We start from the raw sequence: 57,671 nt of genomic DNA, 5'->3' as shown, positions 1-57,671 counted from the left end.
TACAATCCCGTTTTGAAAGGTTTCTGTGATTTCCTTTCCATAGGCTCCCATTCTTCCCTTATGGCTGTATAGGTCGTCCAAAGAGACGCTTGTAAACCCGACATCCGAAGCCCCCAGATACCTAAGCATTCTTCTCAGCTGCTCTGTCATGTCCTTGGGGTCAAGTTCGGTCTTCGTGGTTGCTTTGTCATAGGTGTCCATGGCTTTTAACTGGTCAAGCACCATGAACCCCGCATCCGCAAAGGGCGCGATATGTGGATGAAACGTCGCAGTTCCCTCTGTGTAGGGCTGCGGCATTTGCCTGATCGCATCGTCTTCCTCTAATTTTTCAGGATGCCTGCCGTAATACTCCTTGAATTCCATGGAATCCTTCTCATACTTCGCTCTTGCAAACATGATGTCTCTTTCATCACTTCTTTTCATGCTCAGCCTCCCAAATATACCTTGCAACACTGGATTCGTCGTTGGAACCGATCACCAAATCCGCTTTTTCCATCAAAGCCGGATTCGCATTGCCCACAGCGACCCCCACATCCGCCACCTTGAACATGGTTTTGTCGTTTTCGTTGTCGCCGAATGCGACGATGCTCGATGGCTCCTTGCCCGTGAGTCTCAAGAGCTCTTTGATCGCAGCGCCCTTATTTGTCGCTTTAGGAAGGATCGATAAGGTGAACAGTCCGTCCAGCTCAGGATAAGGCATCAGATGCGCATCCACCTTCTCTGAAAGTGGAGACTCCATCAGGCGCTTCTCCATTTCACGTGTCTTCTCATGGGTGTCAAGCATGGTCACCGTGATGATGTCTTCAAGGAGCAGCTCATGCAGTCCTTCAAAAGGTAGGAAGGCTTGAGGGCTGTATTTCTCCCTGAATGCCTTGAAGACAAGAATCGCATCACTGGGGTCACGATGGGTCATCACCTTGTTCTCTCCTTTTAAGGAAGTCCATATGAAACTAGTGGCAAACTCCCCTGAAAACGCAAATAGCTCTTCGATCAGAGTATTGTCCATCCTGGCAATCCAAACAGGAGTCCCGTCGATTTTTGTGATCTGGGCTCCGTTTGATAGAATCAGATAATTCTTATACTTAAGATGTCTCACCCTTTCGTAGGCTGAAGGGTAGTTTCTTGCTGTCGCAATCACAAAATCCACTTCACCTTCAATCAGACAATTCAACTTATCTATGGTTTCTTCACTCAGCCTGCTGTCATCACCTAGCAGGGTCCCATCCAAATCTGAAATATATAAGGTACTCATTCCATCCTCCTGTCGTATCATTTACTACATCATACCCGATGTGATGCGCCGATTCAAATGATAAGTTAAAAGCCATCCCCTTAGCTACCTAAATTATGTTATCATAAAAGAAAAAAGGAGAACTACCATGTCACCACTCAGCATTCTATCATCCATGCTTCCGATTCTCGGGTCTCTTGTCCTGGGGATTATCGTAGGCACACGAGTACCTAAGGAATCCGGATTCTTAAAACTCAACGGCAAGCTTCAGCACTTCGGTGTGCTTGCACTTATCTTCACCATGGGCATCGCCATAGGGCTCGATGATGAGATCTTTAAGAACATCTCGGCGATCGGCTATCAGGCGCTGCTGTATGCCGTGATCACCGTGGTTTTAAGCATCTTCATGGTTCAACTATTTACACGACTGCTGCTTAAAAGAGAGGTGAAACATGACTAGAAGCATCTTGATCACACTTGTCATCGGTGTACTTGTCGGTCTTCTGATCATCCCCCCGGAACTTGCGGCCTTTAATGCCACACTCACCAGGTACGCCCTTATCGCACTTCTCTTTTTCGTGGGAATCGATATCGGTACAAATAAGCACATCTTCAACGACCTTAAAAAGCACGGGCTTTATCTTTTATTGGTTCCCCTCGGAATCATTATCGGAAGTCTTGCAGGTGGCGTACTCACAGGCTACCTTGTGGGACACTCCCTCAACAACAGTCTGGCTATCGGATCTGGTTTTGGATGGTATTCGCTTTCCGGAGTGCTACTGACAAGTCTTGAAAGCGCGGAAATCGGAACCGTCGCTTTTTTATCGAATGTGTTCAGAGAAGTTATCGCAATCGTCACCATACCTTATCTGGCAAAACATGTGAGCTTCAATGCGGCCATCGCACCGGCTGGCGCGACTTCGATGGATACCACCCTACCTATCATCTCCCAGGCCACGAGCCCCGAAACAGTGCTGGTGTCATTCACCAACGGAGTGATATTAAGTTTTCTTGTTCCGATTCTTGTACCCTTTTTCCATGCTTTGTGATATAATTGCACGTGGAATTTGTGCACAGTAGAATGCACACAGAAAGGATGACTATAATGAGTTTATATGAACAATGGCAAGAAGCCGGATCTGACTTTGACGATCAACAAGCTTACGACGCGTACTGGCAAGCTTATTTCGAAAAGGAAATGAACAACTATAAAAAAATCTTAGCAGCTAAGAATACAGAACTTAAAGGTACGATAGCTGATCTTTCTAAGTTTTATGAAATGACTGAACTTGAGTTTCTTGGTTTCCTAGACGGCATCAACACAAGTCTAGTGGAAGAAATCGAGCTTGAGCCACTGACTTCTGAATCAGAAATCGCTGGAACAATCGATTTTGAAAAACTTCTGTTCAACATGCACGCTGCAAAAGCGGACTGGTTGTACGAGCTTACTGAATGGGAATCGATCCTCGACGAGGAAAAAAGAAAAGAAATCAGAAAAGCCTACATGCAGTCAAAGACTGTTGTAAAAGAAGAAAAAGTCGGCAGAAACGACCCTTGCCCATGCGGCAGCGGTAAGAAATACAAAAAATGCTGCGGTAAGAACTAAGCATTAGGATTTAAAATGTAAAGCACGCTCATCGAGCGTGCTTTTTATTTGTCCAGTAGGTCCTATTCTGATATGGGGCGAATCCTATCGTGTAGTAGAATTCCTGGCTCGATCCGACCATGCATCGTTTCGCACCAAGTGCATGACACCGCTTCATGCCTTCATAGATCGCCGCTCTGCACAAGCCCATCCTTCTGTAGTCGGGGTCCGTCGCCGCAGGTTCGATCACGCAGTAGTCGTTCTTCGGGTCATACCATAGTCCCGCATAGGAGACAAAGTCGCCGTCCGGGTTCATCACTGCAAACTTCAACCGGTTGTCGCTATGCGGACTCGAAAGGCTTACCCTTCTTTCTTCGATATCCTTGTCAGTGACCGGAGCCGGACCCTCGTGATTGAACCCCCTCCATAGCACTTGATTGTACTTGTACAGGTCATGGGTTTCATCAAGCGTGGTCACTATAAATCCCTCAGGAAGCTTATACGACAGCTGGTCAGGTACAATCTCCATCACCGAATCGGACTCCTTCTGCTGGGTGGCCATGAAGCCCTTGTTCATCGCTATGCGCTGCAGCTCTTTGACGTTGTCCGGTATCGCTACTTGTAGGACACCATCTTTGTGCAAGTGTTTGAGTGCGTAGTCAAACATCTCTTCCAGTAGATGATAGTAGTCGTTGTGCAGGTTGATAAAGACCGTACCCAAACCGTCTTCATAACAGGCAAGTCCGACAATCTTTCCTTCATCTTCCCAAATGCCGAACCTGAACAGGTTTTCCTTATCCTGATACGGCAGCGAATAGACCCATTCCCATCTCACCCAATCGTAATTGAGCGGAGAGACATCATTCAGGCCTAAATCCAGTAAAAAGTCCCTGACCTTCATGAAATCGTCGTTAAAGCCGAGTTCATGTTTATAGTTTCTACATGTGATCATCGCTATCACCTCCATCTTATGTTTCATTCTACCACTTTTTCTTCCATGCATTTCAGGAAAAAATGAATATAAGAGGTATCTACAGGTAGGGGGAACGTACTCAAAAAAAATCACACCCGTAATGGTGTGATTGTCAGTTACTGTACTTGATTAAGTTTTCCTCGACAATATCGTGCGTCATGACAGCCAGTTCCCTAGTGCTCAACTCACCCACTTCAACAAGGGGAGCGACGATAAGCTTGATATGCTGTTTTCTTATCTTAAAGGTCCCTTTGGGCATCAAGAGATTTCCGCCGATGATGGTCACCGGAAGAATTTTCGCACCCGATTTTTGAGCCAGTCTGAATCCACCAGGTTTAAAGTCGCTCATGCTACCATCCTCAGACCTTGTACCTTCCGGGAACAGACCTTGGGTGTAGCCCGCCTTGATTATTTCAACCCCCTCTGCCATGGTCTTCACAGCAGCTCTCGGATTACCTCTGTCGATAAACACGCAGTTGCTGTATTCAAGCCAAGAACCGACAAAGGGCAGCTTCTTATTTTCAATCTTGCTGATAAAGGTGACCGGTCGGCCTAAATACCCGCACAATAATGGGATATCGAATGCCGATTGGTGATTGGCGACAATCACTAGAGGCTCGCCTTGTGGTGGAAGGTTTTCCTCACCGATCACCTCGACCGTGCTTTTTGTGCAGTTGACGACAAACTTCGACCAATCATGCGATACCCTCGCTACGATCTCATTGCGTTCTTTGATCAGTCCTTTTTTTGTCAGACGTTTTACAACAACCAGGTCTCTGAGCATCCATGTCATATAAGCCGCTACTTTTATAGCGATTATCACTAGTTTCATCAATCTCTCCTACTCTGTCTTTTGTTCTATGCGAAGCGGATTTTCAAAGTAAAGACTTTGGCTTGGGAAGGCGAAATCGACACCTGCAGTTTCCATGATTGTCATGATCTCAAAGTTGATGCGTTCTTTGATTTCCAGATAGCGGTTCCAGTCGCTTGTCGCAGTCAGATACATGACTAGGATGTCGATGGATGACTCTCCGAAGGTATCCAGGTTCACATTGATGCTTTTAGTTATTACTTCAGGGTCCTTCATAAGCGTTTCCCTGATGTTTTCGATCACAATTTTAAGTGAATCCGCTTTTGTGCTGTAAAGGCAGCCGATATGCATTTTCACCTTTCGCTCGTCACGTTTTGTAAAGTTGACGATTGCGTTGTTGGAGATATTGCTGTTGGGTATGGTCACATATTCAAGTTCCAAGGTTCTGATCCGTGTAGACCTGAAGTTGATATCTTCGACCACCCCGTCTATACCGTTTGACAGTATCCTATCACCCACATCAAAGGGTTTATCAAAAATGATGGTGACACCGGCAAACACATTCTGAAGCGTATCCTGGGCGGCTAGGGCAAGCGCAAGTCCTGCAAGTCCAAGACCTGCGACAAACGTGCTGATGTCAAAGCCCAATAAATCAAGTATCAGAACACCTGCGAGTACCACCGTGCCCGCTCTAAAAATCTTAATGGTGAACGCCCGCAAAAGATTCGACCGCTTCACGTTCAATCGGTTTCCGATACCTGCGAACAGATGCCCGTAGAAGCCTTCCATCTTATAGACGCCATAAGCTACGAGTACGATAAAGAGTATCTTGAACACGAGTGCGATCATCAGGTTTGCGCTGATTGACAACGGCAGCGCCAAGACTGCGAAGTAGACCCCTGTAAATGTGATGAAATAATCCAGCGGTTTTTTAAAGGACGTGACCAGTATGTCGTCCCATTGGTATTTTGTTTTTTTTGCCATCTTGCTTATACGGTTGAAAATCCATTTGCTCACGAATTTTCTTGCGATGAAGGTCACCAGCAGAATTCCGAGGGCAAGCACCAGCTTTTGACCCCAAAGGTTCATCATAAACGCATCGTAGCTTCTCCAATATAGATCCCTGAATAGTGTCATATTCCTCTCCTATAGTCCGTGATTGTATAGTCTGCGTTTCTCCATCGACCAGACGGGCTCTGAAAACTCTCCCTTTGGCGTGTCCCTCACGGCCTTTCCGATATCATAGATTCTCGCGTCGATCATATCGATGTGGTGAAGCAGCTCGGCTTCTAGGAACATCGGTTTCTTCGGACTTCCGTATTCAGGGAAGTAATGGTGTGACAGCAGCATATGCTGAATCAGAAGAACGACTTCCTCATCGATATGAAGGCTCTTGCCCTTCTCTCCTATCAGTTGGATGCCGATCGTGATATGTCCTAAGAAATTACCTTCTTTTGTATACTCAGAAACAAGACCCAATGCGTTTGTAGCCATCTCATCGATTTTACAAAGGTCGTGTAGGATAATCCCCGCTTTTAAGAGATCCAGATTCACTTCTGGATAAACCCCCGCCATCGCTTTGCCGAGCTCGAGCATCCTATAGATGTGATACATCAACCCCGCCCTCACAGCGTGATGGTTGGATTTTGCCGCCGGGTAGAACATGAACTTCTCTTTACGTTCCACAATAAGCGCCTTTACAAGTCTTTTGATATCCTCATTCTTCATGGCGTCAATTGCCGCAAAAATATTGTCATAAAGGATTTCCGCTTTTATCGGAGCAGAAGGCACGAACTTTTCTACATCCAGATCGTCCGATGGGTTGATCGGGCGGTACTTATGGACGCTAAGCTGCTTTTGACCCTGCCAGCTGTTCACCTTCGCGGACACCTTGATGATTTCGCCTTCTTTGAAGATCGTCAACAGGACAGGTTCTCCATCCCATATTTTTGCGTTGATCTCACCGGATGCGTCCATAAGTGTGGCATCCATATATTTTTTCCCTGCAGCTGTGTTTTTGATTGCAGACTGCTTTACTAAATAGTATCCTTGGATTTCTTCTCCAACTTCAAATTGTTCTATCGTTTTAAACATAGTACACCTCTCTTATCACTATATTGTAGCACATGTTCCTATAATTTTGCCAACCATCGTTTTTATGTTTAATCTCTTCCATTTGGGATATGTTTAGTATAGGTGTAATTATGACTTAGATTGGAGCGTGAGATGAGAATTTTAGCGATCTTTACCGAACGAAACTATAAAAAGACACTTCGTCATTTTTGTCATGAGTCGGGGATATCCTATGACATCCTGGAACCTGATGAAATTGAGGATATCGACACCTCAGCCGATTTTGACGCTGTAATTCTCTGTGCCTATTATCCGGATGACTCCGTCCAACTGATTGCTAAGCAGCTATTTGATAAATTACCGGCTTTGGCAAACTCCAAAAAACTGATGATTCAAAACAATGAGTCCGATATCCTCCTTGAAGGGTTCAAATCGCTTAGCGATTACCATATCGAACAAGATCTGGCTTCAGCCTTTTCCTTCAACAAGCCTACTTCACAAAAAACATTGCTCTTCATTTCGGATGATAGATTGCTGCATGTGATCATCAAAGACTTATTTAAAGGCTCTACCATAAAATTACTAGAGGCAAATGATGGCTTAAAAGGATATAATGTATATAAGGAGCATCATCCAGATCTGATTCTCACCGATTTGGACATGCCTGGACTTAATGGGTTTGAACTCTTACAGAAGATCAAACTGGACGATGCGGACAAAAACACGAACATCGTGCTCTATTCAAGCACATCGGATGAGTCTACGATTATGAAAGCCTATGAGCTTCATGCAAAGGGGTACTTGATCAAACCGATAAAACCGGACCTACTAAAAAGCAAGCTTGTCAAATACATGGCAAATTGACTTCAGTCATCATTGCGACACAAGAGGAGGAAAACATGCACGCCGATTTAACGAAATATATGGACCACTTACTCAAAATCGCACTGGACAACTTTGCGACCGACTTGCACCTTTGTGTCGGAAGCCCGCCTGCGATGAGAGTCAATTCAAGACTTAAACCGATTGAAGGCACCGAAAAACTGATGCCTCAGATCATGCAGGATCTCGCAAGACACTATTTGGACAACAAAAAATTCGAACAGCTGATGACGTTGAAGACTGTCGATATGTCGTATTCTAAACCCGATCTCGGACGATTCAGATGTAACTTCTACCTGCAAAGGGGTACGATAGCCCTGGCGATCAGGTCGCTTCCCCTTGAAATACCAGAACTTGATTCTCTTGGTCTACCCAGCAACACCGGGGAATTTTTAACAAAGTCAAAGGGGTTGATTCTTATCGCAGGCGCTACAGGAAGCGGCAAGTCCACTTCACTTGCGAGTATGATCAAACGGGTGAATGAAACTTATCAGTATCACATCACAACCATTGAAGATCCTGTTGAGTATCTACACCGCCACGATCGAAGTCTGGTCACACAAAAAGAAATCGGCAGCGACGCCATAAGCTTCGCTTCGGCACTAAGGTCGTCACTTAGGGAAGATCCCGATGTGATCATGCTGGGAGAAATGCGTGACCACGAAACGATCTCCATGACGCTCACAGCCGCCGAAACCGGCCATTTGGTGCTTTCAACCATTCACACCAATGGAGCTGTCAAGGCAATCGATAGAATTTTAGATGCATTCTCCACCGAACAGCAGATTCAAGTCAAAAGTCAGCTGGCGACAGTCCTTGAAGGCATCGTCTCCCAACAGCTGATTCCTAAAAAGGACGGCACGGGACTGGTGCTTGCAAGCGAAGTGATGGTCGTCACGCCCGCTGTTCGAAATCTCATAAGAGAAGGTAAGCATTATCAGATCAACAATCTTATTCAAAACGGCATGAGCCAAGGTATGCAATCACTTGAAAGAACTCTCGCGAAGCTCGTTTTAGAAAACGTCATCGACGAAACCGAAGCTAGGCTTAGAGTGAATGACCTTCAATTGTTTGAAACTTACCTCAGTATGTAGAGAGGAGCAATAAAATGAAATCGAATCAGCAATTTTCAAAAAACGAACTTATTATTTTTGCTAGACAATTAAGCCTTGTCATCGATTCGGATGTGTCGCTTTATGAAGGTCTGAAACTGATCAAGGAAAAATCGGACAATGAGCAGCTGGTCACTGTCATCGACTCGATGCTATCAGACATCGGGCAAGGAAAATCCTTAAGTGAGGCGATGACTTCTCAAAGTCATGCCTTTCCAGCCTTTATCGTCACGATGGTCAAAATCGGCGAAGAAAGCGGTGAGCTAAATCAGACGCTCACGCAAATAGCGGATACCTACGAAAAAGAAATGGAAACCTCCGCAAAGGTCAAGGCAGCCATCACCTACCCTATCATTCTATCGCTATTGATGTTTGGAGTGATTGTGCTGTTGGTGGTCGAAGTATTACCCATGTTCAACGAGATTTTGACCTCGCTTGGCGGCGATATGCCGGCACTTACACAGGTCATCCTCAACCTTAGCCTTTGGATTGGCGACTATATCTGGCCAATCGTAATCATTTTGGCAGCTCTTGCCGGTGGTGCTTACGCCTATGGCAGAACCGAGAAAGGCTCTGCGTTTTATGACCGTTTAAAATTCAAGATGCCTATCCAAAAACACATCATCTCAGCGATTACCGCTGTAAGATTTTCAAGAAACCTTGCGATACTGATTAGAAGCGGTGTGAATATCGGTATGGCCATGAAACTGATCACACCAATATTTAACAACACCTATGTCACTGAACGTGTCGAAGCGGCAGCAGATAGGATCAATCAAGGCGAAATGCCTGATAAGGCGATCGAATCGCTTCACCTGTTTCCTTGGGTGCTCATCAAGCTGTTTACCATCGCACAGTCAACCGGCCATATGGACAGCATGCTCGATAAGGCGGCAGACAATATGGAAAAGGAACTGGATTATAGGTTGGAACGTCTGACCACTGTGATCGAACCATTGCTCATCATTATACTTTCATCCATCGTCGGTATAATTTTGATTTCTGTAATTCTTCCAATCGTTGGTATCATGAACGCAATTGGATAATGGAGGTGCTATATGATGCAAAGGAAATATTTGCCTAGCACTCTTTCTCAGTTACTTACTTTGCCATTTGTTATTATTGTGATTCTCCTTTTAATCACTGCACTTGTCAATTATACTGATGCACAAGGTGCTAAAGATATGGAAACAGAGCGCATGACCATTGAAAAGTATGCCATCCAATGTTATGCCTCAGAAGGCAGCTACCCGCCGGATATCGACTATCTAGTCAAGAATTATGGTCTTATCCTACACCGCGATGACTATGTTTATTTTTATGAAGTCTTCGCGTCTAATGTCTTGCCTGATATCAGAGTCTTGCCGAACACAAAAGAAAAAGAATAGGAGGAATGAACATGAGCGGTAGAAGAAAAAACGTATCTATTGAATCATTCCTCGTCATAATCCTAATGATGATTTTCGCAACCGCCGTCTGTATTCTGATCGTTCAAGGTAGCGCTACTTTTGAAAGAGCCCTTGAGAAAAAAACATCAGAAGAGAACTTAAGGATCGCGATGTCATACATCAATATGTCGATCAAACAGAATGATTCTCTTGATTCTATCACCCTTACCCAAAACGCATTCAAAGACAGTGATGCGCTGAAGCTATCCCACGGTCAAGAAGAACAGGGACTAGTGACTTATATTTTTTACTATGACGGCTACCTGTACGAATGCTACACAGACACCAAGCCAAGTCTTGAGCTGAGCACACCCATTGTCAAATTGGACGGAATGACGATTTCTTCCGAAAAAGAAGGCGGATTGATTGTCATCACATACAATCATTTGCTGAATCACAAAGAGGTCGAAATTGATCAGCGAATTGCATTAAGGACGGGTGATTGATATGAAAAGAAAAAAACACTCTGGATTCACACTCGTTGAGGTTATCTTTTCAATTGCTCTTTTAAGCATTGTGAGTGTAGTCATACTCAATCTTTACATCGCCTCAGGCGAGCTTAACGACAAGGCTTTGATTCAGAACATGGCCTCTCTGATGGCTTCAAACGCGATTGAGGAAGTCAAGTCGACACCTAGGGACTTACCCGAGTCCATCACGCTTTATTATGATGAATACTGGGAATTGTCCGATATGAGTGCGGATGCTTCATACACCCTCAATTTAAGTGTCACAAAGGATGAAACCGTCTCCAAGCTGGTCTACCTGGATGTCATCGTCACTGATTCAGAATCCAAAACAATCGTCAACTTCAGTACAGGGCACTATCTTCAATCAGGAGGTGGTCAGTGATGAAGAGAAACCATAGGCAACAAGGGTCCACTTCGGTACTGGTGATCATCTTGATGGTCGTTCTAATCGTTCTTGGACTTGCAATATTCACCACGTCGCTTTCCAGTCTTCGACTGACCAATAAGAAGACACAGTGGATCCAGTCCTACTATGCACTAGAAAAGGACAGTTCACACACACTTGCTGCCATCGATCAGCTGGTAAGTGATATTTACAGCGCAAAAGAAAATCAGGCCGAGCTTACGACAGCGGTTGAATCATTACTTGACTTACAGCCGGGCGAGCTTGTCATCACAAACGAATCACCTGAAAAATATGATTTTGAACTCACCTTCAACATCAACTCTAAAGACGATCCACAGCAAAAGCACATCCTTATCACTCTTGGCGTCTACAGTCCTTCAGGGACTGCCCAAAAGCCGTTTGATATCGTCGTGTATGAGCAGTGGCAGGAAGATTTCGAATTTTACAATTTACCGGGATTTGAAGATCCGTTAACAACTCCAATCGAATTCAACCTACCTGAAACAGAAGAGGACAAATAAAAAAAAGGATCGCTTATTGCGATCCTTTTTCATGTGATTAATTGTTGATGCTAACGTTGAATTTCTCTTTCAGTGTAGCGATTTTGTTGAAGTAAGCTTCATTTTGAGCTTGTTGCTGAAGGTGTCCTTCGATTTGACCCTTAACTTCTTCAAATTTAATTGTAGACGCAGGGTTTTTTGCAGCAACTCTAATGATATGGTAACCAAACTGTGTTTTAACAGGTTCAGAGACAAGGCCGATTTCCAAATCGAACGCCGCTTGTTCAAACTCAGGAACCATCTGACCTTTGCCAAAGCTACCCAAATCTCCACCACGCTCCTTAGAAGGACATGTCGAGTATTTAGTCGCAGCTTCTTCAAATGTCAAACCAGCTTCGATTTCTTCTTTAATGCGAGTAGCTTCTTCTTCTTCTTTTACAAGAATATGGCTAGCTTGAACAGACGGAGCCTCTTCGAACTGAGCTGGATTTTCATTGTAGTATGCTTCCACTTTTTCAGAGTCCACAGACACTGTGTCTAGGAACTGACGGATCGCATAAGATTTTAAAAGATTTGCTTTCACAATCTCAATCTCTTTTTTATAGGCACTATCTTCATCTAACTTTTGTTCCAACGCCAATGAGTAGAACAATTCTTGGTTGATTAGTTCTTGTAGAAGTTGAGACTGTCCTTGTTCGCCTTGGAACTGAGCAGCTCTCTCAGGACCGATTGTTTGGATTAAGTAGTCTAAATGCTCACTTTTGATTTCGCGACCATCTACTACCGCTAATACTTTGTTTTCCATGGTTTCTTCCTTTCTTCACGTATTATTCACGTGTCTAGACTCGTCAACCATGATACCAAAGCCGCTCTTGTTTGTAAAGGGTTCGAACATTAAGAAATCTCAAAGCCCAACTTTTGAAGCACTTCTGTGAGCTTCTGGGTATCGATCGGTTTTACCGCATACGCTTCCGATCCCGATGAAAACGAAGTCATCACCTTGTCCGTATTGTTAAGCGCCGTCGTCATCACCACTTTTGTCTTAAATGCCTTTGGTAGGTTTCTTTCCTGCTCAAGTTTCCTAATCGTCTTAAGGGCCTTAATGCCATCCACCTCTGGCATCATGATATCAAGACATACCAAATCATAGTAATTCTTCTCTTCTAGCGCCATCAGAAAAACCTCTATCGCTTCCATTCCGTCCACCGTCACATCGCACTCGCCGAACTTCGATAAAAATTTGAACATAAACTTTCTGCTGACATAATCATCTTCCGCAATCAATATTCTCATGCTAAACCCCTTTCAATCCTTTTCATCTCATCGACAAGTTTGCTAAAAGTAACCTCCAATTTTACCTGATCCTCTTTTCTTGCATCCAACTCAAGCTTCAATGCCCAGGTTCTTACCGATCTGTCTCCCACGGTCGTCGCAAGTGTTTTCAGATAATGCGCCAAATCTTCCACATCACTGAACCTGCACTCCCTGATTGCATTTTCAATTTTGAGTGTATAGATTTTAAGCTCCTCATGAAATTCGTAGATCTCCTCGACAGATGCAACTGTTTCATCCAGCTCATAGGCCTTCTTGATTAGTGACTCAACAATATGGTTGGTGGTCGTTACGCGCTCGATGGTATTATAAAAGTGATTCAGATCAATGGGTTTGGCGATATATGCATCCATGCCGCTGCTTAAAAAGTGCTCTTGATCGTCTTTCATCGCATGGGCAGTCAAAGCGACAATCGGTAGATCTCTTAAATTGAGTGTATCCCTGATGTAGCTTGTGGCTTCAAGCCCGTTCATCACTGGCATGGAGATATCCATCAGGATGATGTCGAAGCTTTCCCGCTTGAGTGCTTCAATCACTTCTAGCCCGTTGTTTGCAATGACAACCTGATGTTTTTGCCGCTCCAGCAATCTCATGGCAAGTGTCTGATTGATCGGATCATCCTCTGCTAGGAGTACCTTGAGCACTTTTGAAGCGGTAGGAACCGCTAATGAGCTCACTTTTTTTTCGCTAGCACTCGACTCGACCTCTAAAAGAGGAATATCAAAGCAGAACACCGAACCTTTTCCGACCTCGGATTCAAAGCCGATCTGTCCGCCCATCAATTCAACAAGCTGCTTTGTAATTGTAAGCCCCAGACCGGTGCCTCCATACTTTCTTGTCATCGATCCATCCACTTGGCTGAAGGATTCGAAGAGCTTCTCATGATGTTCCTTGGCGATGCCGATACCCGTATCCGCAACCTCAAATCTTACTACTGCCGTATTGTGGTTCACTTCCTTTTTTTTCACCCTCAGTACGACTTCACCCTTATGGGTGAACTTCATCGCATTCCCCACCAGATTGTTAAATATCTGGATCAACCTGTTGCTGTCGCCCTTTACAACCTGCGATAGGGTCGGATCGATCTCATATCTGATATCAAGGTCCTTATTGAGGGCCTCAGTCCTTATCGGTGATAGGGTTTTTTCAATAATGTGTTTCAGATTGAACGAATGCGATTCCACAACTATTTTCCCAGCTTCGATTTTACTGAAATCCAGGATCGAATTGATGATTTTAAGCAAGTTCTCCGCTGAGGACCTCACCATATTCAGATTCTCACGTTGGTCATCTGTAATTGACGACATCAGTGTCAAATTGGTCATGCCTATAATGCCGTTCATCGGTGTTCTGATCTCATGCGACATGTTCGCTAAGAATTCCGACTTCGCCTTATTGGCGCTCTCTGCGGCCTCTTTTGATTTTTGCATCTGTTGAAGCACTTCCCTTTTTACAGATATGTCTCTGCTGACATAGATCAATGTCAGCTCATCATCCGCTTCTTTAAGAAGATTTCCAACCGATTCCAACCAGATGTATTTTCCGTCTTTTCTTTTCAACCTAAGTTCTGTAGAGAATGACTTTCCGCTTTCAATACGCTCGCGCATCTTGCTTCTTGCTTCGTCGGCATCTTCAGGATGTATGAAGTTAAATAGATTTTTTCCAATCAGGTACTCAGGAGAGTATCCCATCAGGTTCCAATGGGATGGGCTGGCATAGACTATGTTTCCACTCGTATCCACCTGTGTTATGGTGTCTATCATATTGTCCGTGATGAGCCGCAGCTTAAACTCATTCTGAATTAGGCTATCGGCGATTTCTTTTTGCTCAGTAACATCCTCAAAGACGCTCATCGCATGATTTATTCCTGCCATTTGAAATGGCACGACACTTAATCTAAACCATCTTTTGAGATGTCCGCCGGATTTATGTGCTATTTTAAAGGCTACTTCCTCGCCTCTAATCGCTTCCTGCTCTATGAAGGCTCTTTCTATATGGAACTTCATCGCACAGTCTGTACAATCTACTCCTTTACTGCATAACTCACTTTTTGTTCCGCAGCCGATCGCCTCACCAAAATGCTTTCCGAGGACGTCTGCCGTTCCAATATCAAATAGCTCGATAGCCTCGCGGTTCACTTTGGTTACCGCAAGGTCTTCGGTCATGATGATTACCCCAAGGGGTAAGCCTTCGAAGATGGTATTGAGATTTTCACGTTCTTTTTCCAGTTGCGTCTCCATATCAATCTGTTTGGTCATGTCGACAAGCGCAACTAGATAATAGACAGTGGAACTATCAAAAACAGGACTCAAAACCACTCTGAAATGGCCCTTATTCCCATTTGTATCCGTACTGATATTTTTTCTAAAGGCTTCGGATTCCAATAATCCGTTTTCAACTTCATGCCTTTTAAGACTTGTCTCAAAAGGAGCCAGATCAAACAGACAGTTTCCAATAACCGCCTCCTTGTCAACATCAAACGACTTTAAGAAGATGCCGTTGGCACTCTCGACGACGAACTCCTCGTTGGTGATCACCAGCGCCTCCATGCTCTGCTTGATCGCCTCAGAATACAGATGCAGTCTTTTTTCAGATTCTCTTATCCGGTTGATATCCCTAAAGACCACTACGAGTCCTACCAGGCCTCGTCTGTTTACTTCAAGCGGTGATAGTGTTGCTGAAATGTATTTCATATTTCCTTCCTGGTCCAGCATCATGGCATCACGATGAAGTCCGAAGGGGTGATTTTTCTGCTTCATACGGTCTAAGAAATAGTCTTCACAGTAACACTCATTGGGATTGATGATATTGAATACCCTATTGAAGTCCACTTCTTGAATAGAACCGAAATACTTGGTGATCGACCTTGCCATCTGATTCATGTATTCGATCTCACCGCTGAAATTGGCTACAATTACTCCGTCTCCTAGCGCTCCTAGGGTCGACTGGACAAAATCCACATTCATCCTATTGGATTTGTCCGTATCCATCTTCTTACCGAACTTCATCTTCGATACGTCCTCTAAGAGTTTTGGATCGTCGATCCTGAAATACACCGGATACGAGGTGATTCTCAGCACATTGACAAGCTCCTCATTATAATTTTCAGTGCAGTTTTCTGTAAACAGCATGATTTGGGGCAGGTTGATTTCGTCAAGCATCGTATAACAATCTATATCTATGACGTCGATCAGGACAATACCGAAGTAGGCAAGCCACTCATCGATTCGCTCACTCTCTTCTGAACCGACTATATTCACTTTTGTCGCAATCTTGTCTTTCTCCAGCTTATTTAGAAAATCAAGCGACAGATTCCGATCATCGGTTATGATTAACAATTTCAAATCATGTATCATAAATTACCTCACAAGTTCCGTTGTTCTTGCAGCAATTTTTCAAAAACTTCGTTCCATACATTTTTAGCGGTATAGAGGGTACTTTAAGTCAAGTAAATCACTTTCTGTATATCGATGGCTGAACATACTCAAAAGGCGCGATATTCCTATCGATCGTCTCTGAATGTCCGATTAGCAGATATCCACCAGGGAGTAGCTGATCATAAAAGCGTTTGATAAGATCCGCCTTGGTCTGAGCATCAAAATATATCATTACGTTTCTACAAAATATCACATGTAGCTTCGACTGAAAGGGAAAACGCTTCATCAGATTGATTCTTTTAAAGATCACATTCTTCTTCAGCAGCGGCTTTACTTCGTACCCTTTTTCAAGTCTGTTGAAATACATCAATTTGGCCTTATTATTTAGGTTTTCCAGTGTTTCCTTACGGTAGACCCCTTTTCGCGCCTGACTCAATATTTCTGCAGAGATATCGGATGCCAGAACTTTCGCATCCCACATGAACCAGCTTTTTTCGAAATATTTGTGCATGACCATCGTGATGCTATAGGGCTCTTCACCGCTCGAACACCCCGCACTCCATATCCGAATGTCCTTTCTGCTTTCACGACTCTCAAGTTCAGGCAGGATCACCTCCTGCAAATAGTCAAAGTGCTGTTCTTCTCTCATGAAGTAGGTATGATTTGTTGAGATTCTGTCAATCAGATGATTCAGCTTATCTCCATCCGCATCCTCTTTCAGATAGCTGAGATAATCGTCGTAGGTGGTAAACTTAAGCTGATTCAACGTCTTCATCATCCTGCTCATGACTAGCGTTTTTTTATGTTCGGCTAAGTGAATACCTGACTTCAGTTTTATATATGCTCTTAGCTCCTCAAATGCCTCATCGGATAAAATATGATCATTCATTATGTCCCATCACTTTTTCAGTTTTCAATAAAAGGGTATATCCTTCTTCCGTTTTGCCAACGCCAAACAAGTACTCATTCACTTGACCCTCCTGATAGTTGGGAGCATCCGATATTTCACTGATTGCAAAGGTTTTTACTTCGTTGATCCTATCTACGATCACACCTAAGGTGGTCTCTTCCTGTTCAATCACGATGATGCATGTCCTATCGTCAAATGTCTTTTGAGTTCTATTGAACTTGATACCGATATCCATCGTGGGTATGATTTTTCCTCTCAGATTGATGAGCCCCTTCACATAATTCGGCTGTTTAGGATAATAGGCGATCTTTTGCATACGAATAATGTCTCTGACATCCTTGATGTCAATTCCATACTCCACTTGATCTATCTCAAATGTCATCGCTTTGATCACTTGCTCATCCCTTAAGTTGTCGGTACTTTCCGATACTAGTCTATCCGTCATTTCACTCACCTCACATAAGACTCGTAGGATCCAGAATCAAGGTTATTCTGCCATCTCCAAGAAGCGCACATCCGGATACGCCTTCGATGCTCTTCATATACCTAGGTATGCGTTTCACTACGAGCTGTTGCTCGCCGATGATCTGATCTACAAACAACAATTGCTTTGTCGTATCGTTTTCTATCATGACGAGTATGCCCTTTTCAATGTCTTTCTGAGCGCCTTCAATCTCAAATTTTTCATAGAGTCTGACCACAGGCACACATTCCCCCCTGATCATGATCATTTCTCTATTTGAATTGTCTTTAATGAGCTGATGCTGGGTCACTCGCATCGATTCGCTTATCGAGTTGATGGGTAGCGAAAAGATCACGTCTCCAGATGCGATCATCATCCCTTCGATGATTGCAAGCGTCAGTGGAATCTTTATGGTGATTTCGGTTCCCTGACCTAGGGTGCTGTCAATCTGGATAGTTCCGCCAACCTCTTCGATATTTCTTGATACCACATCCATTCCCACACCGCGTCCAGAAAATTCGGTGACCTGATCATTTGTCGAGAATCCAGGCGTGAACAGTAGTGGATAAACCTCCTTGTCCGAATAGTCTTCTTTAGCTCTTGTCAGCAATCCGACGGCTTGGGCTTTTGACAGAACAGCTTCTCTATCAATGCCTTTTCCATCATCCTTCACTGTAATGTACACGCTGCCACCTGACTGCTTGGCGTCTAGATACACCGTCCCCTCACTCGGTTTATTCGCTTGGGTGCGATGTTCGGGAAGCTCGATTCCATGGTCGATCGCGTTTCTTATGATATGCATCAGCGGATCCGCGATATGCTCGCTCACATTCTTATCCACTTCTGTCTGTGCGCCGTTGATACTCAGATTCACCAGCTTGCTTGTTTTTTTGGTCATGTCCCTGACCACGCGATTCATCTTTTGAAACGTCAGTTCCAAAGGAACCATTCTCATGCTCATCACCACATCTTGAACCTCTTTGATGATGAACCGGTGCTGTCTTGCAGCCTTTTCAAAGCTTTCAAGGTGTAGGTCGATCACTTCTGGATTTCTAGTGAACATGGATTCGGAAACCACCAGTTCTCCCACAAGATCCATCAGTTGATTCACTTTATTGAGCGAGACGGTAATAAAACTTTTGGAAATCTGTTTTTCCTTGGCTTCGATGCCAGTCTGTTGTTTTCCATTGATTGAAGTGTTCTCCACTCCTAGATTTGATACCTCTTCAAGATGCTTTTCTTCGCTTATCTTACATTCCTTGTTGGCTTCAAAGGCGTCTTCACTGACTGGATGGGTTTGAATGGATTTTACAAAGGCCGTCGTGCCAAAATGCTGCTGAAGCGTCTCAAACGACTCCAGCGTGCTATAAAAAATGACAAATCCACTGGCTTTAATCTGTTGGGCGCAAGCCTCATTTTCGACGATGTCGTGTGGATAATAAATCTGTTCTTCCACCAAATCCTTCAGACCGTGGATAATCGAAAACGCCCTGACATTCTCGAGCTCACACCCCTCTTCAAAGTGGATGGTGGTCATGTAGTAACTAAGCCCCATCTTGGCCTTGCTATCGACACGCGAGACATTCCTTACCGGCGCGACAAAAAACCTCTCCACTTCTTCCTCTACTTTGGACTCGTAATTCTGGTTGTTTGACATGGACTTAAGCGATTCCAAGTAGTCCTTGATGGATCCGATCAAGGTGCTGCACGAGCCATCCACCTCTTTCATCTCACTTATCTTAGCGAGCTCCATCTTGAAGAAATCCACAGTTTCGAGCACCAGGTCGCAGATTATTGTGTAATCGCTGATCACTTTGGGCTTCACCTTTAAAAAATCAAACAGATCCTCAAGAGAGTGCGCCAAGTTTGCGACTTCGTCAAACATCATCATCATCGAATTTCCTTTGACCGTATGCATGATTCTGAAAATTTCATCGATGTCAGTTGACAAGTCGTTGTTGCTTTCGCTTCTCATGATGATTTTTTCCAACTTATCGACTAGCTGACCGGTCTCCACAAGAAACATCTCTTCCATAGGCTCTAACGATCTCTGATCAGACATTTAACTTTCTCCCTTCAATGCGCTGACTCTATTCAATATTTTTTCTATCTCATAGCCGGTAAAGGGTTTATTAGCAAACTCTGTGATACCGTGTCCATTGAGTTCTTCTACATTAATATCAGCGCTCACTGCCGAAACGACAACGATTCGCGCATTAAAATCTATTTTCTTTATCGCTTCAATCGCCCGGACGCCATCAAGCACTGGCATGTTGATGTCCATAAATACGATGTCCGGTCTGAGTTTCTTATATAAATCGATGGCATCCAAACCGTTTTCACCTTCTCCAGCAACCACGAAACCTAGGTTTTCAACTATTTTGACAAGCTGCTTTCTAATGAATCCGGCATCATCTACTATTAAAATTCGATTACCCATTTTATGCCTCCTTAAATGTTAATTGCATAACTATTTGATTTTTACCCAATTCACTCTAAAAAAGCGTTCCTATAAAGCCAAAAAAGGCACCAAAAAAACCAGATTTTCATCTGGTTTCTCATTAATCAACTGGTAATTCGATATTTATACATGTCCCCATTGTTAAATCCGTCTTGATCTGAACTCTACCGCCATGTATGTTTACGATGATATCATAAGCCATGCTAAGACCGACCCCTCTACCGATATCGTCATCAAAAGAATGGTTGGCCATCTGGTTCGACATCAGGTTCTCCTTCAGCTTCTGAGGTATCTCCAAACCGTTGTCGCATATCTGAAGTCTTACAAAATCGTTTTTTACATCGCTTTTGATGCTGATCGCACCTAATCCCTCATCAAATTTTTCTTCAATCGCGTAGACCGCATTTAGGATGACATTGAGTATCACTTGATTAAGCTGGGATCCGTAACCAAGGAACAGGGGTATTGGCCTAAGATCGAGCGTGATCATCGCAGTGCTTTCAATGCGACTTCTCAATATGGAAATCGTATCGCTCACGCCCTTATTCAAATCGACCCAGTTTTTCTTTGTTTGCTGGTCCGCCCTTGAGAAACTCTTGAGACTTTGAATAATCCCCTTAGTCCTTGTCAGGCTCGCCTCTGTGTCGTCAAAGATGCTTTTTATATCGCTGATCATATAATTGAACTCAGGGCTATTGACGATCTCATACGCTTCGGGATTATAACTCTTAAGATTATTCTTTTGCAATAGTTTGTCATAAAGCGACATCCAGTACTGCGAGTACATCCTAAGTGTCGCCAGATTGCTCGATGCAAATCCCACAGGCGAACTGATTTCAAAAGCCACCCCGTCAGCCAGTTGTCCAATGCCGGCAAGTTTTTCTGATTGGGTCAACTGCACTCTGGTCTCCATCAGTTCCTCGTTTAATCTGAGTAGCTCCTTGTTCTTGGATTCGAGCTTCTCGTTCGCGCCCTTCAAATCCTTAAACAAGGACATGGATTTGATCGCAGCTTCAAGACGGGCGACCGTTTCAAGCTCTTCAATCGGCTTGCTGATAAAATCTGAAGCCCCCAGTTCAAAACACTGTTTTAGTGTCACTTGATCATCGAGTGAGGAGAACATGATTACCTTGATGTAACCTTCTTCTATCTTGGATGAGATCAGTTGCAAGACCTCTATCCCAGAAATCCCGGGCATGACGATATCAAGCAATATGATATCAGGTCTGAAGCGCTTGATTAGCTTCATGCACTCATCACCGTTTTCAGCCACTTCAAGTTGAACATCAGGAAAATTCAAAGCCATTAAGTTCTTCGTCTGCATTCGGATCAAACGACTATCATCTACAATTAAGATTTTCATTTCAGTCCCCTTACACCATTTAGCTGAAGTTTAAAGTTTCATATCTTTGGCAACCCTCTTTTTCAACGTGCTGATCACGGAATCATTTATTCCTAAGTAGGTCAGCACTTCTGGTCTTAACTCGACCTGAAACTGTTTTTCACTCATCATCGACCATGCGGTATGGCTTGCTACATGAACAAGTGATGTGATATCCTTATGCACCACCTCTTCAAACAGCGGATTTCTGTAGTGCATCGCCGCTTCGACAAGCGGATACGGCAGTTCCCACCAGTTTAGCAGATATCCGCCGAGCTGCTCGTGCGTGTGCCCGAGTATCTTGCTTTCAATCTGACAAATGTCGTCATCCGACTTATTCGCATGCTCGATCACTTCGATATATTGATTCTCGAACTTCGTGAGCATCATTACGATACCTATGCTGTGTAAAAGACCTACAGAAGAATTGATCATAGGCATTTTCTTATCATATATGATCTCATATAGCTGATTGACAAGTCTATTGGTCAGTCCAGCGTGTTTTGATAGCTTTTCCATACTATAAATGCCGGCAGTACTTGAAAATACGGCATTGCTTAATACGATATTCTTCACATTCAAAAGCCCTATGAACATGATCGCCTGCATGATAGATCCGGTTTTCGCACCGTAAAAGGCTGAGTTTGCAACACGCAGTATTCTCGAAGCGATCGCAGGATCCTCTTCGATCTTCGCAGCGATTACTTCAATCCCCAACTCATCCTGAATCATTTTTGAGATATCAGTAAATAATTTAGGAACCGTAGGTAGCTCATCCAGACTGTTGATTGCATTCAAGAGGGTACGATCGCTTAATTTCTCCTCTAGTGCGAAAAGATTTCTGACGATGTTGAAGATCTCATCGTTATCCCAAGGCTTAAACAGGTACATCTTGGCCAAATTTTCCTCAATCGCGCTAAAGATCTTCTTGCTATCCGTATATCCGCTAAGTGCCACCCGTAAAACACCCGGATGTTTTTTCTTTACTTCTTTTAATAGCTCAACCCCAGACATCTGCGGCATTCTCAAGTCTGTAATCAAGAGGTCGATTGATTGCTGGTCTAGTAATTTAAGTGCATCCAATCCACTCTCCATGAAGAATGTCTCATATTCTGAATTATGGAATAGGCGTTTTAGTGCTCTAAGTATTTGATTTTCATCATCGACGAACAGGATGTTCTTTTTCATAACGGTCTCCAATCTATGTAATACTCTTATTATATCCTTAAATCCTAAGAGTTACACAAAACTTTATAAAAAAAGCGCAACGAGTCGGTAACTCGTTGCGCCAAATGGATACTAGGGATTAATCCACATACACCTCTACATACGTATTTGTTTCAGGCTCTTCAATTTCCACAAGTTTGCCCTGTGCGCCTTCATCGATCAACCTGATGATCTCATCCATATCGATCTGATTGAGCATCTCTTGATTCTCACCCACATTGACATGCTTGGCGATTTTAAGACCTACATTGACTAGGCTTAGCGGTATGTTTACATTGACCTTCGTCTTGTCTTGGCCTTCACGCACCTTGATTCTCAGCATGCGGGTAGTTGATTTCACATCCGATTTTGGCTTGATTTCAATTTCTTCTTTTCCTAGCGCTTCCATAAGCTCAAGTGCTTCTGTATGGTTGATTTTACCTTCTTCGACCATTTTAAGAATTTGTAACTTTTCTTGTTGGTAAGCCATGATATTTCCTCCTTATTCACTTAACTGCTTAAGTGCCTCTTCTTTTGTAATTTCACCACTACTCAGCCGCTTTAACACCTCTTGCTTATCTATCTGCACTTTTTTCTCTACAGAGAATCCTAGGGCTGTGATCACATCATCGAGCTTCCCTCTTACTGTAGGGTAAGAGATGCCCAGTTCCTTTTCAATTTCTTTTATATTGCCTCTGTTTTTGATGAAAACCATCGCAAACATTTTGTGGTCCTCGCTCAATTTACAAAAGGAGCAAAGTTCAAACTCACCGTGAATGCTTGTACCGCAACTTTTGCATGACAGCACGGATACTTTTAGATGATCGTCACACACAGGGCATTTGCCAATCACTTCTTTTTTCATCTCATCCCTCGCTATTCTGTCCTGATAAGCACCTTGGTGTCACCGTCTTCCACTTCTACAAATGTGAACGGATCTACTTCCTTTAGCGCGTCAAAGAATGCCGCTACTTCTTTTAAGTCTTTCGTGTCCATTGTAAACTTGTCCGCTGTAAGCTGCTTTTGAAATAAGCTGAAGATGTCCACACCTATTCTCAACAATCTGGTAATCAGTCCTATCGGTAAAGAAAAGTTCACATTGGTATCTCCATCAATTACTTTGATTCTGATATTTCGAGCCATTCCGATTCCCCCCTTTATGTGTCTACCTTAAGTAAATTATACACCTTGGTTAATATTTTTAAACCTAATATTGATTATATTAATCTAATTCTAATAAAAAATACAACTTTTCATTAAAAAGTTGTATTTTTTATGTTCTATTTAGTTTTATCGATCACAGGCTTGCTGATAATCGGAGAATCCTTGAGTCCCAACACGGCTTCTCTAAATGCTTCTGACAAGGTTGGATGGGCATGGATCGTGTTGATGATATCATCCACTTTCATCTTGTGCTGCATGGCTAAAACCGCCTCATGGATCAAATCGGTGGCATGCGGTCCTAGTATGTGGACACCGATGATGTTCTCGTCCTTGTCAGAGAGCACCTTGACAAAACCTTTGGTTTCGTCCAGTGCAAGTGCTTTGCCGTTTGCCTCAAAGTAGTACTTGGATGCATGGTATTCGATGCCATTTGATTGGCACTCCTCTTCTGTCATGCCGACGAAGGCGAGTTCGGGAAACACGAAAATACAGCTTGCGAACAGATTTCCGATCTCATTCGGCTCGTTGCGTGAAATTTGCTCTACAACGCGGATTCCTTGGTTCGCAGCAGTATAGGCGAGCATGTTCACCCGATTGACATCTCCGATCGCATAAATATGGTCGACCGAGGTTTTCATGTGCTCATCTACAAGGACAGCCCCCCTATCCGATTCCACACCTGCGTTTTCAAGGCCAAGGCCGCTTGTGAAAGGTTTTCTACCGATTGCAAGTAGGACCACGTCTCCTGAGATTTCCTTTTCCTCGATACCGTCACTGACCCAGGCCACATGTTTTTTGCTCTTCTCATCATAGGTGAACTTTTGAGCCCGTACGCTACTGTATATTTCACCACCGTTTTTGATAAACTCTTTTGACAGCTCTTTTGTCACATCCGCATCAATCCTTGCAAGTATGCGGTCTGTCGTCGAGATGACTTTCACCTTGCTTCCAAAGGCCTGAAAGATACAGGCAAACTCCATACCTACAACACCCGCTCCTACAATCACCAATTCCTTCGGAATTTCATTGAACTCAAGCATCTCGTTACTCGTATACACGCCATCAAGAAGCACTCCCTCTAGCGGCGGCACCACCGGTGTCGATCCTGTGGCGATGATGATATGGTCACCCTCGACCACTTTGCTTCGTCCATCATCAAGCGTTACATTCACCTTTCGGTCGTCAATGAATGAACCCATCCCCCTATAGATAGGAATCTGGTACTTGATGAGCATGCGCTGGATATCTTCGTGCATTCTTTCAATCACTTCATTTTTCCTGACTTGAATCGCACTTACGTCAATCTCATAGCCCTTTATTTTAACTCCAAATCGGCTGGAATGTTCAATAAGCTTGAAGAACTCAGCGTTTCTATAGAGCGTCTTCGTTGGTATGCAGCCCCAGTTGAGGCATGCTCCACCCATGGATTCCTTTTCGATGATCGCGACAGACAATTTTAGCTGTGCTGCACGAACCGCTGCGGCATATCCACCTGAACCGCCTCCAATAATTAAAATATCATAATGCATATGCACCTCCACTAATCTAGTATTCGAATCTTCTTGAATAGATACCCAACAGCCATGGGATTTCACTCCATCTTTCAAAAAATAAAAATACTGTTATTGTTCAAGTGCTGGCGAACAATAACAGTATTCAGAATTAGGCTTTATTAAGAAGATGCATTTCTTCTTCTTCGACGAACTGATGCGTATAGAGTTTGTAATAATAGCCCTTTTGGCTCATCAGTTCATGATGATTACCTTTCTCAACAACCCTTCCCTTTTTCATCACCAGGATCACGTCTGCCGATCGAATGGTCGATAGCCTGTGTGCGATCACAAATGACGTTCTATCGGCAAGCACTCTGTCTATGGCATCCTGAATCAGCATTTCTGTTTCAGTATCGATAGAAGATGTCGCTTCGTCCAAGATGAAGAGTCTAGGATTCTTAATCACCGCACGGGCAAATGAAACCAGTTGTTTTTCACCGGTTGACAGCATCGCGCCGCCTTCACCCACCTCGGTGTCGTACCCCTTGTCGAGCTTCATGATAAAATCATGGGCATTCGTCAGTTTGGCAGCTGCGATCATTTCCTCTTCAGTGGCCTCTAGTTTTCCGTACTTGATGTTGTCTCTGATTGTTCCACTGAACAAATGAGGCGACTGCAGCACGTAGCCTATCTGGTCGTGCAACCATAACTGCGACCTTTCGCGGTAATCGACTCCGTCAAGTAGGATTTTACCGCTGACCGGCTCGTAGAACCTGCAGGCCAGATTTACAATCGTACTTTTACCTGATCCCGTCTCTCCAACAAGAGCGATTTTCTGTCCAGCTTTGACCTTGAAGTTAAAATCGTAAAGGACCGGCTCATCCTCTAGATAGTGGAAATTAACATTTTCAAATGCAATTTCGCCACTGAATGTTTCCCAGTTCTCCCGAATCGGTTCAAAGGCCGACCCATATTTTTCGATGACCTCAGCGCTGTCTTGAATTTCAAGTGGTGTTTCAATAAGCGAGATCAACCGCTCCGCTGATGCCTGGGCAGTCTGTAGCTCGGCGTACACCCTGGCCATCTCTCTTACGGGTTCGTAAAACAGTACCGCGTAGTTTGTAAAGAGCACCATCGTACCAAAGGATAAGGCTCCCATCTGAATATCGTAACCTCCGAAATTGATGATCAGTGCCATCCCTACGCTTCCAAGCGTTAGCACGATCGGCAGGTAGACGGCGGAATAGATGGCAGACCTGTACGAAGTACGTTTCATATCGATTGTCATCTTCTCGAACTCGTCAAATTGAGTATCCTCAGAAACCAGTGATTTGGTCGCTTTGGCACCTGTGATCCCTTCATTGAAGGCTCCTGTCAGCTTCGAGTTTATTTTTCTTACTTTTCTTGATGTCTTAAGTATTCTCTTTTGAAAAAAGATAGTCAACACTGCAAGAAGTGGGATTACCGATAGGGTTATCAGCGCCAACTTGAAGTTGATGAAAACCATCACTACGACAATGAAAAGCATCATCGAGAAACCCCATAAGAAGTCGACGAGTCCCCAGGATAGCATATCTCCAAGTCTTTGAATATCCGAGGTCAGCCTTGCCATCATCCAACCGACCGCATTCTTGTCATAATAGGAAAAGGATAATTCCTGTAACTTCTCGAAACCGTATTTCCTTAGGGTTCTGATGATTCCAGCCTCTACGATCGCACCCTGGCTGATGAAAAAGAACACGGTGCCGGCGAGCGAAACTACAGCCGCCATGTAGAGGATGACGAATCCCGTGAATCCTTCCAGTGTCTGACCTTCGATAAAGTGGTCGATCGCATATTTTGTCAAAAGCGGAAACATCGAGTCAATGCCTGCGAGCACGAACATGCATCCGCCGATGAGGATTAAGTTTTTACGATAGGGTTTGAGGTAGGTGAGTACCTTGCCCCAAAGTTCTTTTGAAAGCCCTTTCTCGGTTTTTTCCTTTTCCTTTTGCTTGATCTTAGTTTCTATTGTCTGTTCCATATAAGCCTCCCAAAAGCGGGTTTGGGGTGCGAACGCACCCCCTTTATTATGCCATCATGTTTTGTTTTAAGAAGTACTCGCGCTCTACGACCTGATTCAGCTCGTTGCGCCCGAACAATTTTATTTTCTTAGTTTTCATAACTTAACCTCAGTTCTTTGTCAAATATAATACGTGTCCTACTTCTCTTAAGAAAAGTTCACGATTAAAGCTTTGTGTCTGCTGTTCCAGTGATTTCTTTCTATTTCTTATTATTTTCATTCCGATTACCTCTATCTAGTAAAATGTAGCCTGTAAGCTTTTTGTTTCGTAAATGGTGGTGCGCATTTTATTGCGGTCACCACTGATTCTTTTATCAAGAACTCTCATATGGTGCCTCCTTGCTTTTATGAAATCTTCTTTAGCGCATCCGCATCTTGAATTTTCCACACTGTTTTGTAAAGCCCTTCTTGGTTGAGCAAGGATTCATGATTTCCCTCTTGGGTAATCTTTCCGTCCTCAATCACGATGATATGGTCCGCTTCTGAGAGTGTGGCGATTCTATGCGAGATGATGATTGTCGTCAGCTCACTGCTGTGAGCGTTTAGTCTTGCTCTGATCGCCGCATCGGTTTCTGTATCGACGGCACTTAGACTGTCATCGAAGATCAGAACCGGAGCGTCTGTGATCAGTTTACGTGCGATAGCCACACGTTGCTTTTGACCACCTGATAGAGAGACTCCTTTTTCACCGACAAGGGTTTCGTACCCCTTGTCGAACTCCATGATATTCTCGTGTATTTGCGCAACTTCAGCGGCTTCGATAATTTGATGTTCAGACGCTTCAAGTTTGGCGATTTTGATATTTTCAGAAAGCGACTTTGCAAATAAGAAGGGTTCTTGCAGGATTAAAGCGACATGGTGTCTTAAATGATGCTTGTCCACTCCAGAAATATCATGCCCGTTGATCTGTATCGATCCTTTGGTCGGCTCATAAAACCTGGTCAGTAGATGCACCAAAGTAGATTTTCCTGCACCTGTAGGTCCTAAAATCGCAAGGGTCTCCCCTTTTTTTATCTTCAGGTTGATTTCTGTCAAAATATCCCTATCACTGCTCTCATAGTGGAACGACAAGTCTTTGAACTCGATGTCGCCATCCAGGTCGAGCACCTCTCCAACAGTTTCATACTCAGTAGCCGTATTTAATACTTCTTCTATACGGTCTACCGACACAAAGGATTTGGACATTTCACTGAGTATCCTGCCCAGTGTTCTGACAGGCCATAGGATGTATCCTGCTAGTGTCGCGAATGCGACAAAAGTGCCCAGCGTGATTTGGCCCTTTACTGCAAGTACTGTTCCTACAAATATCATGATTCCTGTTTGTGTCAGAACGATCAGGTCTTGTGAGGACCAAAAGCGTGCGAACTCCTTAATCAAAGAATATACCTTATCGCTATAGTCATCGTTTTCCTTGTTAAATCGTTCCAGTTCGTGTTTTTGCCTCCCGAAAGCTCTTACCACCCGCACGCCTGATAGATTCTCTTGAATCATCGTCGATAGCTTACCTTCCTGCTCATCCACTTTAGTGAAGATCTTATTGATCCTTTTGAAAAAGACGATGGAGAAGTAACCTGCAAAGGGTAAGATGAATATCGACGCCAATGTCATCAGGACATGCATGCTGAGCATCGAGTAGATAATCATTCCTATAAGGAAGAATACGCCACCGATCTCAACGAACTGCGATCCGATGAATCTTCTGATCGTATCCACATCCGAAGTACATCTCTGAATCAAGTCTCCGGTTTCCGCTTTTACGTGATACTCATATGGTAGTGCCTGTATATGCTTGTACATACGTTCCCTTAAGTTCTTGGCAATCTGTTCTGATGCCGTCGCCGAGTAGTGACCTTTTGTAAAAAGGAAGAATCCCCTAAGCGCAGTTACAGAGATGATCAGGATGCCTAGCAACCAGAGATTCGTCTTATAATACTCCAGCTCATTTAAATTCAGCAGTAACTTTACGATGCTACGTGAAGAGTCAGGGTTTTGGATTCCGATAACAGAGTCTATTGAAAAACGAATTACAAATGGTATTTGAATCATAAAGTAGGTTGCGGCAGCTACCGAAATTACCGATAGGATCAAATTCAATCGCTGTCCTGCCATGTAAGTATAAAGTGTTTTTATTCGTTTCATATGTGTTCCTCCTCCTATGGGGTATCTTGCACATCCGTATGAACTACTTTTCATCACACGAAAAAAAGTCGCGGTTTTCCGCGACTTCATCATCTAAAAAGATATATGTGCGTAAAAAAACCGTAGGAAACGTACCTACGGTTTGTTCTTTACATTAAAAGATACTTCCATAGGCTACGTGTTCAGTTGTAATTGTGTTTTGTAGTGTAAGCGCTGCTTCAACTCTTTCGAATCCAAAATTCATGTTTCTCATCACGTAACCTCCTTTTCTTTGTAGTGTTTTGATTCTAGTCCATCATAGTTCAAGTAAAAATCATTTGCAATCTTATTACATATTTGTCATACGATTGTCATATTTCTTTCGCAATTCCAAATTTATTGCAATAGTCTTTTTTAAACTATACCCAGTCTACGATAAGTTAAGCAAGTTTTCAAATTAACACATGACTATAATCGTTTATTCCACTTTTAAAAAAAGAAGCTTGCACCTAATCGTGCAAGCTTCTTTCCTTATCTAATCGGACAAACGCCGCCTTCGCAGCCATCGTCACCAATATCAAATACTGTCTCCACTTTTTCATATTTTTGAATCAGTGAAGGTCTGAAAGGTTTCATTTCAGATTTTCTCTTATTAAACTCTTCCTCTGTGATCGATTCATACGGCAAGAGCTCATAGAAGTTATCGTCAAGCGACAAGAAGGAAAGCGCGACACAGTCATCCCAGTTCTGCCATACCCACTCTTCTACATCATCCCACTCATGGTCTCTCACATGCACAGTGATCGAACAGTTATGGTCTACATAGTGTTCCATAAACATCTTGTAGTTCTCAAGCTGCTCAAGTGCCGAAATATCGTATTTTGTACGACCGTTAGGCGCTTTGACAGGGAACTCTACCACTTTGGTTCTGCATGTTTCCATCTCTTGACCGACTTCTGGATGAACAGGGTAGCCAAGCTCCTCACAAACCTTGACAAGCGGGTCATGAGAGTTGATTCTAACACGTCTGATGTAATATGGCGAATGCGAGTAGTGGACTCCTGAAGATACGGTTGGTAGCTGTGACAAGGTTCCTTCCGGTTTTACTGTCGTAACAAGAAGAGGTGCTTCCTCACCGATTTCTGAAGCGTAGATATCTGCTTCGTGTCTTGCGACAGAACGCATTTTTTTAAGCAGTTCCGCCTCTTTCTCTCTATCAAGTCCTACTGCGTTGACCATGTCCTGCCATCCTGTCAACGAACAACCAAGCAATTTATCGCGCTGCTGAGTCGCATCCCAGTTCGGCATTTCAAGCTCGACACAAGTCATTCTATATCCAGCTCTCGCCGCAAGACGCTGCGCCCTTAAAAGGCCGTTTGTATCTAGCGTGTTGTCGTCTTTCACAAAGGCAAATACATTGACAGTAGTCAGGTTACATAGGCCTTTGTTATCAAGTAGGATTTCACCACAAGGATTGACACCGTTGAAATTAGGTCTTCTTTTCGCACCAGCGACCTCGTTTACCCAACCAGGTTCGCCAGAGAAACGCATTTTTTCGATTTGCCATTTAAGTCGTTCTCTTGTCGGTTTCTTCCTATAATAGATGGAGTTATTGCTCATTTGACGGTGGATGATTTCCTGGTCCACAATCCATTGTCCGTCAATCTGCTTGTACAGATTCGTTTTAGCGTCTATGCACTCATCGTCGTCAGCGTCAACAAGTACGATTTCAGCAGTTCTTCTCACACCGCCGACAACCACATTCTCACCGATGATATTGGCGATATCCAGACAGTCGATCGATTTAAGCTTCACACGTTTTGAATCAAGCAGCAAACCTCTTTTTTGAAGCACTTTGCTGATCTTTTCGAACATGTTTTTTAGGGATATGTGGCCGCTAGCCGTTCCACCGAATGTCTCAAGTCTTTCTCCATGCGGTCTTACATGGTCGTAATCGACTACAATCGTCTTGATGTCCCTATATTCGTTTGAATAAAGCAGTTTAAAGAAGAAATCGAGGGATTGGACCCAACCTTCTTTGCTATCGCCGACAGAAATCCTGACTGCGTTGTTATAAGTGAACTTAAGTGAAGTATTGTCTTCTCTGTCCTTTTTAGTTGTAGGAGAATAATCCTTATGTATAAGTTCGTAATCGGTTCTTATCTTTGGCATTTGCTTCACATCGTCCATTAGGATACGGACGCCCACGCCAGAACCGATCATCAATAGGTAAAACAAATCTCTGAACGCTTCAAAACTATCGATGACTTGGAACGCACAATTGTAGTTTGCCATAGGATAATAGTTTGCGACATCTGTGTTGCCCACCCAGAAAGTTCTCCCAGATAGGAACTGTCTCAAGTGAAAAATATTATCAAAAAGCTCTTCCGCCTCAGATCTTGTAGTCGGTACAAGGCTACAGTTGTATTCAACGGACCTTCTTACCGTTTCCCACCAAAACTCTCTTCTTTTTTCTTCTGGTAGGTATCTTGAGTACGTTCTATAGTACACGAAATTACCGAGTGCTTCCATCGGAGACTGCATATGCTTATATTTACTGATGAAGTCGTCTGTTAAAAGTCGATCATCCTTTTTTCTAATCTCTCTTGTCTTGTCCTGCTCGTTTCTATAGATGATGTACATTTTTGCAACATCACGGCGTTCACTTGTCATTAAGTGTTCTTCAACGCGATCCTGAAGCATATCCACCGTCACCGCTTCATCCATTTCGGCAAGCTGCTCGTAAATCTCATCGGCGAGTTTTTCACTCAGATCCGAATCCACCCCTAAATCTGTTTCTAACATCGCTTTTTCTACCGCATTGATGATTTTGTAATGATCAAAATCAACTTTTGAACCATTTCGTTTCAATACCTTAACCATGTTGTCTCCCTTCATAATTATTTAAAATATCCATCCGATCATGTCATATGTAACAAATATGAGTTATACACGAGTTTTCCACAAGTTACCCACATTTGGTATCAACGTTTCTTCAACACACTATATATTGTATCAGAAGGGATACTACCTCACAAGGCAAAGGGCTCAACTTTTGTTTTCCAAAAGCTATTGACATTTTATTTTAAGTGGCTCACAAAGTAATATAAAGCGCTCCAGAAAATCGATACCCGAAAACTTTTTTTCACGGTCTCAAAGTCGTGAATTTCGTCCTCAGAATATATCCAGAATATAGGGCAAATCAAAAAAAAGATGAGTTTTTCTGACGTATTCGCGTGGGCTGACTCGATATGAACGTATCATTCATAGAGCGCGATGCAGCAAATTTATTAATTTAAATTAATTCAATGAGCTGTTTTAATCAAATATCACTTTATGTTTTCTGTTTTTGCAATCGTTTTCACCCTTGCAAACACTAAGTGTATCGGTAATTATGAATTTTCAAACATTTGATTATTTATGAATCAAACGGTATACTGTTAGTTGTGAGGGAAATCTACTAACGAGGTGATTATATGAATATTGATTGGCAAAACCTAAGTTTTTCGTACATGAAAACAGATTACCGCTACGCAGCTTTCTGGAAAGATGGCGAGTGGAGCAAAGGGGAACTTGTAACAGACAATAAAGTGACTATCTCTGAATCTTCAACAGCGCTTCACTATGGTCAACAGTGTTTTGAAGGACTCAAGGCTTACCGTACAAAAGACGGTTCCATTCAGCTTTTCAGACCCGATCAAAATGCAAAGCGTATGAATGCAAGCTGTAGACGTATTCTGATGCCAGAAATCTCAGAAGAACAGTTCATCGACGCATGCATACAAGTTGTAAAAGCGAATGAAAGATTTGTTCCCCCATACGGAACTGGCGCAACACTTTACCTAAGACCTTACCTGATCGGTATCGGTGACAACCTTGGTGTTAAAACAGCTCCAGAGTTCATGTTTGCTGTTTTCTGCGTACCTGTTGGCCCTTATTTCAAAGGCGGCATGGCTCCGGTTAACTTCATGTTATCCGATTACGACCGTGCGGCACCTACAGGAACAGGCGCTGCAAAAGTTGGTGGTAACTACGCAGGTAGTTTATTGTCAAACAAACAGGCGAAAGAAGCTGGATTCGCGGATTGTATCTACCTAGATCCGAAAACACATACAAAAATTGAGGAAGTGGGCGCAGCTAACTTCTTCGGTATCACAGCAGATAATAAATTCGTCACACCGCTTTCTCCATCGATCCTACCATCGATTACGAAGTATTCCTTGATGCACGTGGCAAAAGAATACATGGGCATGGAAGTTGAAGAAAGAGACTGCTATGTAGACAAACTAAGTGAGTTTGTCGAAGCGGGCGCTTGCGGAACTGCCGCTGTAATAACACCAATCGGTGGTATTCAAGTAGGAGAGAAGCTGGTTGTCTTCCATTCAGAAACCGAAGTCGGTCCTGTGACGAAAAAACTTTACGAAACATTAACCGGCATACAGTCAGGTGATGTGGAGGCTCCAGAAGGTTGGATCGTCAAAGTAAAATAAATAAGAGCAATAAAAAAAGTGGTGCAGATGATCTGCACCACTTTTTTATAGTTCAAGTACCAACTGATCGCATTCTAAAACCCTGACGATCCTTTCATCACGATGCCTATGCTGATATAACTTCTCACATACTTCAAACTGCTTTCTAAAATGCATGGGTATCAAATGGAGGATCTCCTTTGTCTCAAGCAAATAGTCGGCAGCTAGATGATACGCACTTCCAAGCCTTGGATCTACAGGAATACAAACGATATCGAACTTTTGATAGGTGATCCCGTCAATAATCGTCTTAAAGTCGTCCGCTTCCTTATCTTGCATGATAAGTGTGTCGTTTTCCCAGTGCCACCAGTTCAAATCACCAGCATGCATGATGACCTTATCCTCAAATTCGATGACAAATGCCACACCGCTATCTGTCGACTTATAGGTTGTGACGACCAGTTGATCAAATCCATACCTCTCATTGGGTCTTACACGCATATAGTTGCTGACCGGGTGCTCCTTGACCTCGTCTGAGATGACATAATGAACATGATCGCCATGATAGCTGAAGATCACAGGGTCATAATGGTCACCATGAGCATGGGTTACAAAGAAGTAGATGGTTTTGTCAAAATCGATATGCTGATTGATATCGCTGATCGCATCAAAAAACAGCTGATGTGATTCACTTTCAATCAATATTCCACTATGGTATAGATGTGTCACCTTCATACTTGCCTCCTGTACCGGAACGCTTGTCCATTTTTTGCATGTAGGATGATGGGACCCTTAAATCCGTTCTTCCTAAGCACTTTTACCATATATCTCATCGCTAGTCCATGCATTACGACAATGGCATCTTCATTTCGATCTATCAGTTCCATCAAGCCGCTTTCAAGCCTTCTCATCGTCTGATCATATGTTTCATGAGGACGAAGCATATTGCTTCTCCACTGCACCCTCGCCATCAGTTCCCACCACCAGGTAGGAAGCTGCCTCTTCGTATCCTTGTAGCTTTTCATCGTCACTTCATGGACGCCTTTAAGAATAATCGGTTCCTTCTGAAACGCAAAGCGTGCGGTCTCTTGCGCCCTGGTCATGCTTGATGCATAAAGAACATACTCAGGCAATCTGGGTGCCAGCTGATCTTTTACGGGGCGCTTGTTATAACGCTCACACGCACGGTCAAATCCTTCGCTGTCATATTTTTCATCATACTTCATATCTACTTTATAGTGCCTCATAAGAATGATTTCCATAATAATCTCCTAGTTGATATTGCATTTACATCTCTATATTATACCCAATTCAGGGCATAGAAAAACGCCTTCTCATGATAAAAGAAGGCATTTCGTCTTTTCTAACTAATCTACTTTAAACTTACTTACTTCATCATTCAGTATCACTGAGATTTCATTCATTCTCTCAGCGGCTTTGGCAACCTCTTCGACAGCAACTGTCTGTTGCTCCATACTTGCATTCACTTCTTCAGCTGCTGCCGCTGTTTCTTCCGATACAGCCGAGATGTTTTCGATTGCGGAGACAATCGCCTCTTTATCGTCATCGAGCACATCCACATAGTTGCTGATTGCGTTGATTTCTCTAGATATCGCATCTATGGATTCCGTAATCAGGCTAAACTGCTTATTCACTTCAACAACCGCTTGCGACTGCTCAATCGATATTGTTTTCATATCTTGCATACTCGTCACAGTCTTTGTCGAATCGCTCTGAATGTTAGTGACGATTTCCCTAACCTCTTCAGCTGCTTTTGATGACTGTTCAGCCAGTTGTCTTATTTCTTCTGCGACTACTGCAAAGCCTCTACCATGCTCGCCAGCCCTAGCGGCTTCGATGCTCGCATTGAGTGCAAGCAGATTGGTTTGTACCGCAATGGCGCTGATACTGTTAAGTATCGCTTCAATGGATTGGGCCTTGTTATCTAGTTCTCTGATAACCTGCTCTATCCTGTTGTTGGCTTCATCGTTCTTTTCGGTTTTTTCCTTCAACAGCACAATCGCTTTTACACCTTCAACATTGGCTTCCATCACATCTTTTGCCGTGCTGATCATCGAATGCGATTTCTCACTTAACTCGTTGAACTTGTCAGATAGGGATTTTGCAATAATTACTCCGCCTTCAGCATCTTGTGCCTGGTTGGAAGCTCCCTTAGCGATATCTTCAACTGTTTTGGCGACTTCGTCCGCCGATGCTGATGTTTCTTCAGCAGTGGCAGCAAGACTTTGCGAGGATTCGGTCATATCCACGGATATGCTTTGAATCTGGTGCATCATCTCACTTAATTTTTCAACCGTTTCGTTCAAGTCTTTTTCAACAAGACCGATTTCGTCTCTTGTCTTCACTCGAATTCTTGTTGTCAGATCGCCATCCTTGATTCTTCTAAGACCTTCCATCAAGACTTTGATATTGTTGGATATGGATCTTGAGAAAAGGAAGGAGACGACAAAGGCGATTGCTATCGTGACAAAACCCACAAATACCATGGTCATTAGGAATTTATTGGTATCGTCTGTCACTTCACTACGATCAAGAGCTGCAAGCACTGTCCACTCGACATTGTTCAGTCTGGTGAAGATACCATATTTGTTTTTCCCTCCATACTTATATTTTTTAGCAGTGGTATCTCCAGTCACAACCGCATCTAAAAGTTCTTTAACCGGCATTTCTACACCGATCAGTTCCTTATTTGGATGAGTCATCGTAATACCATTATTTGTTACAAGTACCGGGTAACCATATGTGGCGATTTGAATTTGTCCAAGTTCTTCTGCAAGTCCCACAAGTGAAAGGTCGATTCCGAATACCCCGGTCACCCTACCGTTTTTCATAACAGGAATTGCTGCGGTCACAACCCATTCTCCGGTTGAGGCGTCTTCGTAAGGATCAGTCCAGGCAAAATCACCTTTTGAGACTGCGTCCGTGTACCAAGGTCGACCGGTAGGATCAAATCCGTCCGGTAACTCAGCGTCCGGTTTCATGATCATCGCCTTATCCGATGTTCCCAGATAAGCGAACATAATCGCATTGTTGTTTTCTAAAAGTCTTTCAAGCACGGGATATACATCATTCTGCGTTTTACTGCTACCATTTAGGATCGCATCGGATTTTGCCGCGAGTTTTACCTTCTCTTCAAAATTTTTCATGTACTCGTCAATGTATCTTCCAGTTTCATGTATGGCCTGACTGCTGGTTACAAGTAACTTATCTTCCATCGATCCGAATACATTGACAAAGACTGATCCGCCTAAAATTATCAGTGTTAGAGTAATGACACCTAAAAATGCCAAGTTCATTTTAAACCTGATACTAAAGTCAGCCTTTCCCGACAAAGCTTTTTTTGAGGTTTTCTTTGCCTTTTCCTTATTCATCTTCTTTTCACTCATCTTGCTCTCCTTGTTTTCTTGTATTTAACCTGCATACCCTGATTAATCTGTTATACGTATTCCCTAAACTAACTGCCCCTTAACATTTTTTTGTAATATGCTACAAATTCAATACATGTTCGAATAGAATAATGCGAAGTCAACGGTTCTGTGTTAAAATGAAACTAACTAAAGTCGAGTTAAAGGAGGACCTATGGAGCGCATTAAAGATTTTTTCTTTGATTTAAGCGACATTGTGATATCACTGGTTATTATCGCAGTAATTTTTATCGTGGTCACATGGAAGTTAAGTGACACCATGCCACTAAACCTTTCATTGTTCAATAAGAATCAAACCGAAGCGGAGCTTGCTGTCAAAAATACCGAAACAGGGAAACCTGTAGAATTAGATATGACTGGAAACTCCGGAACTCCAACTGATCAGACCGGCGACACGCAATCTGATCCTAACGCCACCTCACCCGAGCCCGAGCCCGAACCCGAGCCAGACCCTGAACCTGTGACTACAGTAATGATTGAAATACCCGCTGGTGCCTCTGGTGACTCTATCGCTAGAATTTTACGGGACCACGATCTGATCGATGATGTCAACAACTTCATCAAGGTGGTTTCCGATCATGGTTGGGGTAATAAGCTCCGAGCAGGAAAGTTCACTCTTAAAAGCGATATGACCGATGAGGATATCGCCAGAAAATTGACTGGAAACTAAGAAACACGCCAAGGCGTGTTTTTTTTTTATCAAATAGCAACAATTTTAAACTCAAGTGGTAATAATCTAGTTTTTTTGGTATATATAGAGTATATCTTAGCGCTCAATTTTGATTACAACCATACAAGGAGGCATTAAATGATTATAATTACTCTAGGCTTACCAGGAGCTGGAAAAGGTGCTATCTCTAGAAAACTTAAATCCTTTTTCAAATTTCAAATCCTATCTTCCGGCGAACTGCTAAGAGACGAAGTCTTTAACCACACTGAACTTGGCGAAAAAATCAAAGAGGATGTTTCAAAGGGCTGTTTTATCGATGATAAAATCGTCATGGACTTAGTCGAGAAGCATCTGGATTTCGATAAGGACCTTGTGCTTCATGGATTTCCACGTAATAGATATCAGGCTGAAGCCTTTGCAGAAATTCTAGAAATGAACGGCAAACGAATTGACATGGTTCTGAGCTTTGAGATTGAAGAGCAAGAAATGAAAAAACGTCTCGCCGGTCGTAGAGCATGCTTGAACTGTGGTCTTGTCTACCAAATGGACTACTTCCCGCCAAAAGATGGCAAACACTGTGATGAGTGCGGCGCAGAACTTTTATGGAGAGATGACGACCATCCTGAGAACTTGGATATCAAGATCGAAGAGTACAAAAAATATACCTTGCCGCTAATCGACTACTACACGCAATCCGGGCTGATCGTACCGATCGACGGTAACAAATCCACAATGGAAGTTTATTCAGAGGTACTTGCAAGCAACAGCAAGTTTACCAACAGATCCTTCTAATAAAAAAAGCGCCCGTTAAGCATGGGCGCTATTTTCTTACAAAAAACCAAATGCCAATCACAAACATAAGCAGACCGAGTACGCGGTTCAACGAAATCGCCCGTTGGGTCTGTTGAAACCATCCAAAATGTTCAATGATCATCGACATTCCAAGCTGGCTGAGTACAATGATGGCAAGTCCCAGAAGCGGTCCGATTCGCATCATCGACATGGTGATGGTAATCATGATTCCAATTCCTAAAAGAGCTGAAATCAACAGATACCCCCATCCCATAGGATACTGAGTCACGGCAGTCAATTCCGTCCACCATTTTCTATTCATCAAAAGCGCCGTGCTGTACAGTAAGATCTGATAGGCTACAGGGACGATTACCGTCGGTGTCACACCGATCCTATTTCCTACAAGTCCGTTGATGGACCCTTGGGTGGAAATAAACAAACCTGCAAGCAGTGCGATGACTATGCCTAAAACCATATCAGTTATCCTCTTCTTTCTGAACGTTCTTGCTCTCATTGATGATCGTTTCAAAAACGGATAGGACATGGACATCCAGGCTGTCATCCTCTAGATTTGCAATCACATTTCTGATCACTTCAAGCTCCCTGGATTGATCCTCCGTGAGCATTCCCGCTTCACGTTTGACAAGACCGATTTCTCGGGATAAGGTAAATCTCTTTTCAAGTAATGCCACAAGTGTCTTATCGACACGATCAAACTCGTCACGTATTTTTTTTATGTCTCTCACTTTCCACCTCGTTTCAATCACTCTTATTATACGGTGATTGTCACTGTTTTGAAAGAATAAAATAACCCTCAAGTCGACTTGAGGGCAAGAGATACCATCTACTTCTCATTTTTTAAATCAATTGCAAACCTGCATGACAAGTCGCCTAGAAGTGGAGACTCCAGAAGTTCGATTTTGAGTTCCCGATCAAGTATCACCTCAAAAGGAAACTTTGCGAATCCCGCGCTGCAGTAGCACCATTCCCCCGGTACCACCTCATCGGTCAAAATCGATTTTCTGGCAAAGGAGCAGTGGCATGCGTGGTACCTTTTTTCCACATCGGTCTGTGCGTTCAGGTATTTCTCTGTATCATATGGTATTTTAGTGATATAGAGCTTATTACCCTTTCGCACACCAGATAGAATTTCTTGATTGCCTTTCACAAAGTCAATCACAGCAGGTGTGATTCTTTGCTCGAACCAAACCCGATTTTCCCGATAATGTTTTTCAAGCTCAGCGACTTTTCTTTGATGTCTTCCGACAAGATACGCGTCAAGCGACTCCGACATCTCATAGGCTTCCTTTTCGGCAAGCATCGCTTCCCTTGGTAGCTGGTGGTTGTTTCCCGCCAGTACCTCCTGATACACTTCTTCAGGCAGTTTGGCCTGTAACCGCTTCATCAACTTAATGGTAAAGTCGGGGATCTCATCGATAGGAGTCCCAAGGACCGGTTCAGTAAGACCGTCGAATACGCCTTCGAGTTCCTCTTGTCCGCACCGTTCAAAAAGTCGTTTCTTTATGTTGTCTATTACGCCTAGTCCACCCAAGATGGCAGTAAAATAGATATAGTTTTCTTGATGCCCTATACTGAAATAGTACCTTGCCAGATTCAAAAGATGCTCTAGGTCATTTTCGCCATTTGCAATCAGATGCCTGAGATACTCATTCAAATCTTCCTCGCACGCATTTTCAATCTCAATGTCCTTGTCCAGCAGATAGTCTTCCATACGCTCCACCTGATGAATCGCCAATTCGATCTGTTCTTGAGTGCTGTTGCGATTTGCCAGTGTTTTTTCATATTTCTTTCGTTGTATCATCCCATACCTCCTATAGCTCCGACGACGTCTTATACATTGATTATAGGTTATAAAATACGTCAGAATATGTCGTATAGATCAAACAGCTAAAAATAGAATCTCAACAATCTTGATTTTGCATAAGCACCTGCGGCTTCCATACTTTTTTTCGAATTGTGATTATAGTACCAGCAACCGGACCGGGCTTCATACCCTTTTGATTCCACCAGCTCCTGGAGGCTCTTTAGAATATTTTTGGCATAGCCCTGTTCTCTTTTCTCTTCTAAGACATACATACCTATGCTGGCGGCACTCCTCACGATACGACCATATTCAATCACGCCGAATCCGATTAGCTCGTCATTATCCTGCACCAGATAGATATTGAAATGGTTTTGGGTATCCAGTGCTCTTTGGGCATCGTTCTCACCCCAAAAGTCGACAGCCAGGTCTAGAACGCTGAACTGGTCTTCTGTCGTTACCGGGATAAGCTCCAACTGTTTTCTGCTTCCTTCCTTCATATCCTTGTCTGTATACACTGAGAAATAAGCGTTTTTCTCGATTTTTTGATAGTCGTCGATACATAGGCTTAAGAGCATCTCATCGCCTGTGGGTACCATGGCGTTTACCACCTGCTCATATTTTCTAGCCCTTTTGAAGAGTTCCTGCGCCTCCTGGGCAGCAATTCCATCGACATGAAAAAGCGTCAGCATGGATGTCTTGTGCACCGCGAAAAAGCCGACGGTTTTATCCTGGGCCACTAACTTGTAGTGATTGCTCGCAATCACATGATCCTCCCAATAAGAATCGACCACGATAGCATGATCTTCATAGTACTGGATCACGTCCTCCTCTATTTCTTCCCAGTCACATCTTTTAAATCTAATCAAAATAAGTTCCTCCTTAGTGATCAGCACTTTGTCAGCTGTCTTTTGTTGCAAAATTCATTCTGCATAGTGACCAGTTCAAGCTTGAATTTCTCACCCTTTCTGCAAAAGACCATAGACTATTCATTACCCTTAGTTCTACATTTCGACACCTATGTTCTTGGATGATATCGTTCACAATATGTACGCCTATCGGTGCAACCGTCTCTTTAGAGACGTAGTAGCCCGCTATCTCATCTTGAAGTTCAAAACTTACCGGATCGAACTCATAGATATAAAGTGTTGTGTCCAAAAGTATAGGTAAATCTTTGTATTCTATCGCTACCACATGGCTCGAATCCTTCTCGGAAAAGAACTTTTCACAATCTTCTTCACTCGTCTCCCTACCCATGTAATAGGCGACTCTCGCACAATTCCTCGGGGTTAAAAAATTAGGCAGGCACTTGTCTGTGATTGCCCACACCAGACCTGTTGTCTGGTCCAAATCCTTTCTTGCCGGAAGCCTTGGTTCAAAAATCTTTATACCCGGTTCTTCACTCACATGAAACAGTCGCATTCATAGCCTCCTTTATCACCCGATATGTCGCACCAAACTACGTACAGTCGGTGTAAAATACTTTTTCCAAAAATACTGCGCGCTGGGGTTCTGCGTTTCATAATCGACCGCCAATCGAACGAAGCCTTGCGCCTTTGCGTGATTGTAGATGCTAAACAGCATTTTCTCACCTAAATTCTGTCCCCTATAGCGATCAAACAGATGGGTCGTCTCCACGCCCAGTGTCTGGTCATCCGAGCAGACATCGCATCCGCCTGAACTTGCGATCACAGTCTTCATCATGCCTGCCATCTCATCACCGTCCATCAACACCCATACGACGTCCTTTTCACTGCTTAGCCATTTGCGTACCTCTTGCTCTTCGTCGTCAAACGTAAATCCGAGGATGGTTGGAGCTTCCAGCATATACCGGTGATGGTCCCTTAGTAATACGGTAAGATCCTCAACATGTTTTTCAGCCGCCCTGACAAGCTCAAAACTTCCAAGATCGACCTCCTTTTCATCTCCAATCTTCCAATTGGCATCCATACATCTGCTGCCATAGGCGTTTTCAAACAGGAACTGCTCTAGCGCGCTTTGATTGTTCATCACAGAAATTGAGTGATGCAGATAATCCCTCACAAGCATCTCATCATAAAGCGCCTTCAACAGCATCAGATTGACCCTGTCCATATGCTCCTCCATGTAAAATCCCCATTCCGGCGTGTAGACTCCCTTTTTAGAATAGAACATTTCATCAAGGAACATTCCAAAAAGGAATCCAATCACCCGCTCGTCTTTTATCGCTACAAATCCAGTATGATGATTGAGCATCCACTCGACATATCCCACCAGTACATCTCGATTCGTAAACTTTTTTGGCAGGCAGGAATACCGCTCGCAGCTCGCCTTGAATTTATGCTCCAGCAGGCCTAACACAACCTCCTTATGGTCCCTTGAAAATTTCCTAATAACAATGTTCAAAGTGTCACCTCCAAATTTTATCACCTCTTGTTAACATTAGTATAACTTAAAAAAGAACCGGCATAGAAGCCGATTCTTTGGAAAGAACTACTTTATTCATTTTTTAAGCGCGTCAATCATCATCTGTGAGACCGCTGAATCCAAGACCCTTGCCCCACACGGAACTGACAGGCAGGATATCGACAAAAGCATCCTCATCCATCTTAGCGATAAATTGCTTGATCAGCATCGACTCGCGAGGCGAACAAATCGTAACGATCTTCACTCTTTCCTGATTCGTGTATCCACCAAGGATCATATACTTTGAAATTCCTCTTTTTATCTCATGCATGATATACTCTTCGATCTCGTTCTGCGAATTACTGATAATCTCGAGCTTCATCAGCTGTGTCCCTAGACCGAACAGAACCACTTCGACGGATTTTAAGAATACGAATTGCGTGATCAGGGCATATAAGGCGACTTTGATATCGTACACGAGCATTGACGTGATGACAATCAGAATATCTATCGTTGTTATGATCAGGCTGATTGAGATAAAAGGATAAAGTCTTTTATGAATGATCTTACCGATCGAATCCGACCCGCCTGAAGAATAACCTCTTTTAAGAATCAATCCCGCTCCAAGTCCACCGACTACACCATAGTAGACAGACGCCAGGAACATATCATTTTCAGTTAAGTTGAAGTTGATCTGATTGAAAATCATCAGAACAAGTGGAAACGTCACCGATAGAATCACAATTTTTTTAGCTTCTCTTTTACCAAGCAGCAAGAACGTGGCAAGCAAAGTTCCAAGCGACAAGACATAATAGAAGATAGTATAGTCGATACCCATCCATGTACCTAGAATTATCGATATGCCCGTTATGCCGCCTGTAATCAACTGATTTGGTTCTAGAATCGCTGTAATGGCAAAGGCAAGAATCATCATTCCCGCTAAAACGTATACCACATCCCACATTATTTTGTTTGAATCTTTCAAAGCAAGCACCTCATCTATCTTTTTGCATAAGTGTACATCATTAAAGTCAACAAGTGATTATACGTCTACTATACCCAAAAGTGAAGTTAATTATTTGTGATATCCTTTTATTTTTAACCTCGCAGATAATGTCCGCTTTTGCCACCTTTTTTTTCAAGCAGTTTTATCTCGCCGATGACCATGTTTTTGTCAATCGATTTGCACATATCGTAAATCGTGAGTGCCGCAACCGATACAGACGTAAGCGCCTCCATTTCGATCCCTGTATTACCGCTCGTTTTAACCACTGCGCGAATTTTAATCTTATTCACTTCTCGATCGATGTCAAATTCCAAATCCACATGGCTAAGTAGCAGGTTATGGCACATTGGAATCAAGTCACTGGTTTTTTTTGCCCCCATGACTCCTGCGATCTGGGCTACACTGATCACATTGCCTTTTTTAATGCTCTCCTGCAAAATTTTATCTATCGTCTCTGCAGCCATCGTTATTTCACCATATGCTACCGCAAGACGTTCGGTAGCAGGCTTATTTGAGACATCGACCATATGTCCCTCGCCATATCGATTAAAATGAGTAAATCCAGACATCATCATCCCTCCAACATAAAAGAAATCAATCACAAATCTTGCCAAGTAAAAGCCTTCCAAATAATCCTATGCTTTCAGTATACCACGAACTTGAGAAGTCATTTTTTGATTGGCTGGATGTTTTTTACTAAAATTAATGACATCCCCCCTTGACGATGCAGGCATAGTACGTTACAATTCGATTAATCTTAAATGATTCAACTACTTCCGAAAGGTGAATGTCATGAACTTGAAAAATACTGAAGCTACATTCACAACTACATATGCAATTTGGTGGCACTGGGGTTTTAGTAAACGCCGGGAATTTCATATGCGCTAAATTGTAGAAGTGGAAGATAAATCAGTCATTTGAGCTCATCGATGTTGAGTAGAGGGACGTTCCAGTTTGGAACGTCTTTTTTTATTACCCAAAAACAAACAATAGGAGAAACGTATGAAAAATTCACTCTTTACAAAAGAAAACTTCCCCATTCTTTATGACAAACCACCCGGCATTTCCCCGCTCGATTCTTTTGAACTGATCGTCGGTCCCTGTGCAATTGAAAGCGAGACGCAAATCCATGCGATCGCTCACGCCTTACACAAAAGAGGCATCCGTTACATGAGGGGTGGTGCCTTTAAGCCACGAACCAGTCCGACCGACTTTCAGGGCTTGGGTGAAGAAGGCCTAAAGTACATTCGAAAGGCGGCGGACAAATATCGATTAAGCGTTGTCACCGAAGTCATGAGTACAGAAGATTTTGATCTGGTGGAACGCTATGCGGACATCCTGCAAATCGGAACAAGAAACATGTACAATTATCCCTTACTCAAACGAGCCGGCAGGTCCAGTAAGACGATCTTGTTAAAACGTGGTTTTCAGGCAACGCTCAAAGAATATCTACATTCAGTGGAATACATCATGTCTGAAGGCAATCGCAACATCATCCTGTGTGAACGTGGTATCCGAAGCTTTGATCCATTTACGCGTAATGTCCTTGATATCGCTTCTGCCATATCGCTTAAAATGAATACGGGACTTCAGGTGATTATCGATCCCTCCCATGCGACAGGACAAGCAGAACTGGTTTCACCGCTGACCATAGCGGCACAATCAGTCGACCTCAATGGATCAATGATAGAAATCAGTCTATCACCGGCCAAGGCTAAATGCGACGGACATCAGGCCATGACGCTAGATGCTTTGGATCAGTTGCTTTTACAATTAAATACCTATAAATCAATGACTGAAAGTAGTAACCGCATCATCGGTTCTTAGCGAGTTGGGACTAGTGAAAGCCCAGTAATACGAGATGTGGCGAATGGATTCAGGAGAGCAAGCTGAAGTTGAATGAAGGGTTCAATGGGTAGGTGAGCCGGTTTCTCCCGTTATAGAGATACGAGATACTGGTCTCGGATTCCAAAAGGTGGCTTCACTAATGCAACTCGTTCTTTTTGGGAACGGGTTTTTTTATACCTAAAATGAATGAAGAAAGGAAACATTATGATTCATAAAATGCGCATGACCGTAGCCGAGCTAAAGCATACTAGTCCATCTAGAATTCTCGGACAGCTTCGCAAAGAGATTCACTATTGCTATTTTGAAAAGGAAGCGGATTTACTTACCATTGGCATTGGAGAGCTCTTTGATAACGAAGCCATGTATGACAGCAGGCTCTTTGAACAAAGACAATCCGACCGCATTCAAGCAGAGCTTGAACTGCCAAAACAAATTTCCATGATTCCTTTTGATCTTGCAAACAACAGCTACCTAAAAAAAGAGGTCAAACACCCAATTCACACGATCAGCCCTGAAATAGTCATAGACTTCGATAGAAAGAACAACGGGGTCTCCTGTTTTGTCTATTCAAGCAACCCACAAATTACAGATAGTACCACAGACTATTATCAGGCATACAAAAGGAGAATCATCCGATATTGTAAAACTCATCAAGTCCATGATCAACACCCGGATCGGCTTCATTTTCAATTTGAAAGCGACAAGGACACCTACAGCATGGCCTTTGATCAAGCAAAACAGGCGATTCAGCAAGGTGATGTGTTTCAGTTGGTGCTTAGCAACACCTTACGTGCCAGCGGCAACTGTGATCTCACCCTTGTGTTCGATTACCTATTAAGCGAAAACGCTTCTCCCTATCTCCTTCTTTTTCACCTGATTGAGGACAGTTACTTATCTGCAAGCCCTGAGATCCTGGTTGAAAAAAAAGGAAGTACGCTCATGACCGTTCCAATTGCAGGGACTTGTCCAAGACTTTATGACGGTCTAGACGAGTCACGCGCTAAAGAGCTGCTATCAAGTCAAAAAGAACGGGCGGAACATCTTATGTTAGTGGACCTAGGTAGAAATGATCTCGGTAGAATCTCAAAACCCGGAAGTGTCAAGGTAAGCAGCTACGCTCAGCTAAAAAAACTGAGTAAGGTGATGCATATCGCTAGTACCGTGCAAGGGATGCAGCTTGAGGGCGGAAGCTATTTTGAACCTCTTTTCACGACCCTGCCTGCCGGTACCGTCTCAGGCGCACCTAAGAAGATGGCACTTTATTTAATCGACAAAATTGAGGCATCCGAGAGAAAACACTATGCGGGCAGCTTCGTGATTGAGGACTCAAAAGGCGATTATACCAGTCTTATTACGATTCGAACACTGCATCAAACCCGTCATGAAGTAAACATACGTGTAGGAAGCGGCATTGTTAATGATTCTACCCTGGAGGGAGAACGGGACGAACTCGTTCATAAGGCAATGGGTTTGATCAGTGCCCTTGAGCACACACATAGAGGAGGAATAAGCCATGATTTTAGTGATTGATAATTATGATTCATTTACCTATAATCTCGTACAAATGATCCGGGTTCTTACCAGTGAAGAACTGCTTGTACTGAAGAATGACAACCCGCAACTGAAAAATCCACAAGCCCTGACACCTAGCGCCTTAGTCATCTCGCCAGGACCTGGACGCCCTGAAAGTGCGGGGTACACAAAGGACATGATCCAGTCCTTTTCAGGACGTGTTCCCATACTAGGGGTCTGTTTGGGACTACAGTGTATCGCCGAAGTCTTCAGTGGACAAGTCAATCCTTCACCTACCATCAAACATGGAGTCAAAGACCTAGTCATCCATACCGGAGATGCTCTATTCAGCGGTCTGCCACACAACTTTTATGCGGTCAGGTACCATTCGCTGGCTGTGGATGTCAGTAAGTGCGTTGAACTTCAGGTTCTTGCATCGGCCCCCTCTGACAATACGGTAATGGCAGTCAAACACGTCAAACATCCAACCTACGGGTTACAATTCCATCCGGAGTCCTATGGTACGGATGATGGAGAAGTAATCCTAAAAAATTTTCTTAGGTTAAAGGAGGCTTTCAGTGGCAATCGACCAATCACTGCTTAAAAAAATTGAACACGGAATCTTGACAGCGGATGAGTCTTTTAGATTATGTGAAGACTTAGTCTGTGGCAAATTTGATAACGAAGAAATAAAAAGCATACTCATCATGCTTCACGACCATGGTGAAACCGCGGCGAATCTCATTGGATTCTCAAGAGCGATGAAAGAGCTATCACCTGTCAAACAGGTAAGAGACCTGCCTCTACTTGATGTTTGCGGAACAGGCGGCGACGGTCTCTCAACTTTCAATATTTCTACACTCACATCACTTGTCACAAGCTGTTTAGGTCTTCCTACCGCCAAACATGGCAACCGGTCGGTGACTGGAAAGTGTGGTAGTTTTGATATCATCGACAAGCTTGAGATTCCCTATGGCTTGCCCGACGATCAAACGCACAGTAGACTCGTAAGGAATCATCTAATGTTGATTTACGCCCCATATGCGCATCCGCTGATGAAGCAGATCATGCCGATAAGAAAATCAATCCCTCATCCCACCATCTTTAATCTGATAGGACCGCTTGTAAACCCACAAGCCCTTACCTACCAGGTTTTAGGGGTCTATAAGTCCTCGCTGTTAAAGCCGATGGCTCAGGCGATGCAGGCGCAGGGAATAAAAAACGGCTATGTGGTCCACGGTTTTGGTGGACTGGACGAGCTTTCCCTAGAAGGGCCAAACACCCTACTTCATGTAACTGCCGATGCGATCGCAAGACGTGTGATCGATCCTAAGGAGTATGAGCTGACACCTTTTACAAATGCAAGTCTGGCCATCAGAGACAAGTCCCACGCCTTAGAGGCTGCAGAACTTGTGTTGCGTTCTAAAGAAGTCAATCCCTATAGTGAAGCCGTCATCTTCAATGCCTCCTTTGCACTATTTACCTGCAATTACCGCACCGATTTAAACGAATGTATCAAGATCGTTCGACAACTGTTAAAAACAAATCGACTGGATGATCATGTTCAAGAGCTTAGGAGGACAAACAGTGTTTCTTAATACCATTTATGAACAGCAGACAAGCTTGCTACCCTATCTGAACCGCTACTGCAAAACTCTCGAAAGCAGAACCAGACCTTTTCATTCCTTGTCAAAACTGCTTAGGAATCCAACTGCATTTACAGTCATCGCGGAGTTTAAACGAAGGTCTCCGTCAAATCCCCTACTTCATCCTCACGCTAGTGTTGCAGATATGATTGGCGACTATGAGAAAACCAGCGCAAGTGCTTATAGCATTCTTACAGAAAGCATGTATTTTGGTGGAATATACGATGATTTGAAAACAGCAGCCTCCCTGACCCGGCGTCCCATTCTCAATAAGGACTTTATCATCGATACCGTTCAAATAGACATCGCCCATAAGCTAGGTGCGGACGTCATTCTTCTAATCGCAGCACTAGGGGATAAAATTGATCTGTCTTCCCTGTCAAGCTATGCGAAATCAAAAGGATTGGAGGTCTTAATCGAAGTGCATGGTCCATCTTGTATCGAAAGGATCAAGGACCTGGATTACGATATCCTAGGAGTCAACAATAGGGATCTGAAGTCTCTAAAAACAAATGTGGAGCATACCGGCAAGGTTCTCAAGCTCCTACCAGACAGGGGAGTGCCTATCATCACAGAAAGCGGCATACGTAGTACAGAGGATGTCAGACACTTGCTCGATGAGCAGATCAGCGGCGCCTTAATCGGCACAGCAATCATGAACGCGACAGACAAAGCCGGTTTTATACACACTTTAGTGGAGGTAAAAGGCAATGACAAAAGTTAAGATTTGTGGAATCACCAATGTGGCCGATGCCCTTTTTACCGCGAGGCTAGGCGCCGATTATCTTGGTCTTGTCTTTGCCGTGAGCAAACGACAAATTGATTTAGAGGAAGCGCTGGAAATAAAACGCCTGCTGCCACAAGCAAAATTAGTTGCGGTTTTTAAGAATCAGCACCCAAAGGAAGTCGAAACAATAGTCAGAGTATTAAAGCCCTATGCGATTCAAGTCTATGATGACCTCAACTACAACCTAGAGGGAGGCATTAAAATCATACGTAGCGGTACACCCGATTCTATCCCCAGTAGTCCCGAGACCCACATGCTTCTAATCGACAGTAAACATCCCGGTTCCGGTCAAGCCTTTGATTGGACAAAAGAAATAAGCTCCGACTTGCCGCTATTCATAGCAGGCGGCTTGAACCTGACAAACCTTTCAGAATGCATACGGATCTTTAGGCCTTACGCGGTGGATGTGAGCAGCGGAGTTGAAACTCATGGTAAAAAAGATCAAAAGAAAATCGCTGCCTTTATCAAGTCAGTAAAAAAAGGAGGCCCATTAAATGAAGTCTAATGGCTATTATGGAGAATATGGCGGTAAGTTTATGCCCGAAACACTTGCAGGACCACTAGAAAATGTTGAAAAAGCATATAGGCAGGCGATGAAGGATCCTGACTTCCTCGAAGACTTGAATAAAGACCACAAGTTCTTCATCGGTCGAGAAACCCCTCTCTATTATGCCCAGAACCTATCACAGGAACTTGGAATCCATCTCTATTTCAAACGTGAAGATCTCTGCCACACAGGCGCTCATAAAATCAACAATGCGATCGGTCAGGCAAGACTTGCAAAGCGGATGGGCATCGATCATCTGATCGCCGAAACCGGTGCGGGACAGCATGGTATCGCAACCGCAACAGCAGCAGCAAAACTTGGCATGAAATGCACGGTATTCATGGGATTCTCCGATATAAAACGCCAAGCCCATAATGTCGACCGGATGAGAATGCTTGGCGCTACCGTCATTGCAGTAGAAAAAGGAAGCAATGTCCTAAAGGATGCGACAAGTGAAGCGCTCAGGTACTGGGTCAGTCATCCGACATCCTGCTTTTATGTCATCGGTTCAGCAATCGGACCTGCCCCCTACCCCGAAATGGTAAGAAACTTTCAAAGCATCATCGGAACAGAAGCACGTAAGCAATGTTTGAACCAATTTGGTACACTTCCTGATGAAGTGATTGCATGCATCGGTGGTGGCAGCAATGCCATCGGCATCTTCTCAGCTTTTATCGAGGATACCTCCGTCAAGCTTACCGGTGTGGAAGCCGCAGGTAAGGGTCTGCACACCGACTTTCATGCCGCGACCATCACAAGTGGAAAAGTGGGCGTCTTCCACGGATCGAAAATGTATCTGCTTCAAGATGAAAATGGACAGATCAAAGAAACACATTCCATCTCGGCAGGTCTTGACTATCCAGGTGTCGGTCCGGAGCATTGCTATCTGAACGACATAAAAAGGGTGGATTACCGTTCAGTAACCGATAAGGAAGTCATCGAAGCCTTTAGAAAAACAGTAAGAAGCGAGGGAATCATTCCAGCCCTAGAAAGCGCTCATGCCATCGCCCATGTCCTAAAAAGCACTTATCCAAAAGGGTATACAATCGTCCTAAATCTATCGGGTAGAGGCGACAAGGATCTGGATCAGCTCTTAAGAGAACACAAGGAGGAAGTCTTATGAAAACGATCGTCATGCCCTATGCCCTTTACGGCTACCCCACCAAAATGGAGAGCCTATCCTTAATCAGGCGTTTCATACACTCAGGTGCCACACGAATTGAAATCGGGTTTCCTTTTTCAGACCCCGTCGCTGACGGTGAAACCCTACAAAAGGCGAATCAACTCGCATTAAAAAATCATCCCACCATTCAGGAATTACTTGTGGATATCTCCTCAATAAAAAGAGATCATCCACAAGTAAAACTAACGCTCATGACCTATCTTAACCCAATCCTAGCCGGTGGCATCGATAAGACAGTAGGCTCCTTATCCACACACTTTAGCTCCATTGTAATTCCAGACCTCCCCCTTGAAGCATATGAAAGCTATCTATCCATCTTTAAAGAACACAGCTTGCCAGTCGTGCCCCTAATCACACCAGACACAAGCGAAAGTAGGATCAAAGAATATTGCGAGCAAGCAGATGATTTCATCTATCTGGTCACAGTAAATGGAATCACAGGGACAACCACAGGAACAAAAAAGGACCTACAACCCGTCCTAAAAAAAATAAGGACCCATTATCAGGGTCCCATCATCGCAGGCTTTGGCATCAAATCAAAAAAAGATATCGCTAACCTCTCAGGTACAGTAGACGGAATCATCATAGCAAGCGAAATACTACGCTTACAAGCAAATGGCGACTTCAAAGAAATAGAGGCACTAGTGTCACCCCTGCGAAAGTGAACGCACTCTGTTCACGGGCAGCGTCTCGCCCAGAGACGGAGTCGCCAACGAACATACTTTGTTCGTAGTGCCCAGCGCCTGTTGTTTTGTACTGTAAACAACGTTTAGCGGCTTAAGTCTCTCAATCTTGCGCAAGCAAGCTTCCAGCTGGTTCGACTAAGTCAGATAAATCAAAAAAGTAAAAAACACCACTACGTGATGTTCTTCAACTGGTGCCCAGAGACGGAGTCGCCTACGAACGTACTTTGTTCGTAGCGCCCAGCGCCTGTTGTTTTGTACTGTAAACAACGTTTAGCGGCTTAAATCTCTCAACCTTGCGCAAGCAAGCATCCGGCTGGTTCGACTATGTATAATAAATCAAAAAAGTAAAAAACATCACTACGTGATGTTTTTCAAATGGTGCCCAGAGACGGAGTCGAACCGCCGACACGTGGAGCTTCAATCCACTGCTCTACCAACTGAGCTATCTGGGCATAAAATTTTGTAATTCATATCCATGATTTTCGCACTGCGAAAAATAAAATGGCGGAGAGGGTGGGATTCGAACCCACGTGGGCTTGCACCCTAACGGTTTTCAAGACCGCCCCGTTATGACCGCTTCGGTACCTCTCCATAAAATTAGTGATTTACAAAGTAAATCACCTTGGATATAAAATTTGGAGCGGAAGACGAGATTTGAACTCGCGACCCTCGCCTTGGCAAGGCGATGCTCTACCACTGAGCCACTTCCGCAAATTGGTGGAGGAAGCTGGATTCGAACCAGCGAAAGCTCTGCTAACGGATTTACAGTCCGTCCCCTTTGGCCACTCGGGAACTCCTCCTTAATGAAGCAGATGCTTCAAAATAAAATTGGTGCGGGTAGAGGGACTTGAACCCCCACGAACTAGTCACTAGATCCTAAGTCTAGCGCGTCTGCCAATTCCGCCATACCCGCGGTTGTAATGCTTGGACATTAACTTTTGCACAGAGTGCGAAATACGCTAATGTACTCTCGTTGCTATGCAACGACCATTTTTTATTGCCTCGACTCTCGGTATTTACTTCGTAAAACCTACCATCTGCAATAAAAAATTGAGTTGGTGGGAACAATAGGGATCGAACCTATGACATCTTGCTTGTAAGGCAAGCGCTCTCCCAGCTGAGCTATGCTCCCATTTTTAATGGTGTGTGCATTTTATCTGGGTGATAAAATTAGTGGCTCCAAGGGTGGGACTCGAACCCACAGCCTACCGGTTAACAGCCGGTTGCTCCACCGTTGAGCTACCTTGGAATCTGTTAGGTCTTCGTCTCTCTCTCGAGGCGACATGATTATCATATACTAGACTCAAAAGAATGTCAACGGGTTTTATAATCTTTTTTTTTGACATACCCGAAAGACAACATTTTTAAAACTTAAAAGTGTTGAAAACACTAAGAAGTTTTAAAAATGTTTGACTATTCTGTCTTAATGAAACAGCTCTTTTTTTGTCGTTTCATACACTCCATCTTTTCAAATTCGGAAGTGTATTTTGCAAAATATTTTTTGCGTCGATTTCACTCAACCCTTCAGAAACCATATGTGGTATACAAACGGCTATCATTTCTACCAAATTTTTCATATCATCAGTAAATTTTCCTTCCTGATAACAGTAGGTACAATAATCCCTATTCACACTTCCGTCCTTTTCAGTACCCATCATTTTCTCGTTGCTCATCGGCATTGCACAGCTTTGACAAATCAAATCGTTCATAATCGACCTCCTGATCACATAAGACAATCCTTTATCTAAAGCCAGTCTACCACTACAACCATGTCAGTCTATGTCGTATTTAAAGTTACTTATACAAGTCTACTGCTTTTTTTGCACGTTTTAATAGCTCATCGCGTACAGCTTTTGGTGAAATCACTTCCATGTAGTTACTATGGCTAAGCAAGTACCCAAAGGTCCAGTGATCGATTTGGAAAGGAAGCAGCGCCTCAAAGTAACCTTCATCATCGAAGATCACTTTTGATGGATCAATATAGGTATCGCCATTATAAAAAATATTTTTGTGACACTTCACATGTATTGCTTCGCCGTGTCCTTCTCCATTGGCAAATGGAACTTCTCCGCTAAAGGTGGTGTATACATTCTCATTTATCCGTTTAAGATTCCTCATTCTAGAAATCTTAAACAATCTATTTTCCCCTCTAAGATGGCAAAAACCATATGCATACCACGAATAGCCTTTCAGAAGGACCCTGAAAGGGTCTATTTTGCGTTGGCTGGTCGTTCCACTAGCTTTAACATACTCAAAAGCTAATCGCTTCTTATCAATAATAGCCTGCTTGATGATGCCAATAAGATCAGAGAACTGGTCATTCCCATCCCATGGAAGGATATCCACCCAGACCGGCTCCAATTGCACGTCAGTCGCTCTAACAGACGATATCTTGGCAACCGCCTGATTGAGATCTGAATCGTCCACCATACCGCTCACGCTTCTTAGTGTTCTTAAAATCAGTGCTTGTTCCTTGCTTGTTAAAGTATGCCTGTCGATACGATACCCCGTCGGAATACTATACCCGCCATGGACCCCTTGTTCAGAGTGTATCGGAATACCCATGCGGCTGAGCGCGTCCATATCCCTTTGGATCGTCCTGATGGATACCCCGTAGCGTATGGAAAGTTCTTTTGCAGTAACAAGATTGTGATTCAACATCATCAACATGATTTGAAGTAACCGTTCTGATTTCATCTATACCTTCCTTCAAAGAAAGTCGCAACCAAAGGGTGCGACTTCTATCCTACCTATTCTTATTGTATTCTTCAATGACCTGGTTTAGCAACTCAGCATTCTTAAAAATTACAGGGTCACAGGAATCCTCAACCTTATCTCGATGGGTTCCTTTTAAAACTTTGCAACTCGTCGAGCCGAACTCAGCCTCGAATGAAGTCATATAATGGTCTACCGCCTGTTTCAATACAGGGCTCTGGTGAGCGACCCCATCCGTAAATAGAACACTTAAAACAGCAATACTACCTGTAACGACACCGCAGATATCTTCTCGCATGATTCCACCGCTAAAACCAGCCATCATCTTTAAAGCCTCTTCATCGAGCTGCAAGGCATAGGATTCATTAGCAGCGTACAGCGTGGCTTCTGAACAACTCAAATCAAATTCCTTTTGACGAAATTTACGGATACTCTCAATCATAGACATAGTTACCCCTATTCTTCAGACAAATCTTCTTCAGTAATCCTTACTCTGTTCAAAGTCACATAAATCGCAAGCGCAAAACCCATAGGCATGGCAGATGCCATATTCGAAAACGAAAGATACGATAAGATCATCGGTAAACTTACAACCAATGACATCATGCCTAAAAAAGTGATCATCCGATACTTCGCACCAAAGTTTCTGACTAAGTAGATCTTTAACTCTTTTTGCTGTTTCTTTACGATTCCAACTGTTGTTATCGCGATTGTCAGTATATATGATATTAAAAATATCCCAAATTCGTTTTGCAAAAATTCCATCACATGCTCCTTAAATAAAATTATCAATTACCCCTAACAGTATAGCACATTACCAAGGGTTAGAGAACAAGTTGACATTCTTATCGACGTGGTTGAGAGGGATGGCGAGCGCTCGTTCAAAATCATAACCTTCCTTTAGTAGATCAAGAGCGATTCCAAGTACGATAGCCTGCTCATAGCTGCCAAGATGACCGCATCTTGAAAGAATCATCTCCTCACTGGATATAGGTGAAACCTCATCGACTTCTATATCAGCCAAAAGACCTGCAGGCTCTGATGACATAACAGGTGGTTCAACCCCATATTCAAGATCTTCACTCAAGAGCACCGAAAAGGCAATAGAGTTGAACGTGCTAGAAACCACACACCGTTGCTCCTTTTCAAGATCAATGTCCGCACCCAGAAATAGTTTTATCTTACCGCTATTCTTCTCTCTTTTAAAAAGTGGAATATTAAATTCATAGATACAGATATTCTCCAACTGCCCATCACTTTCATATAGAGCCAATGTCTTATCCATCACCGTCACATAACTTATAGCAATCACCGTTAGCTGGAACACTATAAAAATCAAATAGAACAGATTCGCATTGTGACTGGTCAAAATCAAAATAAGAAATAAACCAAAACCATAAGTGAAAACCAGCCTGGACAAGGCGGTCCACCTTATTGAAAGTAGTTGTAACATCGATCCTTCACCCGACCTGCTGATTTCTTGAATCCACACAGAGTTGCGCAGATCATAGACAACCTCACAAATCTGACAAAGCAAATCTCTCAACTCGAGGTTCTTACTTTTGAGCACCTGACCGTCAAGCAGCAATGTAGAAATTGTAAAATAGCGGTTATGGTCATCGGCAATTGTCGGATGTTTTTGCAAAAGACCTTGCTTATAGGCCAAATCTGCTTTCATCGTATTCTCAAAACTCAAGTAAGTAGCAATACAAGCTGTACCGAATAGTATAATCAGCAGTATCTGAAGGGGCATTTGCTCTATCGATAGTCTCGTAATTAGAATCAAGGCAGAGAATCCATAGAAAACACTTAAGTATTTAAAGGCATCAGACTTAGCTAACTTATATCTATTAAGATAAGTTTGATTATCGACACGAGTTCCGACAAATGGCTTTAAATCGCCACTGTCCATAGAAGAAGATTCCACAACCCTCTCAGTAGAATAAGACTGAGCATACCTATTTTCAACATCCTTTACATCGACTCGAGGACGCTCAGCAACATGATCCTCCTCCTCCTTGACCTTAACCTTAACCTTGACCTTAACCTTAACCTCACCCTTAGCCCCGATCAACTTAGCACAGCTCTTACAGTAATTCTTGCTACCAAACCCCTTCACACGCTTAATCTCACCACAATACTGACAAACATCCCTCATATCCCCGCTCCTTTATTAACATATATACCATATTAAGTATATCATACTACGAACGTACCACGAGCGAACTTTGCTCGTGGGGGCTGTAAGTGAATCGTGCTACGAATGCTTTTTATTCGTAGACTGCGTAAGTGAATTGTATTTCATTCACGGGCAGAGTTCACGGAGCCCGACCCCAGATAAGGTCTCTCCAACCCCTTTTACCAAAAACGAAAAAACACACCAGTTAAACTGATGTGTCTTTTTCAAATAGGCAACGTTCTATCCTTGCGAGTGTTTTTTACTCGCAACCGGTGGAAGTGAACGTACTTTGTTCACGGACCGGCCACTGGGAACAAAAGATCGTTGCTGTCCAATAAATCATTCTGTACATACGAAAAAACACACCAGTTATAAACTGATGTGTCTTTTTCAAATAGGCAACGTTCTATCTTCCCAGCCAGCTGCCCGGCAAGTATTTTCGACGCTAAGAGACTTAACTTCCGTGTTCGAGATGGGAACGGGTGTATCCCTCTTGCCATCGTCACCTAATCTTTGATTT

General features: G+C 43.3%; 59 protein-coding genes, 7 tRNA genes and 1 rRNA gene (1 of these 67 running past the window's edge). 21 read left to right on the top strand and 46 right to left on the bottom strand.

Annotation, left to right across the window (positions count from 1 at the left end; all coding sequences use genetic code 11):
- Together DWB64_RS17405 and DWB64_RS17400 are read right to left on the bottom strand one after the other, a co-directional pair.
- Positions 1-423, bottom strand: partial view of a 4Fe-4S dicluster domain-containing protein gene (locus DWB64_RS17405; RefSeq protein ID WP_129489494.1) — the start only. It extends 660 nt beyond the left edge of the window; 423 of the gene's 1,083 nt are visible here — the first part of the coding sequence; it begins with the start codon at positions 421-423; the stop codon falls past the left edge of the window.
- Positions 410-1,252 (bottom strand): HAD family hydrolase, encoded by an 843-nt coding sequence (locus DWB64_RS17400; protein WP_164980476.1) that lies wholly within the window; start codon positions 1,250-1,252, stop codon positions 410-412. Before DWB64_RS17400 ends, DWB64_RS17405 begins: the two co-directional genes overlap by 14 nt.
- Positions 1,253-1,379: 127 nt before the next feature.
- On the opposite strand from DWB64_RS17400, the gene DWB64_RS17395 reads away from it, so the two are divergent.
- Genes DWB64_RS17395 through DWB64_RS17385 form a run of 3 tightly spaced genes read left to right on the top strand, consistent with a single transcriptional unit; the run spans position 1,380 to position 2,837 of the window.
- Positions 1,380-1,691 (top strand): LysO family transporter, encoded by a 312-nt coding sequence (locus tag DWB64_RS17395; RefSeq protein WP_129489492.1) that lies wholly within the window; start codon positions 1,380-1,382, stop codon positions 1,689-1,691.
- On the top strand, positions 1,684-2,280 hold the full coding sequence (locus tag DWB64_RS17390) for a lysine exporter LysO family protein (RefSeq protein WP_129489491.1): 597 nt from the start codon (positions 1,684-1,686) through the stop codon (positions 2,278-2,280). Before DWB64_RS17395 ends, DWB64_RS17390 begins: the two co-directional genes overlap by 8 nt.
- A gap of 56 nt (positions 2,281-2,336) precedes the next feature.
- A complete protein-coding gene (locus tag DWB64_RS17385) occupies positions 2,337-2,837 on the top strand; it encodes an SEC-C metal-binding domain-containing protein (RefSeq protein WP_129489490.1) in 501 nt (166 codons plus the stop codon).
- Positions 2,838-2,865: 28 nt separating this feature from the next.
- On the opposite strand, the gene DWB64_RS17380 is transcribed toward DWB64_RS17385, so the two are convergent.
- The 4 genes from DWB64_RS17380 to DWB64_RS17365 all read right to left on the bottom strand — a co-directional run bounded on the left by DWB64_RS17380 (position 2,866) and on the right by DWB64_RS17365 (position 6,694).
- Entirely contained in the window at positions 2,866-3,795 is a 930-nt protein-coding gene (locus DWB64_RS17380; protein ID WP_164980475.1) for a GNAT family N-acetyltransferase, read from the bottom strand.
- A gap of 106 nt (positions 3,796-3,901) precedes the next feature.
- Complete coding sequence (locus DWB64_RS17375) at positions 3,902-4,621, bottom strand: 1-acyl-sn-glycerol-3-phosphate acyltransferase (protein WP_129489488.1); 720 nt, start codon at positions 4,619-4,621, stop codon at positions 3,902-3,904.
- Between the two features lie 9 nt (positions 4,622-4,630).
- Positions 4,631-5,737, bottom strand: coding sequence for a mechanosensitive ion channel family protein (locus DWB64_RS17370; RefSeq protein WP_129489487.1), 1,107 nt, complete (start codon positions 5,735-5,737; stop codon positions 4,631-4,633).
- A 9-nt stretch (positions 5,738-5,746) separates the two neighbouring features.
- The gene (locus DWB64_RS17365) at positions 5,747-6,694 is read right to left on the bottom strand and encodes a 3'-5' exoribonuclease YhaM family protein (RefSeq protein ID WP_129489486.1); all 948 of its coding nucleotides are present in this window, start codon (positions 6,692-6,694) and stop codon (positions 5,747-5,749) included.
- Between the two features lie 132 nt (positions 6,695-6,826).
- On the opposite strand from DWB64_RS17365, the gene DWB64_RS17360 reads away from it, so the two are divergent.
- The 7 genes from DWB64_RS17360 to DWB64_RS17330 are packed head-to-tail and all read left to right on the top strand — an operon-like array spanning position 6,827 to position 11,512.
- Positions 6,827-7,537, top strand: a complete 711-nt coding sequence (locus DWB64_RS17360) for a response regulator (protein WP_129489485.1) — start codon at positions 6,827-6,829, stop codon at positions 7,535-7,537.
- A gap of 35 nt (positions 7,538-7,572) precedes the next feature.
- Positions 7,573-8,649 carry a type IV pilus twitching motility protein PilT gene (locus tag DWB64_RS17355; RefSeq protein ID WP_243118998.1) on the top strand — a complete coding sequence of 359 codons (1,077 nt, stop codon included), beginning with the start codon at positions 7,573-7,575 and terminating at the stop codon, positions 8,647-8,649.
- A 14-nt stretch (positions 8,650-8,663) separates the two neighbouring features.
- Positions 8,664-9,713 carry a type II secretion system F family protein gene (locus tag DWB64_RS17350; protein ID WP_129489484.1) on the top strand — a complete coding sequence of 350 codons (1,050 nt, stop codon included), beginning with the start codon at positions 8,664-8,666 and terminating at the stop codon, positions 9,711-9,713.
- Positions 9,714-9,725: 12 nt separating this feature from the next.
- Positions 9,726-10,055, top strand: a complete 330-nt coding sequence (locus DWB64_RS17345) for a hypothetical protein (RefSeq protein ID WP_129489483.1) — start codon at positions 9,726-9,728, stop codon at positions 10,053-10,055.
- 11 nt (positions 10,056-10,066) lie between these two features.
- A complete protein-coding gene (locus tag DWB64_RS17340; RefSeq protein ID WP_164980474.1) occupies positions 10,067-10,561 on the top strand; it encodes a DUF4860 domain-containing protein in 495 nt (164 codons plus the stop codon).
- Position 10,562: 1 nt separating this feature from the next.
- Positions 10,563-10,967: a prepilin-type N-terminal cleavage/methylation domain-containing protein gene (locus DWB64_RS17335; RefSeq protein WP_129489481.1), complete on the top strand. Its 405-nt coding sequence runs from the start codon at positions 10,563-10,565 to the stop codon at positions 10,965-10,967.
- The gene (locus DWB64_RS17330; RefSeq protein WP_129489480.1) at positions 10,964-11,512 is read left to right on the top strand and encodes a hypothetical protein; all 549 of its coding nucleotides are present in this window, start codon (positions 10,964-10,966) and stop codon (positions 11,510-11,512) included. The genes DWB64_RS17335 and DWB64_RS17330 overlap by 4 nt, the downstream gene beginning before the upstream one ends.
- A 37-nt stretch (positions 11,513-11,549) precedes the next feature.
- Here DWB64_RS17330 and DWB64_RS17325 read toward each other — a convergent pair whose 3' ends face one another.
- The 16 genes from DWB64_RS17325 to nrdJ form a co-directional block, all read right to left on the bottom strand.
- Positions 11,550-12,296, bottom strand: a complete 747-nt coding sequence (locus tag DWB64_RS17325; protein ID WP_129489479.1) for a peptidylprolyl isomerase — start codon at positions 12,294-12,296, stop codon at positions 11,550-11,552.
- A gap of 89 nt (positions 12,297-12,385) precedes the next feature.
- Positions 12,386-12,784: a response regulator gene (locus tag DWB64_RS17320; RefSeq protein WP_129489478.1), complete on the bottom strand. Its 399-nt coding sequence runs from the start codon at positions 12,782-12,784 to the stop codon at positions 12,386-12,388.
- A complete protein-coding gene (locus DWB64_RS17315; protein ID WP_129489477.1) occupies positions 12,781-16,179 on the bottom strand; it encodes a PAS domain S-box protein in 3,399 nt (1,132 codons plus the stop codon). The genes DWB64_RS17320 and DWB64_RS17315 overlap by 4 nt, the downstream gene beginning before the upstream one ends.
- A 97-nt stretch (positions 16,180-16,276) precedes the next feature.
- A complete protein-coding gene (locus DWB64_RS17310) occupies positions 16,277-17,089 on the bottom strand; it encodes a protein-glutamate O-methyltransferase CheR (RefSeq protein WP_129489476.1) in 813 nt (270 codons plus the stop codon).
- On the bottom strand, positions 17,082-17,555 hold the full coding sequence (locus DWB64_RS17305) for a chemotaxis protein CheW (RefSeq protein WP_129489475.1): 474 nt from the start codon (positions 17,553-17,555) through the stop codon (positions 17,082-17,084). The genes DWB64_RS17310 and DWB64_RS17305 overlap by 8 nt, the downstream gene beginning before the upstream one ends.
- 10 nt (positions 17,556-17,565) lie before the next feature.
- Positions 17,566-19,635 (bottom strand): chemotaxis protein CheA, encoded by a 2,070-nt coding sequence (locus DWB64_RS17300; protein ID WP_129489474.1) that lies wholly within the window; start codon positions 19,633-19,635, stop codon positions 17,566-17,568.
- Positions 19,636-20,013, bottom strand: a complete 378-nt coding sequence (locus DWB64_RS17295; protein WP_129489473.1) for a response regulator — start codon at positions 20,011-20,013, stop codon at positions 19,636-19,638.
- A 121-nt stretch (positions 20,014-20,134) separates the two neighbouring features.
- Complete coding sequence (locus DWB64_RS17290) at positions 20,135-21,397, bottom strand: response regulator (RefSeq protein WP_129489472.1); 1,263 nt, start codon at positions 21,395-21,397, stop codon at positions 20,135-20,137.
- Between the two features lie 30 nt (positions 21,398-21,427).
- Entirely contained in the window at positions 21,428-22,603 is a 1,176-nt protein-coding gene (locus DWB64_RS17285; RefSeq protein WP_129489471.1) for an HDOD domain-containing protein, read from the bottom strand.
- Positions 22,604-22,721: 118 nt separating this feature from the next.
- Complete coding sequence (locus DWB64_RS17280) at positions 22,722-23,111, bottom strand: hypothetical protein (RefSeq protein ID WP_129489470.1); 390 nt, start codon at positions 23,109-23,111, stop codon at positions 22,722-22,724.
- 12 nt (positions 23,112-23,123) lie between these two features.
- The gene (locus tag DWB64_RS17275; protein WP_129489469.1) at positions 23,124-23,486 is read right to left on the bottom strand and encodes a DUF2089 domain-containing protein; all 363 of its coding nucleotides are present in this window, start codon (positions 23,484-23,486) and stop codon (positions 23,124-23,126) included.
- An 11-nt stretch (positions 23,487-23,497) separates the two neighbouring features.
- Complete coding sequence (locus DWB64_RS17270) at positions 23,498-23,764, bottom strand: hypothetical protein (protein WP_129489468.1); 267 nt, start codon at positions 23,762-23,764, stop codon at positions 23,498-23,500.
- A 137-nt stretch (positions 23,765-23,901) separates the two neighbouring features.
- Positions 23,902-25,314, bottom strand: a complete 1,413-nt coding sequence (lpdA, locus tag DWB64_RS17265; protein WP_129489467.1) for a dihydrolipoyl dehydrogenase — start codon at positions 25,312-25,314, stop codon at positions 23,902-23,904.
- Positions 25,315-25,447: 133 nt separating this feature from the next.
- A complete protein-coding gene (locus DWB64_RS17260) occupies positions 25,448-27,301 on the bottom strand; it encodes an ABC transporter ATP-binding protein (RefSeq protein WP_129489466.1) in 1,854 nt (617 codons plus the stop codon).
- Positions 27,302-27,685: 384 nt separating this feature from the next.
- Positions 27,686-29,479: an ABC transporter ATP-binding protein gene (locus DWB64_RS17255; protein WP_129489465.1), complete on the bottom strand. Its 1,794-nt coding sequence runs from the start codon at positions 29,477-29,479 to the stop codon at positions 27,686-27,688.
- 510 nt (positions 29,480-29,989) lie between these two features.
- Entirely contained in the window at positions 29,990-32,341 is a 2,352-nt protein-coding gene (gene nrdJ / locus DWB64_RS17250) for a ribonucleoside-triphosphate reductase, adenosylcobalamin-dependent (RefSeq protein ID WP_129489464.1), read from the bottom strand.
- Between the two features lie 593 nt (positions 32,342-32,934).
- Here nrdJ and DWB64_RS17245 point away from each other — a divergent pair.
- The gene (locus tag DWB64_RS17245) at positions 32,935-33,948 is read left to right on the top strand and encodes a branched-chain amino acid aminotransferase (RefSeq protein ID WP_129489463.1); all 1,014 of its coding nucleotides are present in this window, start codon (positions 32,935-32,937) and stop codon (positions 33,946-33,948) included.
- Between the two features lie 45 nt (positions 33,949-33,993).
- On the opposite strand, the gene DWB64_RS17240 is transcribed toward DWB64_RS17245, so the two are convergent.
- The 3 genes from DWB64_RS17240 to DWB64_RS17230 all read right to left on the bottom strand — a co-directional run bounded on the left by DWB64_RS17240 (position 33,994) and on the right by DWB64_RS17230 (position 37,334).
- Positions 33,994-34,662 carry an MBL fold metallo-hydrolase gene (locus DWB64_RS17240; protein ID WP_129489462.1) on the bottom strand — a complete coding sequence of 223 codons (669 nt, stop codon included), beginning with the start codon at positions 34,660-34,662 and terminating at the stop codon, positions 33,994-33,996.
- Positions 34,659-35,189: a histidine phosphatase family protein gene (locus tag DWB64_RS17235; protein WP_129489461.1), complete on the bottom strand. Its 531-nt coding sequence runs from the start codon at positions 35,187-35,189 to the stop codon at positions 34,659-34,661. Before DWB64_RS17235 ends, DWB64_RS17240 begins: the two co-directional genes overlap by 4 nt.
- A gap of 105 nt (positions 35,190-35,294) precedes the next feature.
- Positions 35,295-37,334 carry a methyl-accepting chemotaxis protein gene (locus DWB64_RS17230; protein ID WP_129489460.1) on the bottom strand — a complete coding sequence of 680 codons (2,040 nt, stop codon included), beginning with the start codon at positions 37,332-37,334 and terminating at the stop codon, positions 35,295-35,297.
- Positions 37,335-37,527: 193 nt separating this feature from the next.
- Here DWB64_RS17230 and DWB64_RS17225 point away from each other — a divergent pair, with 193 nt between their 5' ends.
- Both DWB64_RS17225 and DWB64_RS17220 read left to right on the top strand, forming a co-directional pair.
- Complete coding sequence (locus tag DWB64_RS17225) at positions 37,528-38,043, top strand: hypothetical protein (RefSeq protein WP_129489459.1); 516 nt, start codon at positions 37,528-37,530, stop codon at positions 38,041-38,043.
- 138 nt (positions 38,044-38,181) lie between these two features.
- Positions 38,182-38,835 carry a nucleoside monophosphate kinase gene (locus DWB64_RS17220; RefSeq protein ID WP_129489458.1) on the top strand — a complete coding sequence of 218 codons (654 nt, stop codon included), beginning with the start codon at positions 38,182-38,184 and terminating at the stop codon, positions 38,833-38,835.
- 28 nt (positions 38,836-38,863) lie between these two features.
- Here DWB64_RS17220 and DWB64_RS17215 read toward each other — a convergent pair whose 3' ends face one another.
- From DWB64_RS17215 to moaC, 8 genes are all read right to left on the bottom strand, one after another.
- Positions 38,864-39,310 carry a DMT family transporter gene (locus tag DWB64_RS17215; RefSeq protein WP_164980473.1) on the bottom strand — a complete coding sequence of 149 codons (447 nt, stop codon included), beginning with the start codon at positions 39,308-39,310 and terminating at the stop codon, positions 38,864-38,866.
- 1 nt (position 39,311) lies between these two features.
- Positions 39,312-39,581 (bottom strand): chorismate mutase, encoded by a 270-nt coding sequence (locus tag DWB64_RS17210; RefSeq protein ID WP_164980472.1) that lies wholly within the window; start codon positions 39,579-39,581, stop codon positions 39,312-39,314.
- A 98-nt stretch (positions 39,582-39,679) separates the two neighbouring features.
- Positions 39,680-40,657 (bottom strand): hypothetical protein, encoded by a 978-nt coding sequence (locus tag DWB64_RS17205; protein WP_129489455.1) that lies wholly within the window; start codon positions 40,655-40,657, stop codon positions 39,680-39,682.
- Between the two features lie 86 nt (positions 40,658-40,743).
- Positions 40,744-41,526 carry a GNAT family N-acetyltransferase gene (locus DWB64_RS17200; protein WP_129489454.1) on the bottom strand — a complete coding sequence of 261 codons (783 nt, stop codon included), beginning with the start codon at positions 41,524-41,526 and terminating at the stop codon, positions 40,744-40,746.
- Positions 41,527-41,557: 31 nt separating this feature from the next.
- Positions 41,558-42,079 (bottom strand): DUF6886 family protein, encoded by a 522-nt coding sequence (locus tag DWB64_RS17195; RefSeq protein ID WP_129489453.1) that lies wholly within the window; start codon positions 42,077-42,079, stop codon positions 41,558-41,560.
- Between the two features lie 15 nt (positions 42,080-42,094).
- Positions 42,095-43,042 carry a GNAT family N-acetyltransferase gene (locus tag DWB64_RS17190; protein ID WP_129489452.1) on the bottom strand — a complete coding sequence of 316 codons (948 nt, stop codon included), beginning with the start codon at positions 43,040-43,042 and terminating at the stop codon, positions 42,095-42,097.
- Positions 43,043-43,154: 112 nt separating this feature from the next.
- Positions 43,155-44,036: a YitT family protein gene (locus DWB64_RS17185; protein ID WP_371682613.1), complete on the bottom strand. Its 882-nt coding sequence runs from the start codon at positions 44,034-44,036 to the stop codon at positions 43,155-43,157.
- Between the two features lie 104 nt (positions 44,037-44,140).
- Entirely contained in the window at positions 44,141-44,617 is a 477-nt protein-coding gene (gene moaC, locus DWB64_RS17180; protein ID WP_129489451.1) for a cyclic pyranopterin monophosphate synthase MoaC, read from the bottom strand.
- A 433-nt stretch (positions 44,618-45,050) separates the two neighbouring features.
- On the opposite strand from moaC, the gene aroF reads away from it, so the two are divergent.
- From aroF to trpA, 8 genes are all read left to right on the top strand, one after another.
- Positions 45,051-45,875 carry a 3-deoxy-7-phosphoheptulonate synthase gene (gene aroF / locus DWB64_RS17175; RefSeq protein WP_129489450.1) on the top strand — a complete coding sequence of 275 codons (825 nt, stop codon included), beginning with the start codon at positions 45,051-45,053 and terminating at the stop codon, positions 45,873-45,875.
- Between the two features lie 225 nt (positions 45,876-46,100).
- On the top strand, positions 46,101-47,426 hold the full coding sequence (locus DWB64_RS17170) for an anthranilate synthase component I family protein (protein ID WP_164980471.1): 1,326 nt from the start codon (positions 46,101-46,103) through the stop codon (positions 47,424-47,426).
- Complete coding sequence (locus DWB64_RS17165) at positions 47,410-48,012, top strand: aminodeoxychorismate/anthranilate synthase component II (RefSeq protein WP_129489448.1); 603 nt, start codon at positions 47,410-47,412, stop codon at positions 48,010-48,012. Before DWB64_RS17170 ends, DWB64_RS17165 begins: the two co-directional genes overlap by 17 nt.
- Positions 47,987-49,006, top strand: coding sequence for an anthranilate phosphoribosyltransferase (gene trpD, locus DWB64_RS17160; protein ID WP_129489447.1), 1,020 nt, complete (start codon positions 47,987-47,989; stop codon positions 49,004-49,006). Before DWB64_RS17165 ends, trpD begins: the two co-directional genes overlap by 26 nt.
- A complete protein-coding gene (locus DWB64_RS17155; protein WP_164980470.1) occupies positions 48,996-49,778 on the top strand; it encodes an indole-3-glycerol-phosphate synthase in 783 nt (260 codons plus the stop codon). Before trpD ends, DWB64_RS17155 begins: the two co-directional genes overlap by 11 nt.
- Positions 49,765-50,346 (top strand): phosphoribosylanthranilate isomerase, encoded by a 582-nt coding sequence (locus tag DWB64_RS17150; protein ID WP_129489445.1) that lies wholly within the window; start codon positions 49,765-49,767, stop codon positions 50,344-50,346. Before DWB64_RS17155 ends, DWB64_RS17150 begins: the two co-directional genes overlap by 14 nt.
- Positions 50,336-51,511 carry a tryptophan synthase subunit beta gene (gene trpB, locus DWB64_RS17145; RefSeq protein WP_129489444.1) on the top strand — a complete coding sequence of 392 codons (1,176 nt, stop codon included), beginning with the start codon at positions 50,336-50,338 and terminating at the stop codon, positions 51,509-51,511. The genes DWB64_RS17150 and trpB overlap by 11 nt, the downstream gene beginning before the upstream one ends.
- Positions 51,508-52,236, top strand: coding sequence for a tryptophan synthase subunit alpha (gene trpA / locus DWB64_RS17140; RefSeq protein WP_129489443.1), 729 nt, complete (start codon positions 51,508-51,510; stop codon positions 52,234-52,236). Before trpB ends, trpA begins: the two co-directional genes overlap by 4 nt.
- 397 nt (positions 52,237-52,633) lie before the next feature.
- Here the strand turns inward: trpA and DWB64_RS17135 are convergent.
- The 13 genes from DWB64_RS17135 to rrf all read right to left on the bottom strand — a co-directional run bounded on the left by DWB64_RS17135 (position 52,634) and on the right by rrf (position 57,661).
- Positions 52,634-52,709, bottom strand: a tRNA-Phe gene (locus DWB64_RS17135).
- A 50-nt stretch (positions 52,710-52,759) separates the two neighbouring features.
- Positions 52,760-52,848: transfer RNA gene (locus DWB64_RS17130), tRNA-Ser, on the bottom strand.
- Between the two features lie 45 nt (positions 52,849-52,893).
- A tRNA-Gly gene (locus DWB64_RS17125) sits at positions 52,894-52,968 on the bottom strand.
- A 4-nt stretch (positions 52,969-52,972) separates the two neighbouring features.
- Positions 52,973-53,057 (bottom strand) — tRNA-Tyr (locus DWB64_RS17120).
- Between the two features lie 29 nt (positions 53,058-53,086).
- Positions 53,087-53,170: transfer RNA gene (locus DWB64_RS17115), tRNA-Leu, on the bottom strand.
- A 143-nt stretch (positions 53,171-53,313) separates the two neighbouring features.
- Positions 53,314-53,389: transfer RNA gene (locus DWB64_RS17110), tRNA-Val, on the bottom strand.
- Between the two features lie 42 nt (positions 53,390-53,431).
- Positions 53,432-53,506, bottom strand: a tRNA-Asn gene (locus DWB64_RS17105).
- A gap of 202 nt (positions 53,507-53,708) precedes the next feature.
- Entirely contained in the window at positions 53,709-53,966 is a 258-nt protein-coding gene (locus tag DWB64_RS17100; protein ID WP_129489442.1) for a zinc ribbon domain-containing protein, read from the bottom strand.
- Positions 53,967-54,051: 85 nt separating this feature from the next.
- On the bottom strand, positions 54,052-54,954 hold the full coding sequence (locus tag DWB64_RS17095; RefSeq protein WP_129489441.1) for a YafY family protein: 903 nt from the start codon (positions 54,952-54,954) through the stop codon (positions 54,052-54,054).
- Positions 54,955-55,003: 49 nt separating this feature from the next.
- Complete coding sequence (locus DWB64_RS17090; RefSeq protein ID WP_129489440.1) at positions 55,004-55,420, bottom strand: C-GCAxxG-C-C family (seleno)protein; 417 nt, start codon at positions 55,418-55,420, stop codon at positions 55,004-55,006.
- Positions 55,421-55,428: 8 nt separating this feature from the next.
- Complete coding sequence (locus tag DWB64_RS17085) at positions 55,429-55,737, bottom strand: hypothetical protein (protein ID WP_129489439.1); 309 nt, start codon at positions 55,735-55,737, stop codon at positions 55,429-55,431.
- A 49-nt stretch (positions 55,738-55,786) separates the two neighbouring features.
- Positions 55,787-57,130: a hypothetical protein gene (locus DWB64_RS17080; protein WP_129489438.1), complete on the bottom strand. Its 1,344-nt coding sequence runs from the start codon at positions 57,128-57,130 to the stop codon at positions 55,787-55,789.
- A gap of 414 nt (positions 57,131-57,544) precedes the next feature.
- Positions 57,545-57,661 (bottom strand): 5S ribosomal RNA (gene rrf, locus DWB64_RS17075).
- Positions 57,662-57,671: the final 10 nt, after the last annotated feature.

The sequence above is a fragment of the Fusibacter sp. A1 genome, from assembly GCF_004125825.1.
Classification (GTDB): Bacteria; Bacillota; Clostridia; order Peptostreptococcales; family Acidaminobacteraceae; genus QQWI01.
The sequence above is the reverse complement of the archived record's forward strand: the minus strand, read 5'-3'. Positions and strand labels throughout refer to the sequence as shown.

Excerpts from the sequence above, each read along its gene's own strand:
- DWB64_RS17400 (WP_164980476.1), bottom strand. The coding sequence starts at position 1,252 with ATGAGTACCTTATATATTTCAGATTTGGATGGGACCCTGCTAGGTGAT.
- DWB64_RS17395 (WP_129489492.1), top strand. The coding sequence starts at position 1,380 with ATGTCACCACTCAGCATTCTATCATCCATGCTTCCGATTCTCGGGTCT.
- DWB64_RS17390 (WP_129489491.1), top strand. The coding sequence starts at position 1,684 with ATGACTAGAAGCATCTTGATCACACTTGTCATCGGTGTACTTGTCGGT.
- DWB64_RS17385 (WP_129489490.1), top strand. The coding sequence starts at position 2,337 with ATGAGTTTATATGAACAATGGCAAGAAGCCGGATCTGACTTTGACGAT.
- DWB64_RS17380 (WP_164980475.1), bottom strand. The coding sequence starts at position 3,795 with ATGAAACATAAGATGGAGGTGATAGCGATGATCACATGTAGAAACTAT.
- DWB64_RS17375 (WP_129489488.1), bottom strand. The coding sequence starts at position 4,621 with ATGAAACTAGTGATAATCGCTATAAAAGTAGCGGCTTATATGACATGG.
- DWB64_RS17370 (WP_129489487.1), bottom strand. The coding sequence starts at position 5,737 with ATGACACTATTCAGGGATCTATATTGGAGAAGCTACGATGCGTTTATG.
- DWB64_RS17365 (WP_129489486.1), bottom strand. The coding sequence starts at position 6,694 with ATGTTTAAAACGATAGAACAATTTGAAGTTGGAGAAGAAATCCAAGGA.
- DWB64_RS17360 (WP_129489485.1), top strand. The coding sequence starts at position 6,827 with ATGAGAATTTTAGCGATCTTTACCGAACGAAACTATAAAAAGACACTT.
- DWB64_RS17355 (WP_243118998.1), top strand. The coding sequence starts at position 7,573 with ATGCACGCCGATTTAACGAAATATATGGACCACTTACTCAAAATCGCA.
- DWB64_RS17350 (WP_129489484.1), top strand. The coding sequence starts at position 8,664 with ATGAAATCGAATCAGCAATTTTCAAAAAACGAACTTATTATTTTTGCT.
- DWB64_RS17345 (WP_129489483.1), top strand. The coding sequence starts at position 9,726 with ATGATGCAAAGGAAATATTTGCCTAGCACTCTTTCTCAGTTACTTACT.
- DWB64_RS17340 (WP_164980474.1), top strand. The coding sequence starts at position 10,067 with ATGAGCGGTAGAAGAAAAAACGTATCTATTGAATCATTCCTCGTCATA.
- DWB64_RS17335 (WP_129489481.1), top strand. The coding sequence starts at position 10,563 with ATGAAAAGAAAAAAACACTCTGGATTCACACTCGTTGAGGTTATCTTT.
- DWB64_RS17325 (WP_129489479.1), bottom strand. The coding sequence starts at position 12,296 with ATGGAAAACAAAGTATTAGCGGTAGTAGATGGTCGCGAAATCAAAAGT.
- DWB64_RS17320 (WP_129489478.1), bottom strand. The coding sequence starts at position 12,784 with ATGAGAATATTGATTGCGGAAGATGATTATGTCAGCAGAAAGTTTATG.
- DWB64_RS17315 (WP_129489477.1), bottom strand. The coding sequence starts at position 16,179 with ATGATACATGATTTGAAATTGTTAATCATAACCGATGATCGGAATCTG.
- DWB64_RS17310 (WP_129489476.1), bottom strand. The coding sequence starts at position 17,089 with ATGAATGATCATATTTTATCCGATGAGGCATTTGAGGAGCTAAGAGCA.
- DWB64_RS17305 (WP_129489475.1), bottom strand. The coding sequence starts at position 17,555 with ATGACGGATAGACTAGTATCGGAAAGTACCGACAACTTAAGGGATGAG.
- DWB64_RS17300 (WP_129489474.1), bottom strand. The coding sequence starts at position 19,635 with ATGTCTGATCAGAGATCGTTAGAGCCTATGGAAGAGATGTTTCTTGTG.
- DWB64_RS17295 (WP_129489473.1), bottom strand. The coding sequence starts at position 20,013 with ATGGGTAATCGAATTTTAATAGTAGATGATGCCGGATTCATTAGAAAG.
- DWB64_RS17290 (WP_129489472.1), bottom strand. The coding sequence starts at position 21,397 with ATGAAAATCTTAATTGTAGATGATAGTCGTTTGATCCGAATGCAGACG.
- DWB64_RS17285 (WP_129489471.1), bottom strand. The coding sequence starts at position 22,603 with ATGAAAAAGAACATCCTGTTCGTCGATGATGAAAATCAAATACTTAGA.
- DWB64_RS17280 (WP_129489470.1), bottom strand. The coding sequence starts at position 23,111 with ATGGCTTACCAACAAGAAAAGTTACAAATTCTTAAAATGGTCGAAGAA.
- DWB64_RS17275 (WP_129489469.1), bottom strand. The coding sequence starts at position 23,486 with ATGAAAAAAGAAGTGATTGGCAAATGCCCTGTGTGTGACGATCATCTA.
- DWB64_RS17270 (WP_129489468.1), bottom strand. The coding sequence starts at position 23,764 with ATGGCTCGAAATATCAGAATCAAAGTAATTGATGGAGATACCAATGTG.
- lpdA (WP_129489467.1), bottom strand. The coding sequence starts at position 25,314 with ATGCATTATGATATTTTAATTATTGGAGGCGGTTCAGGTGGATATGCC.
- DWB64_RS17260 (WP_129489466.1), bottom strand. The coding sequence starts at position 27,301 with ATGGAACAGACAATAGAAACTAAGATCAAGCAAAAGGAAAAGGAAAAA.
- DWB64_RS17255 (WP_129489465.1), bottom strand. The coding sequence starts at position 29,479 with ATGAAACGAATAAAAACACTTTATACTTACATGGCAGGACAGCGATTG.
- nrdJ (WP_129489464.1), bottom strand. The coding sequence starts at position 32,341 with ATGGTTAAGGTATTGAAACGAAATGGTTCAAAAGTTGATTTTGATCAT.
- DWB64_RS17245 (WP_129489463.1), top strand. The coding sequence starts at position 32,935 with ATGAATATTGATTGGCAAAACCTAAGTTTTTCGTACATGAAAACAGAT.
- DWB64_RS17240 (WP_129489462.1), bottom strand. The coding sequence starts at position 34,662 with ATGAAGGTGACACATCTATACCATAGTGGAATATTGATTGAAAGTGAA.
- DWB64_RS17235 (WP_129489461.1), bottom strand. The coding sequence starts at position 35,189 with ATGGAAATCATTCTTATGAGGCACTATAAAGTAGATATGAAGTATGAT.
- DWB64_RS17230 (WP_129489460.1), bottom strand. The coding sequence starts at position 37,334 with ATGAGTGAAAAGAAGATGAATAAGGAAAAGGCAAAGAAAACCTCAAAA.
- DWB64_RS17225 (WP_129489459.1), top strand. The coding sequence starts at position 37,528 with ATGGAGCGCATTAAAGATTTTTTCTTTGATTTAAGCGACATTGTGATA.
- DWB64_RS17220 (WP_129489458.1), top strand. The coding sequence starts at position 38,182 with ATGATTATAATTACTCTAGGCTTACCAGGAGCTGGAAAAGGTGCTATC.
- DWB64_RS17215 (WP_164980473.1), bottom strand. The coding sequence starts at position 39,310 with ATGGTTTTAGGCATAGTCATCGCACTGCTTGCAGGTTTGTTTATTTCC.
- DWB64_RS17205 (WP_129489455.1), bottom strand. The coding sequence starts at position 40,657 with ATGATACAACGAAAGAAATATGAAAAAACACTGGCAAATCGCAACAGC.
- DWB64_RS17195 (WP_129489453.1), bottom strand. The coding sequence starts at position 42,079 with ATGCGACTGTTTCATGTGAGTGAAGAACCGGGTATAAAGATTTTTGAA.
- moaC (WP_129489451.1), bottom strand. The coding sequence starts at position 44,617 with ATGTCTGGATTTACTCATTTTAATCGATATGGCGAGGGACATATGGTC.
- aroF (WP_129489450.1), top strand. The coding sequence starts at position 45,051 with ATGAAAAATTCACTCTTTACAAAAGAAAACTTCCCCATTCTTTATGAC.
- DWB64_RS17170 (WP_164980471.1), top strand. The coding sequence starts at position 46,101 with ATGATTCATAAAATGCGCATGACCGTAGCCGAGCTAAAGCATACTAGT.
- DWB64_RS17165 (WP_129489448.1), top strand. The coding sequence starts at position 47,410 with ATGATTTTAGTGATTGATAATTATGATTCATTTACCTATAATCTCGTA.
- DWB64_RS17150 (WP_129489445.1), top strand. The coding sequence starts at position 49,765 with ATGACAAAAGTTAAGATTTGTGGAATCACCAATGTGGCCGATGCCCTT.
- trpB (WP_129489444.1), top strand. The coding sequence starts at position 50,336 with ATGAAGTCTAATGGCTATTATGGAGAATATGGCGGTAAGTTTATGCCC.
- trpA (WP_129489443.1), top strand. The coding sequence starts at position 51,508 with ATGAAAACGATCGTCATGCCCTATGCCCTTTACGGCTACCCCACCAAA.
- DWB64_RS17100 (WP_129489442.1), bottom strand. The coding sequence starts at position 53,966 with ATGAACGATTTGATTTGTCAAAGCTGTGCAATGCCGATGAGCAACGAG.
- DWB64_RS17095 (WP_129489441.1), bottom strand. The coding sequence starts at position 54,954 with ATGAAATCAGAACGGTTACTTCAAATCATGTTGATGATGTTGAATCAC.
- DWB64_RS17090 (WP_129489440.1), bottom strand. The coding sequence starts at position 55,420 with ATGTCTATGATTGAGAGTATCCGTAAATTTCGTCAAAAGGAATTTGAT.
- DWB64_RS17085 (WP_129489439.1), bottom strand. The coding sequence starts at position 55,737 with ATGGAATTTTTGCAAAACGAATTTGGGATATTTTTAATATCATATATA.
- DWB64_RS17080 (WP_129489438.1), bottom strand. The coding sequence starts at position 57,130 with ATGAGGGATGTTTGTCAGTATTGTGGTGAGATTAAGCGTGTGAAGGGG.